Origin of the sequence: Streptomyces sp. NPDC004065 (assembly GCF_044903565.1) — a bacterium.
Classification (GTDB): Bacteria; Actinomycetota; Actinomycetes; order Streptomycetales; family Streptomycetaceae; genus Streptomyces.
Genome location: NZ_JBJDQT010000041.1, coordinates 1 through 51351, shown reverse-complemented (window position 1 = coordinate 51351; position 51351 = coordinate 1). Strand labels below are relative to the sequence as shown.

Annotated in this window: 47 protein-coding genes; 28 read left to right on the top strand and 19 right to left on the bottom strand. The window is 72.8% G+C overall.

What is annotated here, in order from left to right; genetic code table 11:
- Window positions 1-213 precede the first annotated feature (213 nt).
- Window positions 214-2334 carry an FGLLP motif-containing membrane protein gene (locus tag ACI2LW_RS31310; RefSeq protein ID WP_404734632.1) on the bottom strand — a complete coding sequence of 707 codons (2121 nt, stop codon included), beginning with the start codon at window positions 2332-2334 and terminating at the stop codon, window positions 214-216.
- A 513-nt stretch (window positions 2335-2847) separates the two neighbouring features.
- The gene (locus tag ACI2LW_RS31305; protein WP_404734635.1) at window positions 2848-3657 is read right to left on the bottom strand and encodes an alpha/beta fold hydrolase; all 810 of its coding nucleotides are present in this window, start codon (window positions 3655-3657) and stop codon (window positions 2848-2850) included.
- 1 nt (window position 3658) lies between these two features.
- On the opposite strand from ACI2LW_RS31305, the gene ACI2LW_RS31300 reads away from it, so the two are divergent.
- Both ACI2LW_RS31300 and ACI2LW_RS31295 read left to right on the top strand, forming a co-directional pair.
- Window positions 3659-4336, top strand: coding sequence for a hypothetical protein (locus ACI2LW_RS31300; RefSeq protein WP_404734631.1), 678 nt, complete (start codon window positions 3659-3661; stop codon window positions 4334-4336).
- Window positions 4333-4809 carry a hypothetical protein gene (locus ACI2LW_RS31295; protein ID WP_404734630.1) on the top strand — a complete coding sequence of 159 codons (477 nt, stop codon included), beginning with the start codon at window positions 4333-4335 and terminating at the stop codon, window positions 4807-4809. Before ACI2LW_RS31300 ends, ACI2LW_RS31295 begins: the two co-directional genes overlap by 4 nt.
- A gap of 411 nt (window positions 4810-5220) precedes the next feature.
- On the opposite strand, the gene ppdK is transcribed toward ACI2LW_RS31295, so the two are convergent.
- Both ppdK and ACI2LW_RS31285 read right to left on the bottom strand, forming a co-directional pair.
- Window positions 5221-7968, bottom strand: coding sequence for a pyruvate, phosphate dikinase (ppdK, locus tag ACI2LW_RS31290; RefSeq protein WP_404734629.1), 2748 nt, complete (start codon window positions 7966-7968; stop codon window positions 5221-5223).
- Window positions 7969-8362: 394 nt separating this feature from the next.
- Window positions 8363-9583, bottom strand: coding sequence for an ROK family protein (locus ACI2LW_RS31285; protein WP_404734628.1), 1221 nt, complete (start codon window positions 9581-9583; stop codon window positions 8363-8365).
- Window positions 9584-9704: 121 nt separating this feature from the next.
- Between ACI2LW_RS31285 and ACI2LW_RS31280 the strand changes: the two genes are divergently transcribed.
- The 3 genes from ACI2LW_RS31280 to ACI2LW_RS31270 all read left to right on the top strand — a co-directional run bounded on the left by ACI2LW_RS31280 (window position 9705) and on the right by ACI2LW_RS31270 (window position 15845).
- Window positions 9705-11498 carry an MGH1-like glycoside hydrolase domain-containing protein gene (locus ACI2LW_RS31280; protein WP_404734627.1) on the top strand — a complete coding sequence of 598 codons (1794 nt, stop codon included), beginning with the start codon at window positions 9705-9707 and terminating at the stop codon, window positions 11496-11498.
- Entirely contained in the window at window positions 11495-13453 is a 1959-nt protein-coding gene (locus tag ACI2LW_RS31275) for a glycogen debranching N-terminal domain-containing protein (RefSeq protein ID WP_404734626.1), read from the top strand. The genes ACI2LW_RS31280 and ACI2LW_RS31275 overlap by 4 nt, the downstream gene beginning before the upstream one ends.
- A gap of 250 nt (window positions 13454-13703) precedes the next feature.
- Window positions 13704-15845 carry a CDP-alcohol phosphatidyltransferase gene (locus ACI2LW_RS31270; RefSeq protein ID WP_404734625.1) on the top strand — a complete coding sequence of 714 codons (2142 nt, stop codon included), beginning with the start codon at window positions 13704-13706 and terminating at the stop codon, window positions 15843-15845.
- Window positions 15846-15941: 96 nt separating this feature from the next.
- On the opposite strand, the gene dusB is transcribed toward ACI2LW_RS31270, so the two are convergent.
- Window positions 15942-17084, bottom strand: a complete 1143-nt coding sequence (dusB, locus tag ACI2LW_RS31265; protein ID WP_404734624.1) for a tRNA dihydrouridine synthase DusB — start codon at window positions 17082-17084, stop codon at window positions 15942-15944.
- Between the two features lie 81 nt (window positions 17085-17165).
- On the opposite strand from dusB, the gene ACI2LW_RS31260 reads away from it, so the two are divergent.
- Window positions 17166-18611 (top strand): MFS transporter, encoded by a 1446-nt coding sequence (locus ACI2LW_RS31260; protein WP_404734623.1) that lies wholly within the window; start codon window positions 17166-17168, stop codon window positions 18609-18611.
- Window positions 18612-18674: 63 nt separating this feature from the next.
- On the opposite strand, the gene ACI2LW_RS31255 is transcribed toward ACI2LW_RS31260, so the two are convergent.
- Complete coding sequence (locus tag ACI2LW_RS31255; protein ID WP_404734622.1) at window positions 18675-19619, bottom strand: helix-turn-helix transcriptional regulator; 945 nt, start codon at window positions 19617-19619, stop codon at window positions 18675-18677.
- A gap of 101 nt (window positions 19620-19720) precedes the next feature.
- Between ACI2LW_RS31255 and ACI2LW_RS31250 the strand changes: the two genes are divergently transcribed.
- Window positions 19721-21151 carry an MFS transporter gene (locus ACI2LW_RS31250; RefSeq protein ID WP_404734621.1) on the top strand — a complete coding sequence of 477 codons (1431 nt, stop codon included), beginning with the start codon at window positions 19721-19723 and terminating at the stop codon, window positions 21149-21151.
- Between the two features lie 234 nt (window positions 21152-21385).
- Here ACI2LW_RS31250 and ACI2LW_RS31245 read toward each other — a convergent pair whose 3' ends face one another.
- Complete coding sequence (locus tag ACI2LW_RS31245; protein WP_404734620.1) at window positions 21386-22768, bottom strand: glycine--tRNA ligase; 1383 nt, start codon at window positions 22766-22768, stop codon at window positions 21386-21388.
- Between the two features lie 226 nt (window positions 22769-22994).
- Between ACI2LW_RS31245 and ACI2LW_RS31240 the strand changes: the two genes are divergently transcribed.
- The 4 genes from ACI2LW_RS31240 (at window position 22995) to ACI2LW_RS31225 (ending at window position 26306) form a co-directional block, all read left to right on the top strand.
- Window positions 22995-23993 carry a metal ABC transporter substrate-binding protein gene (locus tag ACI2LW_RS31240; protein WP_404734619.1) on the top strand — a complete coding sequence of 333 codons (999 nt, stop codon included), beginning with the start codon at window positions 22995-22997 and terminating at the stop codon, window positions 23991-23993.
- A gap of 32 nt (window positions 23994-24025) precedes the next feature.
- Window positions 24026-24916, top strand: coding sequence for a metal ABC transporter ATP-binding protein (locus tag ACI2LW_RS31235; RefSeq protein WP_404734618.1), 891 nt, complete (start codon window positions 24026-24028; stop codon window positions 24914-24916).
- Window positions 24916-25818, top strand: coding sequence for a metal ABC transporter permease (locus ACI2LW_RS31230; RefSeq protein WP_404734617.1), 903 nt, complete (start codon window positions 24916-24918; stop codon window positions 25816-25818). The genes ACI2LW_RS31235 and ACI2LW_RS31230 overlap by 1 nt, the downstream gene beginning before the upstream one ends.
- Before the next feature lie 68 nt (window positions 25819-25886).
- Window positions 25887-26306, top strand: coding sequence for a Fur family transcriptional regulator (locus ACI2LW_RS31225; protein WP_404734616.1), 420 nt, complete (start codon window positions 25887-25889; stop codon window positions 26304-26306).
- Between the two features lie 144 nt (window positions 26307-26450).
- Here ACI2LW_RS31225 and ACI2LW_RS31220 read toward each other — a convergent pair whose 3' ends face one another.
- From ACI2LW_RS31220 to ACI2LW_RS31205, 4 genes are all read right to left on the bottom strand, one after another.
- On the bottom strand, window positions 26451-27290 hold the full coding sequence (locus tag ACI2LW_RS31220) for an isoprenyl transferase (RefSeq protein ID WP_404734615.1): 840 nt from the start codon (window positions 27288-27290) through the stop codon (window positions 26451-26453).
- Between the two features lie 30 nt (window positions 27291-27320).
- Complete coding sequence (gene recO / locus ACI2LW_RS31215; RefSeq protein WP_404734614.1) at window positions 27321-28070, bottom strand: DNA repair protein RecO; 750 nt, start codon at window positions 28068-28070, stop codon at window positions 27321-27323.
- 153 nt (window positions 28071-28223) lie between these two features.
- A complete protein-coding gene (locus ACI2LW_RS31210) occupies window positions 28224-28412 on the bottom strand; it encodes a hypothetical protein (protein WP_404734634.1) in 189 nt (62 codons plus the stop codon).
- Between the two features lie 35 nt (window positions 28413-28447).
- Window positions 28448-28663 carry a hypothetical protein gene (locus ACI2LW_RS31205; RefSeq protein WP_404734613.1) on the bottom strand — a complete coding sequence of 72 codons (216 nt, stop codon included), beginning with the start codon at window positions 28661-28663 and terminating at the stop codon, window positions 28448-28450.
- A 129-nt stretch (window positions 28664-28792) separates the two neighbouring features.
- Here ACI2LW_RS31205 and ACI2LW_RS31200 point away from each other — a divergent pair, with 129 nt between their 5' ends.
- Both ACI2LW_RS31200 and ACI2LW_RS31195 read left to right on the top strand, forming a co-directional pair.
- Window positions 28793-29626: a Scr1 family TA system antitoxin-like transcriptional regulator gene (locus tag ACI2LW_RS31200; protein WP_404734612.1), complete on the top strand. Its 834-nt coding sequence runs from the start codon at window positions 28793-28795 to the stop codon at window positions 29624-29626.
- Window positions 29608-29967, top strand: a complete 360-nt coding sequence (locus ACI2LW_RS31195; RefSeq protein ID WP_404734611.1) for a DUF397 domain-containing protein — start codon at window positions 29608-29610, stop codon at window positions 29965-29967. The genes ACI2LW_RS31200 and ACI2LW_RS31195 overlap by 19 nt, the downstream gene beginning before the upstream one ends.
- On the opposite strand, the gene ACI2LW_RS31190 is transcribed toward ACI2LW_RS31195, so the two are convergent.
- The 3 genes from ACI2LW_RS31190 to ACI2LW_RS31180 form a co-directional block, all read right to left on the bottom strand.
- Entirely contained in the window at window positions 29964-31112 is a 1149-nt protein-coding gene (locus ACI2LW_RS31190) for an MFS transporter (RefSeq protein ID WP_404734610.1), read from the bottom strand. The two genes, ACI2LW_RS31195 and ACI2LW_RS31190, sit on opposite strands and share 4 nt — an antisense overlap.
- A gap of 107 nt (window positions 31113-31219) precedes the next feature.
- Entirely contained in the window at window positions 31220-31687 is a 468-nt protein-coding gene (locus ACI2LW_RS31185; RefSeq protein WP_404734609.1) for a protein phosphatase, read from the bottom strand.
- Window positions 31688-31702: 15 nt separating this feature from the next.
- Window positions 31703-32458: a hypothetical protein gene (locus ACI2LW_RS31180; protein ID WP_404734608.1), complete on the bottom strand. Its 756-nt coding sequence runs from the start codon at window positions 32456-32458 to the stop codon at window positions 31703-31705.
- On the opposite strand from ACI2LW_RS31180, the gene ACI2LW_RS31175 reads away from it, so the two are divergent.
- From ACI2LW_RS31175 to ACI2LW_RS31155, 5 genes are all read left to right on the top strand, one after another.
- Complete coding sequence (locus ACI2LW_RS31175) at window positions 32459-32758, top strand: hypothetical protein (RefSeq protein WP_404734607.1); 300 nt, start codon at window positions 32459-32461, stop codon at window positions 32756-32758. It abuts the gene before it with no gap.
- A complete protein-coding gene (locus ACI2LW_RS31170; protein WP_404734606.1) occupies window positions 32740-33606 on the top strand; it encodes an ALF repeat-containing protein in 867 nt (288 codons plus the stop codon). Before ACI2LW_RS31175 ends, ACI2LW_RS31170 begins: the two co-directional genes overlap by 19 nt.
- 28 nt (window positions 33607-33634) lie before the next feature.
- Window positions 33635-33952: a hypothetical protein gene (locus tag ACI2LW_RS31165; protein WP_404734605.1), complete on the top strand. Its 318-nt coding sequence runs from the start codon at window positions 33635-33637 to the stop codon at window positions 33950-33952.
- A 128-nt stretch (window positions 33953-34080) separates the two neighbouring features.
- The gene (locus ACI2LW_RS31160) at window positions 34081-34812 is read left to right on the top strand and encodes a barstar family protein (protein WP_404734604.1); all 732 of its coding nucleotides are present in this window, start codon (window positions 34081-34083) and stop codon (window positions 34810-34812) included.
- 405 nt (window positions 34813-35217) lie between these two features.
- Window positions 35218-36156, top strand: a complete 939-nt coding sequence (locus ACI2LW_RS31155; protein WP_404734603.1) for a dihydrodipicolinate synthase family protein — start codon at window positions 35218-35220, stop codon at window positions 36154-36156.
- Between the two features lie 32 nt (window positions 36157-36188).
- Here ACI2LW_RS31155 and ACI2LW_RS31150 read toward each other — a convergent pair whose 3' ends face one another.
- From ACI2LW_RS31150 to leuA, 3 genes are all read right to left on the bottom strand, one after another.
- Window positions 36189-36515: a helix-turn-helix domain-containing protein gene (locus ACI2LW_RS31150; protein ID WP_404734602.1), complete on the bottom strand. Its 327-nt coding sequence runs from the start codon at window positions 36513-36515 to the stop codon at window positions 36189-36191.
- Between the two features lie 217 nt (window positions 36516-36732).
- Window positions 36733-37431 carry a TerB family tellurite resistance protein gene (locus ACI2LW_RS31145; RefSeq protein ID WP_404734601.1) on the bottom strand — a complete coding sequence of 233 codons (699 nt, stop codon included), beginning with the start codon at window positions 37429-37431 and terminating at the stop codon, window positions 36733-36735.
- A 186-nt stretch (window positions 37432-37617) separates the two neighbouring features.
- Window positions 37618-39339: a 2-isopropylmalate synthase gene (gene leuA, locus ACI2LW_RS31140; RefSeq protein ID WP_404734600.1), complete on the bottom strand. Its 1722-nt coding sequence runs from the start codon at window positions 39337-39339 to the stop codon at window positions 37618-37620.
- 501 nt (window positions 39340-39840) lie between these two features.
- On the opposite strand from leuA, the gene ACI2LW_RS31135 reads away from it, so the two are divergent.
- The 7 genes from ACI2LW_RS31135 (at window position 39841) to ACI2LW_RS31105 (ending at window position 46255) form a co-directional block, all read left to right on the top strand.
- Window positions 39841-40911 (top strand): M4 family metallopeptidase, encoded by a 1071-nt coding sequence (locus ACI2LW_RS31135; RefSeq protein ID WP_404734599.1) that lies wholly within the window; start codon window positions 39841-39843, stop codon window positions 40909-40911.
- A 57-nt stretch (window positions 40912-40968) separates the two neighbouring features.
- Window positions 40969-41235, top strand: a complete 267-nt coding sequence (locus ACI2LW_RS31130) for a protealysin inhibitor emfourin (RefSeq protein WP_404734598.1) — start codon at window positions 40969-40971, stop codon at window positions 41233-41235.
- A gap of 143 nt (window positions 41236-41378) precedes the next feature.
- Window positions 41379-42848, top strand: coding sequence for a GH1 family beta-glucosidase (locus tag ACI2LW_RS31125; protein ID WP_404734597.1), 1470 nt, complete (start codon window positions 41379-41381; stop codon window positions 42846-42848).
- 137 nt (window positions 42849-42985) lie between these two features.
- Complete coding sequence (locus ACI2LW_RS31120) at window positions 42986-44071, top strand: PhoH family protein (RefSeq protein WP_404734596.1); 1086 nt, start codon at window positions 42986-42988, stop codon at window positions 44069-44071.
- Between the two features lie 12 nt (window positions 44072-44083).
- A complete protein-coding gene (gene ybeY, locus ACI2LW_RS31115) occupies window positions 44084-44581 on the top strand; it encodes an rRNA maturation RNase YbeY (protein ID WP_404734595.1) in 498 nt (165 codons plus the stop codon).
- A gap of 7 nt (window positions 44582-44588) precedes the next feature.
- The gene (locus ACI2LW_RS31110) at window positions 44589-45899 is read left to right on the top strand and encodes a hemolysin family protein (protein ID WP_404734594.1); all 1311 of its coding nucleotides are present in this window, start codon (window positions 44589-44591) and stop codon (window positions 45897-45899) included.
- On the top strand, window positions 45896-46255 hold the full coding sequence (locus ACI2LW_RS31105; RefSeq protein WP_404734593.1) for an MmcQ/YjbR family DNA-binding protein: 360 nt from the start codon (window positions 45896-45898) through the stop codon (window positions 46253-46255). Before ACI2LW_RS31110 ends, ACI2LW_RS31105 begins: the two co-directional genes overlap by 4 nt.
- Here ACI2LW_RS31105 and ACI2LW_RS31100 read toward each other — a convergent pair.
- Window positions 46217-47701, bottom strand: coding sequence for an MFS transporter (locus ACI2LW_RS31100; RefSeq protein WP_404734592.1), 1485 nt, complete (start codon window positions 47699-47701; stop codon window positions 46217-46219). The genes ACI2LW_RS31105 and ACI2LW_RS31100 overlap by 39 nt on opposite strands.
- A gap of 147 nt (window positions 47702-47848) precedes the next feature.
- Here ACI2LW_RS31100 and ACI2LW_RS31095 point away from each other — a divergent pair, with 147 nt between their 5' ends.
- Together ACI2LW_RS31095 and ACI2LW_RS31090 are read left to right on the top strand one after the other, a co-directional pair.
- The gene (locus ACI2LW_RS31095; RefSeq protein WP_404734633.1) at window positions 47849-48670 is read left to right on the top strand and encodes a helix-turn-helix transcriptional regulator; all 822 of its coding nucleotides are present in this window, start codon (window positions 47849-47851) and stop codon (window positions 48668-48670) included.
- Between the two features lie 312 nt (window positions 48671-48982).
- On the top strand, window positions 48983-49345 hold the full coding sequence (locus ACI2LW_RS31090) for a cytidine deaminase (protein ID WP_404734591.1): 363 nt from the start codon (window positions 48983-48985) through the stop codon (window positions 49343-49345).
- A gap of 41 nt (window positions 49346-49386) precedes the next feature.
- On the opposite strand, the gene ACI2LW_RS31085 is transcribed toward ACI2LW_RS31090, so the two are convergent.
- Window positions 49387-49725, bottom strand: a complete 339-nt coding sequence (locus ACI2LW_RS31085; protein WP_404734590.1) for a P-II family nitrogen regulator — start codon at window positions 49723-49725, stop codon at window positions 49387-49389.
- 271 nt (window positions 49726-49996) lie between these two features.
- Here ACI2LW_RS31085 and era point away from each other — a divergent pair, with 271 nt between their 5' ends.
- Window positions 49997-50950, top strand: a complete 954-nt coding sequence (gene era, locus ACI2LW_RS31080; protein WP_404734589.1) for a GTPase Era — start codon at window positions 49997-49999, stop codon at window positions 50948-50950.
- The last annotated feature ends 401 nt before the right edge of the window (window positions 50951-51351 follow it).

Below are 51351 nucleotides of genomic sequence, written 5' to 3'. Positions count from 1 at the left end.
AGGTGAGTGAAGACGGCAATCTCCACTACGCCCGGAGGTCCCCCCATGATCAACAACCGACGGTAGGCGTGTCACCAACCTCCCGGCCGAGTACACCTAGCGCGGCGCCGGTGGGCCGGGCGGCCCCAAAGGCGGGGCGGCCCGGCCCACCGGCGTGCGGGGGGCGCGTGGGCCTGGGGCGCCGGCGTGCGGGGGGCGCGTGGGCCTGGGGCGCTAAGCCCGTCGCCCGGCGCGCGCCACGTACCACCGCAGGGCGAGGGACAGGGCCCACCCGGCCAGGAACAGCGCCGTGGCGATGCCGAGGGTCCACCAGCGCAGGTCCCCGTCGGGGACGAGACCGCGGCCCACCCCCGGGTGCAGGGTGCTGAGCAGCACGTGGAAGAAGAAGGTCAGACCCGTGAGGTAGAGGGCGAACCAGGCCGGCTTGTTCCACTGCTTCAGGGCGTGCCCGTCCATCCCGGACAGCGGCAGCAGCGCGAACACCACCACCTCGATGCCGGCGACGACCGCCAGTCCCACGGCGTAGGCGAGGGCGTACTCCACGCTGAGCGGCCCGGCGGACTCCTTCCGGGCGGCCTCGACCAGCGGCGCGCCCAGCACCCACACGAACACCGCGGCGGCCAGCACGCAGATCCCGCCGACGAGGACGGCCTGGCCCTTGGGCATCCCGTCGGGCTCGGGGCGGGGCGCGCCGAGGACCATGTAGACGGCGATCAGGCCGTAGACGTACGGGACGGGGAACTCCAGGAACCGGGACAGCGCCGTCATCAGGACGGCGAGCAGCAGTCCGGCGGGGACCACCCGCAGTTCGGACCGGAAGTCGCCCCGGCGCGGGCGCAGCAGGGACTCCTTGGTCTTCTCGTAGGCCACCAGGACCATCAGCATCCCCGCAGCGGCGCCCACCGCCTTGACCGCGGCCGGCGCGCCCCACCCGGTCCCGGCGTCGGCCCAGACGGCCAGGCCGCCGCCGAACAGCGCGAAGCCGCACATCCGGGCCCAGCCCGGCAGTCTCGGCCGCCGGTGCTGCCGGCCCTCCTGGCGGCGCCGCCACCAGCGGCTCAGCGCGTTGTCGGCCAACTGGCTGGGGAAGGCCCGCTCCAGCAGCAGGACCAGCAGCAGGAACCAGGCGGCCATGCCCGCCGACCCCGCCAGGTCCTTCAGTGCCCAGGAGACGTCGGCCGGGGTGCGCAGCGACTCGACGAGATCGCGCACCCGCTCGCCGCCGCCGGTGCCGCCCGTGCCCCCGCCGGTGCCTCCGTTGCCCCCGCCGTTGCCGCCTCCGGTGCCGCCGGACGGGCGGACGGGTCCCGGGCCCGGGCCGCCGCTCGCGCTCGGGCCGCCGGAGGGCGGGGCGGACGTCGTGGCGCCGGTGGGGGTCGGGGTGACGTGCCCGGTCCGGTCGTGCCGGGGAACGGGGGACCCCACGGGAAGCACGAAGAAGGTCAGCGGGTCCGAGGCCGGCAGGACGATCTCGCCTGCCTTCTCCCGGGCCCGGCCCGGGCAGTCCAGTGCCACGTCCCGGCGTCCGCGCAGGTCCTCGGGGAGGTGGGCGTGCAGGTCGATGAGCTCCCACCGCCCCGCTGCGGCACTGCCCTCGGTGGAGCCCTCGTCGAGCCAGGTGTCCAGCCGGCGCCCGCCGACGACGATCGCTCCCGCGGTGCAGGCCTCCGGATAGCCGAACGCGTGGATCGTGACGTCGTGGGTGCCGTACTGCTGGGGAGAGGGGCTGACGGGTGCCGGGTCCACGGTGAAGGTCGCCGAGTCCCGCACCCCGGCGGGGCTGCCGCAGGAGGCGGTCACTTCGTGCCCGCCCTCCCGGGCGGAGGACGGCACGGACAGCGCGACGGAGAAGCCGCCGTCCGCGCCGGGTGTGCTCCTGGCGGCGGGCTTCCCGTCCCAGAGGACGTCGACCGCCGTGCCCTGCTCGCACAGGAATCCCGTACCCGTGACGACCGGCCGCGCGGGGGCCCGCCCGGAGCCGGGTGACAGGGTGATGCGGGGTTCCGGCCGGGGCGCCGGCCGCCGCCGCACCTCGAAGGACCCCGAGGCCGTGGGCGCGTCGGCCACGCCCGTGCACCGGGCCTGCATGGTGTACGTCCCGGGAGCCGCGTCCGCGGGCACGGTGACGGGTTGCCGGAAGCCGCCGCTGTCGTCGACGCCGAGGTCCACCGTCTGCTGCCCCTGCACGCTGAACGCCAGCGGCCCGGCCGTCCCCTCCCCCGCGGAGCAGTCGAAGTCGGCTCCGGTCACGGTGAAGGACGCGCCGGGGTCCACCTGCACCCCGGTCGGGGTCAGCGAGGGGTCACGCCGCGGCGAGGGAGTGTCGCTGGTCACGGTGTCCGTCGGCGTCGGCGTCGGGCCGGGCTCCGTCCTCGCGGAGGGCACACCCGTGGCCGACGGCTTCGGCGACCCCTCCGCCCGAACGGCCACGGCCTCCCACCCGCCGCCACGCACCCCACCCGCGCCCGGCACGACGACGGCCACGACCACCGCGACGGCCACCGCCACGGCCATGCGCGACAACACCCCGACGACCGCGCCCCACACAGTCCGCCCCCCGCGCGCCCGCCCGGCCCGCCGTCCCATGCCCGCCCCCTCGCACGCGCACGACACACCCCCGCGCCGTGCTCCCCCCTCGGGCCGCTCCGGGCCCCCCAACCTCAGACGAAGGACCACCCCCGCCCCGTTTCCGGCCCCGAGGGCGCACGGGAGCGCGCACCGCCCACCCACGGCCCCCGCGCGCCCACGACCCACCCCTGCACGCGGGCACACGGTGGGGCGCGGTGGGGGCGCGGTCAACAAGGCTCTGCCGACCCCGGTGCGTCACCGATCCCATCCCCTGATCGGTCAGAGGACGTCCTTTGGACCACCGAGGAATTGACCGCCGAGGAACGCTCTCACCGCTGCGGCGAACCCGGTGGGATCGGTCTCGTGAACGGTGTGACCGGTGGCGAGTTCGACGAGCTGCGTGTGGGGCCGGCGAGCCGCCATCTCCTTCGCGTGTTCCGCGGTGAGCGTGTCACTGCGCGTGCCATGGACGAGCAGGGCGGGGCAGTCGCCGGCGAGCCAGTCGTCCCAGTGGTCACCGTTGACCTGGCCCACGGAGGTGACCATGTCCTCCGGGCGGAAGGCGAGGCCCCAACCGTCCGGGTACTCGCGAAGGGCGTCGGTGAGGTAGCGGGCCGCGTCCCCGAGTTGTTCGATCAGCGCTGTGCGAGTAGGCGCCCGACGTGGCCATGCCAGGCAGAAGGACAGGTCGTCATCGATCTCCGCGCCGACGTCCTCGACGACGAGCGCGCTGATCCGGTCCGGATACCGCGCGGCGAGCTGGTAGGCGTTGACTCCGCCGAGCGAGTGGCCGAGCACCACCGGCCGCTCCAGACCGAGGTGGGCGATGAGTGCGGCGGCGTCACGGACGTAGCCCTCTCGGGAAAAGTCCGGTCCCCTGTCGGAGAAGCCGTGCCCGCGCTGGTCGGGGGCCACGACGCGCCAGTCGGGGAACAGCGCCCGCGCCAGGTGGGTGAAGGTCCGGCCCTCGTTGAAGTGGCCGTGCAGGGCGAGCAGGGGCCGCCCGGGACCACCGAAGTCGAGGTAGGACAGGCGGCGCCCGTCCAGTGTCATGGCCGCCCGCACGGGCTCCGGCTGGGATATCGACATCATGATGATCAGCTTGTCACCTGGACGGTGCCGCAGGGAGCACCGGGCAGCGCGGGGAAGGAACCTGCTCTGCTTCGCAGCAGTCAGCACAGCCACTGCGGACGAGGAAGCACCGACGCCCTCCACCGCCGCCTCGGACCAGGCCGCGGACGCAAGCCCCATCGCGGCGGAAGACACTGCTGAGATCAACGACCGTGACGGCTGGGATGAGAACGAAACCACGTCCGTGGTCCAGCCGAGATTCTGTGACGGCCCACAGACGTGGATCGAAATCAAGTCAAAGACGAACTACCACCTTCCGTCGTGGTGGAACGGCACCAAGTACAAGGACGGCCCAGGCGGATCCATGACCGTCAGCGTTCTCAAATCTGGCACCATCTCAGCCGAAATCTCCGCGGGAGCGGAAGGTGAGCTCAAGGGGGTTATTTGGGCGGCCAAGGCCAACGTCAGCGGCAAGATTGGCGGTAGCGTAGGGGTCACGACGGGTCACACGTACACGCACAACATCTCCCGCGGCAAGTACGGCCATCTACAGTACGGGTCTTGGGGCTACAAGGTGTCGTGGGCGAAGTACCGACGCAAGGGGGACGGATGTCACGGCGGGACTCTGATCAACAGCGGTACGGCGACGCTTCCCACCTCCGAGACCGGCTGGAAGTACTGGGAATCCGCCTCATGAGGCTTCCCTCCGGGTGGATCATCGGCTGCGCCCTGGCCCCGGCACTGTTCATCACGGGTTGTACGTCGCACAACGACGCCGACGCCAGTCATTCCCCTTCCGCCCCAGCAACCCACCAGAGTGCCGAGGCTCAAGCCGAGAAGAGGCTCACAGCCGCAGTACAGTCAGCACTCGACGCCACCACCGACAAGGGGAGTTCGATGGTCGAGTCGGGCGTGGAACGCGTTTCTGACGGAGTACACACGCAACCCGGTCTGACTCAAGGCAAGACCTACAAACTGACTGTGGCATGCGCAGGCAAGGGCACTGCAGAGATTGTGCTCACACCGTCCAGCGCCGGCGAGGAGAAGTCAGTTCCCTGCGATCAGTCGGTGGTCTTCGAGCGCATCAAGCCCAAGGCGTCGTTCCGTCTCGACGTCGTGGGCAAGCCCGGTGCCTCAGGCATGGTCGCCTGGCGCATCAACAAGGTGTGACGGGTGTGGGGGCGTGCCTCATCCAATGAGATGCGACCCCACACCTTCAGAGGTCGTTCTCTTTCCGGACCTCGTGTGCGGTTTTCGCTGGTCAGGCATGAGATAGCGGCTGGCACGGAAGGCTGGGTCCGTTGCTGACCAAGACGTCGTGGGGGTGACGGATGCCGTCGATGCGGGCAGTGTTGGAAGCGCGGCAGAAGGCCGCGGCGGTGCGGACCCGCTCCGGTCGCGAGTATCCCGGCGGCCCGTAGCCCCAGCCCTCGTCCTCGGCGAACGGCTCCCCACCATGGATCACCTGGCGGCACCCCCGCACAGGGTGCCGCCGCTCCTGGTGGTGCCGGAGTCCTCGTCGTCATCGGTGTTGAGGGTCGGGGACGACGACGAGGACTCCGGGGTTCGGGGCCGGGGCGGCTACCGGTGGTCGCTGCCCTGGGACTGGGACGCCGCGCGGCCGGCCTCGAGGCGGGCCACCGGGATGCGGAACGGGGAGCAGGAGACGTAGTCGAGGCCCACCTCGTGGAAGAAGTGGACGGACTCCGGGTCGCCGCCGTGCTCGCCGCAGACGCCGAGCTTGAGGTCGGGGCGGGTGGCGCGGCCCGCCTGGGCCGCCGCCTTCACCAGGGAGCCGACGCCGTCCTTGTCGATCGTCTCGAACGGGCTGACGCCGAAGATGCCCTTCTCCAGGTACGCCGTGAAGAACGAGGCCTCCACGTCGTCGCGGCTGAAGCCCCACACCGTCTGGGTCAGGTCGTTGGTGCCGAAGGAGAAGAACTCCGCGGCCTCCGCGATCTGGGCTGCCGTCAGCGCGGCCCGCGGCAGCTCGATCATGGTGCCGATGGCCAGCTTCAGCTCGGTGCCGGTGGCGGCCTGGACCTCGGCGATGACCTGGTCGGCCTCCTCGCGGACGATCTCCAGCTCCTGCACCGTGCCCACCAGCGGGATCATGATCTCGGCACGCGGGTCGCCCTTGGCGGCCTTGCGCTCGGCGGCGGCCTCGGCGATGGCGCGGACCTGCATGGTGAACAGGCCGGGCACGACCAGGCCGAGGCGGACGCCGCGCAGGCCCAGCATCGGGTTCTGCTCGTGCAGGCGGTGCACCGCCTGGAGCAGCCGCAGCTCGTTCTCGTGGGGCTCCTGGCGGGACTCGGCGAGGGCCACGCGCACCGACAGCTCGGTGATGTCGGGCAGGAACTCGTGCAGCGGCGGGTCCAGCAGGCGGATGGTGACCGGGAGGCCGTCCATCGCCTCGAACAGCTCGACGAAGTCCTTCTTCTGCAGCGGCAGCAGCTGCTTGAGGGACTCCTCGCGCTCGGCCTCGGTGTCCGCCAGGATCAGGCGCTCGACCAGCTCGCGACGGTCGCCGAGGAACATGTGCTCGGTGCGGCACAGGCCGATGCCCTGGGCGCCGAAGCGGCGGGCGCGCAGCGCGTCCTCGGCGTTGTCGGCGTTGGCGCGCACCCGCAGCCGGCGCTTGCGGTCGGCGAAGGCCATGATGCGGTGCACGGCCTCGACCAGCTCGTCGGCGTCGTCGGCGCCGGCGTGCATCCGGCCCTCGAAGTACTCCACGACCGGGGACGGCACGACCGGGACCTCGCCCAGGTAGACCTTGCCGGTGGAGCCGTCGATGGAGATGACGTCGCCCTCCTCGACGACGTGTCCGCCGGGCACGGTCATCCGGCGGCGCTTGGTGTCGACCTCCAGCTCCTCCGCACCGCACACACAGGTCTTGCCCATGCCGCGGGCGACCACGGCGGCGTGGGAGGTCTTGCCGCCGCGGGAGGTGAGGATGCCCTCGGCGGCGATCATGCCGTCCAGGTCGTCGGGGTTGGTCTCGCGGCGGACCAGGATGACCTTCTCGCCCGAGCGGGACCACTTGACGGCGGTGTAGGAGTCGAAGACCGCCTTGCCGACCGCCGCGCCCGGGGAGGCGGCGATGCCCCGGCCGATCTGCTCGACCTTCGCGCTCTCGTCGAAGCGGGGGAACATCAGCTGGGCGAGCTGGGCGCCGGTGACCCGCTGGAGGGCCTCCGCCTCGTCGATCAGGCCCTGGTCCACGAGCTGGGTGGCGATCCGGAAGGCGGCGCCGGCGGTGCGCTTGCCGACGCGGGTCTGCAGCATCCACAGCTGGCCGCGCTCGATGGTGAACTCGATGTCGCAGAGATCCTTGTAGTGGTTCTCCAGGATCTCCATGATCTGCATCAGCTGGTCGTACGACTTCTTGTCGATGCGCTCCAGCTCGGCCAGCGGCACGGTGTTGCGGATGCCCGCGACCACGTCCTCGCCCTGCGCGTTCTGCAGGTAGTCGCCGTAGACGCCCTGGTGGCCGGAGGCGGGGTCCCGGGTGAAGGCGACGCCGGTGCCGGAGTCGGGGCCGAGGTTGCCGAAGACCATCGAGCAGACGTTGACGGCGGTGCCGAGGTCGTGCGGGATGCGCTCCTGGCGGCGGTAGAGCTTGGCGCGCTCGCCGTTCCAGGAGTCGAAGACCGCCTTGATGGCGAGGTCCATCTGCTCGCGCGGGTCCTGCGGGAAGTCCCGGCCGGCCTCCTTCTTGACGATCTTCTTGAAGGTGGTGACCAGCTTCTTCAGGTCGGCGGCCTCGAGGTCGGTGTCGACGGTGACCTTCTTGGCCTCCTTGGCCTTGTCGAGGGCGTCCTCGAACAGCTCGCCGTCGACGCCGAGGACCGTCTTGCCGAACATCTGGATGAGGCGGCGGTAGGAGTCCCAGGCGAACCGCTCGTCGCCGGCCTGCTTGGCCAGGCCCTGCACGGACTTGTCGGACAGGCCGATGTTCAGGACGGTGTCCATCATGCCGGGCATGGAGAACTTCGCGCCGGAGCGGACGGAGACCAGGAGCGGGTTGTCGGGCTGGCCGAGCTTCTTGCCCATCTTCCGCTCGAGGGCGTCGAGGTGCGCACTCACCTCGTCACGCAGTGCCGCGGGCTCCTCGCCGCTGTCGAGGTAGACCTTGCACGCCTCGGTGGTGATGGTGAAGCCCGGCGGGACGGGGAGCCCCAGGTTCGTCATCTCGGCGAGGTTGGCGCCCTTGCCGCCGAGGAGGTCCTTGAGGTCCTTGTTGCCCTCGGTGAAGTCGTAGACGAACTTCACGCCCTCAACACTGTTGCCGCGCTCGGCTACCTGGGGATCTTTGTTTTCCGACACGGGTCTCGACTCCTCGAGGACGCGGTGGCTGCCCTGACGGCCAGGAACATACCCAGATCAAAGGCCTGTGGGTACGTCCACTTGTGCGTCATGCGCCTGTAACCAGTCGTCCGCCAGCGGATCGAAAGTCAAGGCTTGGCAAGCCATCAGAGCCGGATGTTTTCACTTCTTGAACACGTCTGCCCTCCCGGACCCGGAGAAACGCTCAAATGAGCGGCTTGCGCCACGTGTGATTTCGATCGATGAACGATCAAAGGATGGCACTCAGTGCCACTCTTTTGGGAAGTGCACTCGCCCAAGATCCGCTCATCTGAGCGCGCCCCCTATCAAGGGTGGCGAGAATCACGCTGCCACAGCCCGCCGGTTTTCACCATGCGGACGCCATGGATCGCGCTCACACCCCGAGCGCCCGCAGCCGCTCCTCCACCCGTTCCGGCGCGTACAGGTGCTCCACCACCAGCGCCCCGGCGCCCACCAGCGCCGCCCGTTCCCCGAGCCGCGCGGTCACCACGTCCAGGTGGGCCGTCGAGCGCGGCAGCGCCCGCTGGTACAGCAGCTCGCGCACGCCGGTCAGGAACGGCGTTCCGGCCAGATCGCCGGCGATCATCAGCACACCGGGGTTGAGGAGGGTGACCACCGTCGCCAGCACGTCCCCCACCTGCCGCCCGGCCTCCCGGGCGAGCGCGGTCGCCTGCGGGTGCCCGGCCGCCAGCAGGGCCCGTACGTCCGAACCGCTGGCCGCCGCCACCCCCGCCTCGGCCAGCCGCCGGGCCACCGCGCCACCGCTGGCCACGGCGGCCAGGCAGCCGCGGGAGCCGCACCGGCACAGCGCCTCGGCGCCGACCCGGATGTGCCCGATGTCCCCGGCTCCCCCGTCGACGCCCCGGTAGACCGAGCCGTCGACCACCACCCCGGCGCCGATTCCGGTGGAGACCTTGACGAGCACGAAGGCCGAGCAGTCCGGGTATCCGGTGCGCTGCTCGCCGTAGGCCATGAGGTTCGCGTCGTTGTCGACCAGGACCGGCACGGCGGCGGCGCCGGTGTGCTCGGTGAACGCCCGCGCCAGGCGTCCGCGTATACCGTAGCCGTCCCAGCCGGGCATGATCGGCGGCTGGACGACCCGGCCGGTCTCGCTGTCGACGGGCCCGGGCACGGCCAGCCCGATCCCGCACACCTCGTCCGCGCGGTGACCGGCCTTCTGCAGCAGGTCCGCGAACCAGCGGCCGAGTTCCCCGAGCACGGCGTCCGGGCCGTCCTCGACCACCAGGGTCCCGGAGTGCTCGGCGTGCGTCTCGCCGGTCAGCGACAGCACGGCGGCCCGCGCGTGCCGGGTGTCGAGGTCGGCGGCCAGCACGACCGCGTGGGCGCCGTCGAACTCCAGGGTGACGGCCGGCCGGCCGCCCTGGGGCGACTCCACCGGGCCGCCGGCGCCCTCGCGCAGCCAGCCCGCGCGGAACAGCCGTTCCAGGCGCTGTCCGACGGTCGCCCGGGACAGCCCGGTGACCTCCTGGAGGGCGCCGCGCGTCGTGGCCCGCCCACTGCGCACCAGTTCGAGCAGATCGCCGGCGCTCGCCTGGTTCACGCCCCTTCCCGTTCTTCCGGGCCGTCCGGCCATGCGCACCCCCTTGTGTTTCTCAATCCTGCATTACATATTGAGTTTTGCGTGTTAAATAGACGTAACTCTACGGCAGCCGCGACCGATCCGGTCGGGCAGGACGTCTTCCGGGGAGCCCCGAGTGGATCGCACGGCCCAACTGACCGCCCGCCCCGCGCGGAACGGCCCCGCGCCCGCGTACGATCCGCCACCGACGCCCTCCCGCGCCCCGGCGCCCGCCCACGCGCCGGCACCGTCCCCCGCCCCGGCGCCCCCGCTCCCGCCGCCGTCCGGGGCGGACGACGACGCCCTGTGCCGCGCGGCCGTCCGGGTGCTGGAGGACAACTGGACCGGCGCCTCCACCGTCCCCTCCCGCAGGCTGTACCCCCACCAGTGGTCCTGGGACTCCGCGTTCATCGCGATCGGGCTGCGGCACGTCTCGCCGTTACGCGCCCAGACCGAGCTGGAGACGCTGCTGGCCGCCCAGTGGGGCGACGGGCGGATCCCGCACATCGTCTTCAACCCCTCCGTCCCGCTCGACGCCTACTTCCCCAGCCCCGACTTCTGGCGCTCCTCGGCCGCGGGCCGCGCCGCGGGCGCCCCGCGCACCGTACAGACCTCGGGGATCGTGCAGCCACCGGTGCACGCGCTGGCGGCCTGGCTGGTGCACCGCGCCGACCCGGAGCTGTCCCGGGCGCGCGGCTTCCTGCCCCGCCTCTACCCACGGCTGGCCGCCTGGCACCGCTATCTGCTGCACCGCCGGGACCACGGGGGCGGCGGGCTGGCCGCCGTGGTCCACCCCTGGGAGCAGGGCATGGACAACAGCCCCTGCTGGGACGCCGCGCTCGCCCGCGTCACCCCCGCCCCGGCCCGCTCCTTCCGCCGCGCCGACCTCGACCACGGCGCGCCCGAGGACCGGCCCACCGACCTGGACTACGGGCGGTACGTACGACTGGCGGCGGACTACCGCGACGGCGGCTACCGCGACCGCGGCGATCGGGACCGCGGCCACCGCGACCGCGGCCACCGCGACCGCGGCCGCCGGGAACGCGGCCACCGGGACACACCGGCCGGGGAACGCCGTACCGGCGCGGACGTCCGCCCCGCCGTCCGCCCCGGTGCGCGGGCGGTCGACGGCGAACGCCCCGCCGGCGCGGGCGGTTTCGCGGTGGAGGACCCCGCCTTCAACGCGCTGCTGATCGCCTCCGAGCACGCCCTCGCCCGCATCGCCCGGGAACTCGGCGCGACCGGCACCGCCCGGCACGCCCGCGCCGAGCGGCTGACGGCGGCCCTCGTCGACCGGCTGTGGGACCCGGCCGCGGGGCTGTTCCTGTGCCGGGACCTGCGCACCGGCGAGCGCGTCCCCGAGCGCGCCGTCACCGGGCTGGTCCCGCTGCTGCTGCCGGGCCTGCCCCGGGAGATCGCCGCCGCCCTCGTCGCCACGCTGCACGGACCGCACTTCGGCCTGGGCACGACCGCACGGCTCGTGCCCAGCTACGACCTCCTCGGCGAGTCCTTCGACCCGCACCGGTACTGGCGGGGACCGGCCTGGTTCAACACCGGCTGGCTGGTGGAGCGCGGGCTGCGGGTGCACGGCGAGCGAGGACGGGCCGACGCGCTGCGCGAGGAGCTGCTGCGCACCGCCGGCGCGAGCGGCTTCGCGGAGTACGTCGACCCGTTCACCGGCGAGGCCTGCGGCGCGCTCGGCTTCGGCTGGACCGCCGCGCTCACGCTCGACCTGCTGTACGACCCGTCGGGCGCCGAGCACCCCGCCGCGAGCACGGGCGCCACGAGGAGCCCCCGCGGCACCCACGCCACCGACGGCACCTACGTCACCCACGCCACCGGCGACAGGCATCTACACCGCATCCCACGCACCGAACGCACCCAGGACATCGAGGGCCTCGAAGGCATCAAGGGAGGGGACCGGGCATGACGGACCGGCATCATCTGCTCGTGCACGGCACGACGTTCGCCGCCGTGGGCGACGGCGGCGACATCACCGGCGTACGCGGCGGCCGCTTTCCGGACGGGCTGTTCGTGCGCGACGCCCGGCATCTGAGCCGCTGGCAGCTCACCGTCGACGGCGCCGTGCCCGAGACGCTGGCCCCGGTCGCGGACGGCGACACCGCGCGCTGCGTCCTCGTGCCCCGGGGCGGGCGCACCGAGCCGCCGGCGTACACGCTGTTCCGGGAACAGGCGGTCGCCGACGGCGCGTTCGTGGAGTCCGTACGGGTGACCAGCAACCGGCCGGTGCCGACGACGGTGCGGCTCGCGGTCACCGCCGACGCGGACTTCACCGACCAGTTCGAGCTGCGCTCCGACCACCGCACGTACTTCAAGACCGGTGTGGTGCGCTCCCGTCAGGCGATGGACGACGGCGTGGAGTTCCGTTACCGCCGGGGCGAGTGGCGCTCCTGTACGACGGTGACGGCCGAGCCCGCGCCGGACGGCGTCGAGGAGACCGGCACCGGCGCCCGCCGCCTGGTCTGGGCGCTCGGCCTGGAGCCGCACGGCACGGCGGAGCTGACCCTGCGGGTGATCGCCCGGCCGCACGGCGACCGGCGCGCGGTACGGGTGCCCCGCTCCCCCTCCGCGGTCTCGGCCCAGCTCCTGGCCGCCGAGGGCGCTTTCGTCGAGGACGTCGCCTTCCCCACCGGCTGGCCGGAGCTGGCCGCGGCCTGCGCGCGCGGCCTCGCCGACCTGGCCGCGCTCCAGGTCCCGGCGGCCGGCCCGGACGGCGAGGAGCTGCGGGTGCCCGCCGCGGGCGCCCCGTGGTTCCTCACCCTGCTGGGCCGCGACGCGCTGCTGACCTCCCTGTTCACGCTCCCCTACCGGCCGCAGCCGGCCGCCTCGACGCTGCCCGCGCTCGCCGCGACCCAGGCGGGGGCCCGGGCCGTGGCCGGGGAGGCGGCCGGCCACGGGGCGGTCGCCCAGCCGGGCAAGATCGTGCACGAGGTGCGGCACGGGGAACTGGCGCACTTCGGTCAGGTGCCGTTCGGCCGGTACTACGGCTCGGTGGACGCCACCCCGCTGTTCCTGGTCCTGCTCGGCGCGTACGTCGAGCGGACCGGCGACACGGACATGGCCCGGCGGCTCCAGCCGCACGCCCGCGCCGCCGTCGGCTGGATGCTGGACCACGGCGGCCTGACCTCGCGCGGCTACCTCGTCTACCGCGCCGACGAGGGCGGCCTCGCCAACCAGAACTGGAAGGACTCCCCCGGCGCCATCTGCTCGGCCGACGGCACCCGCGCATCCGGCCCGGTGATGGCGGCGGGGGCCCAGGGGTACGCCTACGACGCGCTGCGCCGCACGGCGTGGCTGGCGCGCACGGTGTGGTCGGACGAGGTGTACGCGGCGCTGCTGGAGCAGGCGGCGGCCGATCTGCGCGACCGCTTCCAGCGGGACTTCTGGATGGCGGAGCAGTCCTTCCCCGCGCTGGCGCTGGACGGGGAGGGCCGCCAGGTGGACGCGCTGGCCTCGGACGCGGGCCATCTGCTGTGGTCGGGGCTGCTGGACAAGGAGTACGGCGAGGTGGTCGGCCGCCGGCTGCTGGAACCGGACTTCTTCTCCGGCTGGGGCGTACGGACGCTGGCCGCCGGACAGCCGGCGTACCACCCGCTGTCGTACCACCGCGGCTCGGTCTGGCCGCACGACAACGCGCTGATCACGCTGGGGCTGGCGCGCTACGGCCTGCACGACGAGGCCCGCACGGTCGCCCACGGCCTGGTCGACGCCGCGACCGCGACCGGGCACCGCCTGCCGGAGGTGCTCGCGGGCTACGGCCGCGGCACCCACGCCGAGCCGGTGCCCTACCCGCACGCGTGCGTGCGCGAGTCCCGCTCGGCGGCGGCCCCGCTGGCGCTGCTGACGGCGGTGGGCGGGGCGTAGGCCGCAGGTCCGCCCGCCGGACCGCCCCGGCGCCCGCCCCGGCGCCCGCCCTGGTGCCCGTCTCGGCGTCCGCCCTGGTGCCCGCCTTGGTGAGCCGTTTGCCGGGTGTTTGCCCGGAGCCGTGAACAGGGGAGGCGGGCAGGCCGTACGGGAGGACGGCGGGTCAGGCGGGCCCGCTTCCTCGTGGCCCGCCATGCCTCCCCAGCGTGGCCCGCCACCTCGCGACGCCGTGCACGGAAGGACCTTCGGGGTGCCCCAGCAGACGAGTACACGCGGACCGTCGGACACGGCGGGCGCAACCGGTACGGACACCCCGCCGACGGCGGCCGAGGAGCTGCCCGCACCCCGGGTCGCCCCCGACGAACCGGTCACCGCGGACGAGCGGGGCGCGGACGAGCCGGGCGCGCGCTCCGAGGACGAGCGACCAGAGGAGAACACGGAGGCCGTCGAGGCCGAGCAGGACGGCGAGGCCGCCGAGGCCGAGGAGACTCCGCAGGCCCCAGAGGTTCCGGAGGCCGCCGAGGCCGCCGAGGCCGCGGAAACCAAGGCGCCCTCGGCCCCCGCACCGGAAGCGGAGGCGGACGCACCCGCCAAGCCCGGCACACCCGCCACCTCGGCGGACGCACCGGACGCGGCCACGCAATCCGGCACCCCCCGTCCTCCCCGTGCCCCCCGTCCTCCCCTCCCCCTGCGGTTCCTGCGGGCGCTGCGCCCCCGTGCGGTGCGCCGGGCGTGGCGGGGATGGCAGGACGCGCATCCCGTTCCCGCGCGGGTGCTCTCCCTCGCCGTCACGCTGCTCGCCCTGGCCCTGGTCGTGGTCGCCCTGCTGCTGCCGAACAAGCAGGAGCAGTTCCGGATCGCGGCGTTCACCCGGATTCCGGTGGAGGCACTGCTCGGGGCGGCCGTCCTGGTCGCGCTGGGGCGCCGGACGCGGACCGCCGTGGCGGCGGTCGGCGGGGCGTGCCTCGGCGTGCTCACCGTGCTGAACCTGACCGACATCCAGTTCAACCAGTACCTCGGCCGCAGCTTCAACGTGATCCTGGACTGGGAGCTGCTCGACGACGCGCGGTCCTACCTCGCCGACGCCCTCGGCGGCACGGTCGCGCTGCTCGCGACGGTCGGTGTCGTGCTGCTGGTGCTGGCGGTGATCGCGCTGATGGCCCTGGCCACCGTGCGGGTCAGCGACTTCCTGGGCCGCGACCGGTCCCGCACGACCCGGGTGCTGCTGGTGCTCAGCGCGATCTGGATGACGTGCTCGTCCCTGCACCTGCACATCGCCGGCGTCCCCGTGGCCAGCGAGCACACGGTCGTCATGCTCAAGTACCACGAGCAGGCGCTGCGTTCGACGATCCGGGACGAGCGGGAGTTCGCGAGGACGGCGAAGGTGGACGCGTTCGGCGGCACCCCGGGCAGCCAGCTCGTGCCCGACCTGCGCGGCAAGGACATGATCTTCACGTTCATCGAGAGCTACGGCCGCAGCGCGATCGAGGATCCGATCATGGCGCCCGGCGTCGACCGGACCCTCGAGACCAGCACCCGGGCGCTGGCCCGGGCGGGCTTCCACGCCAAGAGCGGCTGGCTGACCTCGGCGACGTACGGCGGCGGCAGCTGGCTCGGCCACTCCACGTTCATGTCGGGCCTGTGGGTGGACAACCAGAACCGCTACCGCACGGTGACCGCGGGCGACCACCTCACCCTCACCGAGGCGTTCCGCAGGACGGGCGCCTGGGACACCGTCGGGGTCATGCCGGGCGTGCAGAAGGGCTGGCCGGAGGCCAAGTGGTACGGCCTGGACAAGGTGTACAACGCCTTCCAGGTCGGCTACGCGGGACCCAAGTTCAGCTGGTCGACGATGCCCGACCAGTACGCGCTGGAGGCGTTCCAGCAGCAGGTGCACGGCAAGAAGCACGACAAGCCGCTGACCTCGTTCGTCATCCTGACCTCCAGCCACCAGCCCTGGGCGCCGATCCCGAAGCTGGTCCCCTGGGACCGGCTCGGCGACGGCTCGGTGTTCCAGGGCATCGAGGCGGCCGGCACCAAGGCGGAGGACGTCATCGCCGACCCCATCCGCTCCCGTGAGGAGTACGGCAAGTCGATCCAGTACTCGGTGACGGCCCTGACCCAGTGGCTCCAGCGCTACGGCAACGACAACACCGTGCTGGTCTTCCTCGGCGACCACCAGCCCATCGCCCGGGTCAGCGGCAACCACGCCAGCCGGGACGTGCCGTGCTCGATCGTCGCCAAGGACCCCAAGGTCCTCGACAAGATCGCGAGCTGGGGCTGGACGGACGGGCTGCGGCCGGCGCACGACGCCCCGGTGTGGAGGATGAGCGCCTTCCGCGACCGCTTCCTGACCGCGTACGGCTCCGTCCCGCACCCGTCCAAGCGCTGACCCGCGCCCGCCCCGGTTCCGGCCCCCTGCCGGTGCCGCCCGGGGGCCGGGGCCGGGGACCGGGGGCCGGGGGCCGCGGGCCGGGGGCCGCGGGTGTCAGCCCCCGGAGGTGTCCAGTTCGGCGTCCTCGCCGACGCCCGCGCAGTCGTAGGGGTCCTTGAGCCAGCCGTCCGGGAGCACCACCCGGTTGTTCCCGGACGTGCGGCCGCGCGGGCCGTCGGCGCCGGCCGGCCAGGGCTGGTCGAGGTCCAGCTCGTCCAGGCCGCCGCGCAGTTCCTCCAGCGAGGAGGTGACCGCGAGCCGCCTGCGCATCTCGGAGCCGACCGCGAAGCCCTTCAGGTACCAGGCCACGTGCTTGCGGAAGTCGACCACACCGCGCTGCTCGTCGCCGAGCCACTCGCCGAGCAGGGTGGCGTGCCGGACCATGACGTCGGCGACCTCGCGCAGGGCCGGCCGCGCATAGGCGTCCGAACGGCCCTCGAAGGCGGCGACCAGGTCGGCGAACAGCCACGGCCGGCCCAGGCAGCCGCGGCCGACGACCACGCCGTCGCAGCCGGTCTCGCGGACCATCCGCAGGGCGTCGCCGGCGGACCAGATGTCGCCGTTGCCGAGCACCGGGATCTCCGGGACGTGCTCCTTCAGCCGGGCGATGGCGTCCCAGTCCGCGGTGCCGCCGTAGTGCTGGGCGGCGGTGCGGCCGTGCAGCGCGATGGCGCTCACGCCCTCCTCGACGGCGATCCGTCCGGCGTCGAGGTAGGTGAGGTGGTCGTCGTCGATGCCCTTGCGCATCTTCATGGTGACCGGCAGGTCGCCGGCGCCGCTGACCGCCTCGCGCAGGATGGAGCGCAGCAGGTTGCGCTTGTAGGGCAGGGCGGAGCCGCCGCCCTTGCGGGTCACCTTGGGCACCGGGCAGCCGAAGTTGAGGTCGATGTGGTCGGCCAGGTCCTCCTCCGCGATCATGCGGACGGCCTTGCCCACGGTGGCCGGGTCGACGCCGTACAGCTGGATCGAGCGGGGGCGCTCGCTCGCGTCGAACCTGATCAGCTGCATGGTCTTGTCGTTGCGCTCGACCAGGGCCCGGGTGGTGATCATCTCGCTGACGAACAGACCCTTGCCGCCGCTGAACTCCCGGCACAGCGTGCGGAAGGGGGCGTTGGTGATGCCGGCCATGGGGGCCAGGACCACGGGCGGCCGGACGGTGTGCGGGCCGATCTGCAGGGGGGACTCGGGCGTGGGCATTCCCCCATTGTCACGTATCGACGAAGATCATGTAACGGTCATTAGTTAACCGCACTATCGAAATCACGTACCATGGGCGTCATGCCCGAGCTCAGCCACCGCCGGCGGATGCTGGTGCTCGCGATCTGCTGCATGAGCCTGCTGATCGTGAGCCTGGACAACACCGTCCTCAATGTCGCCCTGCCCTCGATGCAGCGCGAGCTGCACGCGAGCACGTCCGGACTGCAGTGGACCATCGACGCCTACACGCTGGTCCTCGCCTCCCTGCTGATGCTGGCCGGCTCCACGGCCGACCGGATCGGCCGCAAACGCGTCTTCATGTCCGGCCTGGTCGTCTTCGGCATCGGCTCGCTGCTGTGCTCGCTGGCGCCCAACCTGGAACTGCTGGTCGTCTTCCGCATGGTGCAGGCGATCGGCGGCTCGATGCTGAACCCGGTCGCGATGTCGATCATCACCAACACCTTCACCGACCCGCGCGAGCGCGCCCGCGCGATCGGCGCCTGGGGCGCCGTGGTCGGGATATCCATGGCCGCGGGCCCGCTGGTCGGCGGACTGCTGGTGGAGTCGGTCGGCTGGCGCTCGATCTTCTGGGTCAACCTGCCCGTCGGCCTCGCCGCGCTGCTGCTGACCCTGCGCTTCGTGCCCGAGTCCCGCGCGCCGAGGGCCCGTCGGCCCGACCCGGTCGGGCAGGTACTGGTGATCGCCCTGTTCGGCGCCCTGACCTACGCCATCATCGAGGCCCCCGCCGCCGGCCTCGCCACCGTCGCGCCCTTCGCGGTGGTCGCCCTGGCCGCCCTGCTCGGTCTGCTGTGGTACGAGCCGCGTCGCGCCGAACCCCTGATCGATCTGCGCTTCTTCCGCTCCGCCCCGTTCAGCGGGGCCACCGTGATCGCGGTCAGCGGCTTCGCCGCCCTCGGCGGGTTCCTCTTCCTGTCCACGCTCTACCTGCAGAACGTACGCGGTCTCGACGCGCTGCACGCCGGCCTGTGGATGCTGCCCATGGCGGCGCCCACCTTCCTGTGCGCGCCGCTGTCCGGGCGGCTGGTCGGCAGCCGCGGGCCGCGGCTGCCGCTGCTGATCGCCGGTGCCGCGATGACCGTCAGCGCGGTGCTGTTCGCGGCCTTCGAGGCCGAGACGTCGAACCTCACCCTGGTGATCGGGTACGTCCTGTTCGGCGTCGGCTTCGGCTTCGTCAACGCCCCCATCACCAACACGGCCGTCTCCGGGATGCCCCGCGCCCAGGCCGGGGTGGCGGCCGCCGTCGCCTCCACCAGCCGTCAGCTCGGCCAGACCCTCGGGGTGGCGGTGGTGGGCGCCCTGCTCGCCTCCGGCGTCGGCGCCTCCTCCTACCAGGACGCCTTCGTCTCGGCCGCCCGGCCGGGGTGGTGGGTGCTGGTGGTGTGCGGGGCGGCGGTGCTGGTGCTCGGCGCGATCACCTCCGGCCGCTGGGCCCGCCGCACCGCCGAGCGCACCGCCGACCGCCTCCAGGAGAACGAGGTCCGCCAGGCGGCGGGCGTCCACGCCTGAGCCACCACCGGCGCGCCGGTACGGTCAGGCCCCGCGCGCCCGTACGGTCAGGCTCCCGTACGGTCAGGCCCCGCGCTCCCGTGCGATCGCGTGCAGCTTCTCCAGTCGCTCGCGCGACTCCTCGTCCGCCGGGGTGTACGTCACCAGGCGGGGCCCCGCGTCCGGGCCGAGCCACAGGTCGGTGTGGTCGACGGTGATCCGGCCGACGTGGGCGTTGCGGAACTCCTTGCGCTTGTGGGCCGGGCCCATCACCTCGTGCCGGTCCCAGATCTCGCGGAAGTCCGGCGACTGCTCGCGCAGCCGCTTCAGGAGCGTCTTCCAGGTGGGCTCGGCCAGATGACCGGCCATCGCGGCGCGGAAGCGGGCGGCCATGTGCCGCTGGGCCTCCTCCAGATGCACGATCGAGGAGCGCCACTCCTCGTGGGTGTAGGCGAGGATCATGCAGTTGCGGTCCCCGGGCGGCACCGCGTCCAGGTCGCAGAAGAGCAGTCCGTAGGTGCGGTTGTGGGCGAGGATGTCGTACCTGCTGTTCTGCAGGCAGGCCGGGAAGGGCTCGAGCTGCTCCAGGACGGCCCGCAGGGCGGGGGTGACCGACGGGCAGACGGTCGTGGGCGCCGGATCCGTGGCGCCGGCCAGCTGGAAGAGGTGGGCACGCTCCCCGGGGTCGAGCAGCAGGGTCCGGGCGAGGGCGTCGAGGACCTGGACGGAGACCTGGATGTCCCGGGCCTGTTCCAGCCAGGTGTACCAGGTGACGCCGACCGCGGAGAGGTGCGCCACCTCCTCACGGCGCAGGCCCGGGGTGCGGCGCCTGCGTCCGCGGGGCAGGCCGACCTGTTCCGGGGTGATGTGCTCGCGGCGGTGGCGCAGGAAGGCGGCCAGCTCGTGCCGCCGTATCTCGGAGGCCGCGGCCTGCGCGGACCGGGTCGCGCCCTGCGCGGGCGGGGGCGGCTGCGCCGCCCGGGGAGCCTGCTCCTGGCGTACCGGCGTCTCCTGGGCCATGGTGCTCATGCCTCCAGCCTGCCGCCGCGGGGACCCTGTTTCCAGGTGGTGCCGCTACCAGGATAAGAACACTCTGGTACCCCCCTCGGCGGACGCGCAGGCTCGGGACCGTGACGACCGAAACCATCTCCTCACGCCTCGTACGCTCCCCCGAGGCGCCTCCCGCGCTGGGCGGGACCGGACTGTTCACGGTGCTGCTCGCCGCGGCACTGCCCCTCATCGACTTCTTCATCGTCAACGTCGCCCTGCCCACCATCGGCCGCGACCTGCACGCGGGCGAGGCGGTCCTCGAACTCGTCGTCTCCGGCTACGGGCTGGCCTACGCCGTCCTGCTCGTCCTCGGTGGCCGGCTGGGCGACCTGTTCGGCCGCCGCCGGCTGTTCCTCGGCGGCATGGCGGCCTTCGGCCTCACCTCGCTGGCGTGCGGTCTCGCGCCCGGCGCCTGGCCGCTGGTCGCCGCGCGCGTGGCGCAGGGCGCCGCCGCCGCCGCGATGCTGCCGCAGGTGCTGGCCACCATCCAGGCGACCACCTCCGGACCCCGCCGGGCCAGGGCGATGGGCCTGTACGGCGCGACCGCCGGCCTGTCCATGGTGGCCGGGCAGATCCTCGGCGGCGTCCTGGTCGCCGCGGACCCGTGGGGCACCGGCTGGCGCGCGGTGTTCCTGGTCAACGTGCCCGTGGTGGTCGCCGGACTGCTGCTGGCCGCCCGGGCGGTCCCGGAGACCCGCTCCTCGCACCCGGAGCCGGTCGACGGCCCCGGCACCGTACTGCTGGCAGCCTCCCTGCTGGCCCTGCTCGCCCCGCTCACCGAGGGCCGCGCGGCGGGCTGGCCGCTGTGGACGTGGATGTCGCTGGCCGCCTTCCCGGGCGTGGCGGCGGCCTTCTGGGCGGTGGAGCGGAGGGCGGACCGGCTCGGCCGTACGCCGTTGGTGCCGCCGAGCCTGTTCCGGCTGGTGTCGCTGCGCCGCGGCCTGGTGATGATCGTGCCGTTCTCGATCGGCTTCAGCGGCTTCATGTTCGTCATCGCCGTGGCGCTCCAGCGGGGGGCGGGCCTCGGCCCGGTCCCGGCGGGTCTGGCGCTGGCCCCGATGGCCGTGGCCTTCTTCTTCGTCTCGCTGGCGGGGCCGCGGCTGGTCGCCCGGTACGGCACCCGTGTGGTGACCGCGGGGGCGGTCGTCCAGGCGGTCGGGGTGGGGCTGCTGGTGCTGGCCGCGTGGCGGTCGTGGCCGCATCTCGGGCTGGTGGAACTGCTGCCCGGTGCGGCGGTCGCCGGTGCGGGCCAGGCGCTCCAGCTGCCCATCGTGTTCCGGATCATCCTCTCGGAGGTACCGGCCGCCCGTGCGGGCGTCGGCAGCGGGGTCATGGTCACCACCCAGCAGTCCGCGCTGGCGCTGGGCGTGGCCACCCTCGGCACGCTGTTCCTGTCGCTGGTGCCCGGCATGGGCATGCGGGACGCCCTGGTGACGGCCCTCCTGGTCCAACTGGCGGGCGTACTCCTGACCGGCCTGCTGAGCCTGCGCCTGCCCCGCACGATCGGCTGACGCCAACGGCCCCCGCGGGGACCGTCCGAACACGCTCGCCCCGCCACGACCACCCGGCCCCCGCACGCCCGCGCACGGACGGCCGACGCACGGTCGCCCGACGCGCAGCCCGCCGGGGACCGCCCGACGCACGCACGGCTCGCGTGCGGTCCTCGGCCGCCCCGACGGCAAAACGCCGGACGGCCGGCGGGTCGGAAGGACCCGGCGGCCGTCCGGCGCCGAAGGGTTGCGGGGTCAGCAGCCCACGAGGCGGCCGGCCAGGTAGCCCTCGATCTGGTCGAGGGACACCCGCTCCTGCTTCATCGAGTCGCGCTCGCGCACGGTCACCGCGTTGTCGTCCAGGGTGTCGAAGTCGACGGTGACGCAGTACGGCGTGCCGATCTCGTCCTGGCGGCGGTAGCGGCGGCCGATGGCGCCCGCGTCGTCGAACTCGATGTTCCAGTTCTGCCGCAGGGTCTGCGCCAGGCCCTTGGCCTTGGGCGACAGCTCCGGGTTGCGGGACAGCGGCAGCACCGCGACCTTCACCGGGGCCAGGCGGTGGTCCAGGCGCAGCACGGTGCGCTTCTCCATCTTGCCCTTGGCGTTGGGCGCCTCGTCCTCGACGTAGGCGTCGAGGAGGAAGGCGAGCATCGCCCGGCCGACACCGGCCGCGGGCTCGATGACGTACGGCGTCCAGCGCTCGCCGGCCTCCTGGTCGAAGTACGACAGGTCCTGGCCGGAGGCCTTGGAGTGGGCGCCGAGGTCGTAGTCGGTGCGGTTGGCGACGCCCTCCAGCTCGCCCCACTCGTTGCCGCCGAAGTTGAAGCGGTACTCGATGTCGGCGGTGCGCTTGGAGTAGTGGGAGAGCTTCTCCTTGGGGTGCTCGTACCAGCGCATGTTCTCCTCACGGAGACCCAGGCCGGTGTACCAGTTCCAGCGCTGCTCCATCCAGTACTCGTGCCACTTCTCGTCCTCGCCCGGCTTGACGAAGAACTCCATCTCCATCTGCTCGAACTCGCGGGTGCGGAAGATGAAGTTGCCCGGCGTGATCTCGTTGCGGAACGACTTGCCCATCTGGGCGATGCCGAACGGCGGCTTGCGGCGCGAGGTGGTCTGCACCTGGGCGAAGTTGGTGAAGATGCCCTGGGCCGTCTCGGGGCGCAGGTAGGCGATGGAGCCGGAGTCCTGGGTGGGACCGAGGTGGGTGGAGAGCAGGCCCGAGAACTGCTTGGGCTCGGTGAACTGGCCCTTGTTGCCGCAGTTGGGGCAGTTGACGTCCGCGAGGCCGTTCTCCGGGGCGCGGCCGTGCTTGGCCTCGTAGGCCTCCTCCAGGTGGTCCGCGCGGAACCGCTTGTGGCAGGAGGTGCACTCGGTCAGCGGGTCCGTGAAGGTGGCGACGTGACCGGAGGCGACCCACACCTCGGGGGCCAGGATCACGGACGAGTCGATGCCGACCACGTCCTCGCGGGACGTCACCATGTAGCGCCACCACTGGCGCTTGAGGTTCTCCTTGAGCTCGACACCCAGCGGCCCGTAGTCCCAGGCGGCGCGCTGGCCGCCGTAGATCTCACTGCAGGGGAATACGAAGCCACGGCGCTTGCTCAGGCTGACGATGGTGTCGATCTTGTCGGCGGCCACGGTGCTCTCTTCATTACGACGACGGGCGACGAAGCGACGGCTGCGCTTCGACGAAGCGAGACGCTTCAGAGCGAATGCTTCAGGGTACCGGCGGGGGCTCCCCCTCAATCAAATCGGTGCCGGACACGGACCGCATCCGGGCCCCCGCGGGCCCCCACGAAGGCCCCACGGAGCCCTCACGAGGGCTTGTTGACAACGGTTTCCATTTTTGTTGAAAATGAGTGTCATGAACAAGGGACGACGTCACCTCATACCGGGCACCGCCCTCGCGGTGGCCGCCGCCGTGGGTGCGGGAGCGCTGACGGGCTGCTCCACCGGCGCCGCGGCGGGCAACACGGACAAGTTCGACGTCGTCGCGTCGTTCTACCCGATGGCCTTCCTCGCCGAGCGGATCGGCGGGAGCCACGTCCACGTCACCAGTCTCACCCGGCCCGGTCAGGAGCCGCACGACCTGGAGATCAGCGTCCGGCAGACCGCGCGCCTGGAGGAGTCCGACGCCGTCCTCTATCTCAAGGGGCTCCAGCCCTCCGTCGACGAGACCGTCGCCCAGTCACCGGTGAAGACCAAGATCGACGCCTCCTCCCTCACCACGCTGGAGAAGCACGGCGTCGAGGCGGGCGGCCCCGCCGACGGCCACGACAGCCAGGACGGCGGCCACGACGTCCCCGAGGACCACGACGGCCGGCGCGGCGGGGCGTCCGACGGCCGGGACCCGCACGTCTGGCTCGACCCGGTGCGCTACGCGCAGATCGCCGAGGGCGTCGGCAGGGTCTTCGCGAAGAGCGACCCGGAGCACGCCGCCGACTACCGGAAGAACACCGCGGCCCTGGTCGGGCAGCTCAGGGCGCTGAACACCCGGTTCGCACAGGGCCTCGCGCACACCCGGACCAGGGTCTTCGTCACCACGCACGCCGCCTTCGGCTACCTCGCCGAGCGCTACGGCCTGACCCAGGAGGCGGTCAGCGGCCTCGACCCGGAGTCCGAGCCCAGCGCGGCCCGCGTCCGGGACCTGCAGCGCACCGCGAAGGCCGACGGCGTCACGACCGTCTTCTACGAGACCCTCGTCAGCGACGACACCGCGAGGACCGTCGCCGCCGACGCGGGCCTGCGCACGGACGTGCTCGACCCGCTCGAGGGCATCACCGACGCCTCGCGCGGCCGGGACTACCTCCAGGTCATGGACGCCAACCTCCAGGCGCTGCGCACGGCCCTGGGCGCCCGGTGACACCGCCAGCGACAGCCGAGGAGAAGGACGCCATGACCGCACACCGACCCGACCCCGAGCCCGAACCCCGGCCCGACCCCGAGCCGGAGCCCCGGCCCGGACCCGGACCACAACCCCGATCCGGACCACGACCCCAGCCCGACCCCGACCTCGGCCCCGAACCCGTCATAGCCCTGCGCGGTGTCCGCGCCGACCTCGGCCCGCGGCCCGTGCTGCGCGGCGTCGACCTGACCGTCCGCCGCGGCGAGGTGGTCGCCCTGCTCGGCGCGAACGGCTCCGGCAAGTCCACGGCGGTCCGCACGGTGATCGGCCAGGTGCCGGTCAGCGCCGGCGAGGTCGAGCTGTTCGGCACCCCGCGGCGCCGTTTCCGTGCCTGGTCGCGCGTGGGCTACGTCCCGCAGCGCACCACCGCGGCGGCCGGCGTCCCGGCGACCGTCACCGAGATCGTCTCCTCGGGCCGGCTCTCCCGCACCCGCTTCGGCGTCTTCCGCCGCGCCGACCACGACGCCGTGCGCCGCGCCCTGGAGCTGACCGGCATGGCGGACCGCGCGAAGGACTCGGTGAACGCCCTGTCCGGCGGCCAGTACCAGCGGGTGCTGATCGCCCGCGCGCTGGCCGCCGCCCCCGAGCTGCTGATCATGGACGAGCCGATGGCGGGCGTCGACCTGGCCAGCCAGGAGGTGCTGGCGCGGACCCTGCGCCAACAGGTCGCGGCCGGTACGACGGTGCTGCTGGTGCTGCACGAGCTCGGCCCGCTGGAGCCGCTGATCGACCGGGCGGTCGTCCTGCGCGACGGCTGCGTGGTGCACGACGGCCCGCCCCCGAAGGCCGTCGGCCAGCACGCCCTGCCGGGCCACGACCACGTACACCCGCACGACGGCGCCGCCGGCGCCGGCCCGATCCGCACGGGACTGCTGAGCTGATGGACCTCCTGAACTACGCCTTCATGCAGCGCGCGCTGCTCGCCGCCGTGCTGGTCGGCGTCACCGCCCCCGCCGTCGGCATCTACCTCGTCCAGCGCCGCCAGGCCCTGATGGGCGACGGCATCGGCCATGTGGCCATGACCGGCGTGGGCCTGGGCTTCCTGCTGTCCACCTCCCCGGTGTGGACGGCGACCGCGGTGTCCGTGCTCGGCGCGGTCCTGATGGAGCTGATCCGCTGGTACGGCCGCACCCGCGGCGACATCGCCCTCGCCATGCTCTTCTACGGCGGCATGGCGGGCGGCGTCCTGCTGATCAACCTCGCCCCCGGCGGTTCCAACGCCAACCTGACCTCGTACCTCTTCGGCTCCCTGTCCACCGTCTCCCCCTCGGACGTCACCGCGGTCTGCCTGCTCGCGGGGTTCGTGGTGCTGGTCACCGTCGGGCTGCGCCGGCAGCTGTTCGCGGTGAGCCAGGACGAGGAGTTCGCCCGGGTGACCGGCCTGCCGGTGCGCGCCCTGAACCTGCTCACGGCGGTCACGGCGGCGGTGACGGTGACGGTCGCGATGCGGGTGGTCGGACTGCTGCTGGTCTCCGCGCTGATGGTGGTCCCGGTGGCGGCGGCCCAGCAGCTCGGCCGCAGCTTCGCCGCGACCTTCGCGATCGCCGTCGCCATCGGGGTGGGCGTCACCACCGGCGGCACGGTCACCTCGTACTACCAGGACGTGCCGCCCGGCGCGACGATCGTGCTGCTGACCATCGCCGCGTTCGTCGTCCTCACCGCGCTCGCCACCCCGCTGGCCCGGCGCCGCGCCCGGGCGCTCGCCGCGTCGCGGCCCGCCGGGGACCCGGTGGAGTGCGCCATTCCGGCCACCCGGAGCGCGGGCGGCCGGGCCGGCGTCTGACCGTGCGCGGATCCGGCTGGCACAATGGCCCGGCAGGCGCAGACGTGAGCCGCCGAAGGAGGCACCCGGTGACGACCGCAGGACCGCCCGTGAAGGGCCGCGCCACCCGGCAGCGTGCCGCTGTCGCGGCGGCCCTCGACGAGGTCGACGAGTTCCGCAGCGCGCAGGAGCTCCACGACATGCTCAAGCACAAGGGCGACTCGGTGGGCCTGACCACGGTCTACCGCACCCTTCAGTCCCTCGCCGACGCGGGCGAGGTCGACGTCCTGCGCACCTCCGAGGGCGAGTCCGTCTACCGCCGCTGCTCGAGCGGCGAGCACCACCACCATCTCGTGTGCCGCGTCTGCGGCAAGGCGGTCGAGGTCGAGGGCCCGGCGGTGGAGAAGTGGGCCGAGGCCATCGCCGCGGAGCACGGCTACGTCAACGTCGCCCACACGGTGGAGATCTTCGGCACCTGCGCGGACTGCGCGACGGCCGCCGGCCGCTGAGCCGGCGCGGGCGCCACGCGTGCCGGCGGGCACCGCTGGCATCGGCGCGGGCGCCGATCCGCGGGCCCCGGGACGGCGGGGGCGCCCCACCCGGCCGAAGTGCCCGCAGGCCGCGTCCCCGCCGACCGGCCGGCGTCCGTGGCGTCAGTCCTCCTCCGTGCGGCCCTCCATCGCCAGCAGCTCCTCGTTCGGGATGGCGCCACCGAAGCGGCGGTCGCGGGAGGCGAACTCGACGCACGCCCGCCACAGGTCGCGGCGGTCGAAGTCGGGCCACAGCACGTCCTGGAACACCATCTCGGCGTAGGCGCTCTGCCAGAGCAGGTAGTTGGACGTGCGCTGCTCGCCGCTGGGGCGCAGGAAGAGGTCGACGTCCGGCATGTCCGGGTAGTACATGTACTTCTGGAGCGTCTTCTCGGTCACCTTCGCCGGGTCCAGCCGCCCCGCCCGCACGTCCTCCGCCAGCGCCTTGGCCGCGTCCGCGATCTCCGCCCGGCCGCCGTAGTTCATGCAGAAGTACAGCGTCAGCCGGTCGTTGTCCTTGGTCTGCTCCTGGGCGACCTGGAGCTCCTTGGCGACCGACTTCCACAGCCGGGGCATACGGCCCGCCCAGCGCACCCGGATGCCCAGCTCGTCGAGCTGGTCGCGGGTCTTGCGGATGAAGTCGCGGTTGAAGTTCATCAGGAAGCGCACCTCGTCGGGTGAGCGCTTCCAGTTCTCCGTGGAGAAGGCGTACAGCGAGATGTTGCGGACGCCGATCTCCACCCCGCCCTGGAGCACGTCCAGCACCCGCTCCGCGCCGACCTTGTGCCCCTCGGTGCGCGGCAGCCCGCGCTCCTTGGCCCAGCGGCCGTTGCCGTCCATGACGATCGCCACATGCTCGGGGACCAGCTCGCCCGGCAGCTTCGGCGGGCGCGCGCCGGACGGGTGCGGCTCGGGCGCCCGGTACTGACGTCGCTGGCGCCCCAGGATCCCGCGTACGGCCATGTGCTCCTCGTCTTTCCGATCTCGCAGTTCCTACTGCTTTTCCACGTACCTGAGCGAGCGCAGTCCGCGCTCCAGGTGCCAGTGCAGATAGGCGGACACCAGCCCGCTGCCCTCCCGCACGTACCGCGGCTCGCAGGCGTCCGCCGTCGCCCAGTCTCCCGTGAGCAGCGCGCCGAGCAGCACGAGGGTCTGCGGCGAGGGTACGACACTGCCGGGCACCCGGCAGTCGGCGCAGACCGAACCGCCGGAGGCCACCGAGAAGAACCGGTTGGGCCCGGGCATCCCGCACCTGGCGCAGTCGCCGAAGCTGGGCGCGTAGCCGTTGACGGCGAGCGAGCGCAGCAGGAACGCGTCCAGCACCAGGTGCGGGGCGTGCTCGCCGCGGGCGAGGGTGCGCAGGGCGCCCACCAGCAGCAGGTACTGCTGCACGGCCGGCTCGCCCTCGTGGTCGGTGAACCGCTCGGCGGTCTCCAGCATGGCGGTGCCCGCGGTGTAGCGGGCGTAGTCGGTGACGATCCCGCCGCCGTAGGGCGCGATGGTCTCGCTCTGCGTGCACAGCGGCAGCCCGCGCCCGACCAGCTCGCTGCCCCGCGCGAAGAACTGCACGTCCACGTGCGAGAACGGCTCCAGCCGCGCCCCGAACTTCGACTTGGTCCGCCGCACCCCGCGGGCCACCGCCCGCACCCGCCCGTGCCCGCGCGTGAGCAGCGTGATGATCCGGTCCGCCTCACCCAGCTTCTGGGTGCGCAGCACGATGCCGTCGTCGCGGAACAGACTCATGGCCCCATTCTCGCCCACGGCGCGGCGGGCCCGGACCGGAGTGGCGCAACCCGGGCCCCGGACCCGGACCTGACCCCCGGCCCCGGTCCCGGACCTGACCCCCGGCCCCGGCCCCGGACCGGGCCTCGGACCCGGCCCCGGCCCCGGTCCCGCCTACGGCACCTCCCCGCGGCTGCGCGCGTTGGCGTAGGCCGTGGCGGCGCGGAGCCGCTCGGCCGGGGTCGCGGTGCGCACCGACTCCGGTGCGCAGTCCCACTCGCGGCCCCCGCCGAGGGGCCGTAACTGCACGTACGGCCCCTCGTGGCCCATGACGACCCCGACCCGGCCCGTACCGGTGTCCATGGCGTACGAGCCGACCGGGGGCCGGCGCGCGCCGCTCACCGCAGCACCGCAGCGAGCCGGGCGGCCGTCTCCACCGAGCAGCGGCCCAGGTCCACGAGCGGGCAGGGCGCCTCACGGGCGAGCCCTGCCGGGTCCAGCCCCAACGACGGCAGGGTGATTCCGGCCCTTTCGAGCGCGTCCCGCAATTCCGCCAGGGTTTCCTCCGCCTCCCGTACGCAGATCGCGGAGTGGACCGGGTTCGTCGCTGCCACAGTTCGCTTTCCTTTCCCGCACCGTTCTTCACCGTTCGTATCTCCACGGTGACGTTCCGCGTCTAGAGTCGGAAGGGTTTCGGGCCCTTTCGGGCCCTACAACGGCACGGCAGCAAAAGGGGGTTGGTAATGGCCAACGGTTCACGTCAGGCGGCGTGGGAGTTCTTCGGCGCGGAACTCAAGCGGCGGCGCGAGGACGCGGGGTTGACGCAGGTGGAGCTGGGTGCGCGGGTGTTCGTCTCCGGCGGCTACATCGGCCAGTTCGAACAGGCGATCAGGAAGCCCCAGCTCGATGTGGCCCAGCGCATCGACGAGGTACTGCAAACCGACGGTATTTTCGAGCGGCTGTGCAGGAAGCTGATTGACGATCCGCGGTATGCGGAGTATTTCGCGCGGGCGGCGGAACTGGAATCGCTGGCGACGGAGATCTACGAGTTCGCGCCCGCGCTGGTTCCGGGACTGCTGCAGACACGGGCGTACGCGTGGGCGGTGACCGTGGCGACGAACCCGTTCGCGGCGGACGAGTACATCGACGAGAAGGTGTCCGGCCGTCTGGACCGCGCCCGCATCCTCAAGGACGCCACGCGCCCCCTGTACTGGGTGGTGCTGCACGAGAACGTGCTGCGCATCCCGGTGGGCGGACCGGGGGCCATGGCGGAGCAGTTGGAACACGTCGCACGACTGGCACGGCAACGGACGGTGCGGGTCCAGGTGCTGCCGTACGCGGCGGCGGCGTATGCCCTGATGAACGGGATGCTCGTACTTATGGAGTTCGATGACGCACCGCCAACCGCCTATACAGAAGCGGTGTATTCGGGGAACTTGCTGGACGATCCGGCCGTGGTCAAGCGCTCCCGTGCGGCATACGATCAGATCAGGGCCGCCGCGCTGTCGCCTGAGGCGTCCCTGGCTCTGATCGAATCGGCGGCGGAGGACTTCAGACCATGCCCGAGTACGACCTGAGCAACGCCCGCTGGCGCAAGAGCAGTTACAGCGACGGCAACGGGGGCAGCTGCGTGGAGGTCGCGCACGACTTCCCCGGCGCCGCCCGCTGGCACAAGAGCAGCTACAGCGACGGCAACGGTGGCGACTGCGTGGAGGTCGCCCACGACTTCCCCGGCGCCGCCCGCTGGCACAAGAGCAGCCACAGCGACGGCAACGGCGGCAACTGCGTGGAGGTCGCCCACGACTTCCCCGGTGTCGTCCCCGTCCGGGACAGCAAGGTGCCGGACGGTGATGTGCTGGTGATCGGGGGCGCGGCCTGGGCCGAGTTCGTGGGCGCCGTGGGGACGGCCGGTCTCTAGTCCCGGCGGTCCCGGCGCCCGCTCCCCCTCCCCCGTACCAACAGGGCCGTCACCAGGTACGGCAGGGCCGCCCAGGTGAAGGCGGCGGCGTGCGAGGTGGCCGAGCCAACCGCGGCGTACGCGCCGTACACCGCCATCGTCGCCAGATCCGTGCCGAGGCTCGCGACCGAGGTGAGGGTGGCCCGGCGTGCGTCGTCGATACGGTCCTGGAGCCGGGCGTCGGCCAGCACGGTCGCCAGCTGGAAGCCGCCGAAGGCGAGGGCCACCAGCGGCAGTCCGGCCGGGGTGCGCAGCGCGGCGCCCGCGGCCAGGGCGAGCGCGGCGCCCGCCGGCAGGGCGGCGAGTCCGGTCCGGCCCAGGCGGGCGCACGCGCCGGACAGCAGGCCGCCGGCCGTGGCACCGGCCCAGATCAGCAGGAGCAGGTAGGGCACGGTTCCGTCGGGGACGCCGGTGGCCCGCACCAGCAGCGGGGTGTACTCGTCCAGCGCGCCCCACACCGCGCCCACGGCCGGGACCAGCAGCAGGGCCCCGCGCACGGACCGGTCGGCGCGCGCCTCGGCCCATCCGGCCCGCAGCGTCCGCGCCCAGCCCTCGTCGCCCGGGTCGGGGGGCGTACGGTGTTCCGGGAGCCGGGTGGCCGTCGCCGCCGCCAGCAGACAGGCGAGCACACTGGCCGCGCCGACGGCCGGGTAGCCGCCCAGGGAGAACACGGGACCGGCCAGGCCCATCGCCGCCACCACGCCCACCAGACCGGCCGCGCGGACCCGGCCCATGACGTGGGCGTAGCGGTCGGCCGCGCCGAGGGCGCCGAGTTCGTCGTACGCGAGGGCCTCCAGCGCACCGGAGCCGAGCGCTCCGCCGGCGCCCCAGAGGAGGAAGCCGAGCGCGAAGGAGCCGTAGGAGGGCAGGAGCACCCACAGGGCGAACCCGGCCGCGGTGAACAGCGGGCCGAGGGCCAGCAGCAGTCGCCGGGACACGGCGTCGGCCCAGGCGCCGGAGGGCACTTCCAGGACCACGCCGGTGGCCGACCAGAGGGCGAACAGGGAGGAGATCTCCCAGGACGACAGCCCGGTGTCGCTGAACAGCAGCGCGTACACCGGGTAGAGCGGCACGAAGTCGCCGAGGAAGGCGTAGCCGTACAGCACCGCGGCCAGTCGCCGGGTGCCGGGCGCGGCAGGGGCCGGATCACGGGATCAATGTCGCCAGGTCATGCGCCCAGGGTAGGCGGCGGGCCCGGTGCGGCGCAGTGGATTTACCGGCCGCCCGGGGTCCCGTGGGGCGGGAAGTGGCGTACGTACCGCTTCTGCCAGGGCGTCTCCACGGCACGGGGGTCGTAGTGCTCACGCACATAGGCGACCGCCTCGCCCGGCGGCACGCCGTCCAGCACCGCGAGGCAGGCCAGCGCCGTACCGGTGCGGCCCCGCCCGCCCCCGCAGGCGACCTCGACCCGCTCGGAGGCGGCCCGCTCCCACACCTCCAGGAGCACGGAGCGGGCCTCCTCACGGTCGGCGGGCAGCCGGAAGTCCGGCCAGCGCAGCCAGCGGGACTCCCAGGGGACGGCGGGGGGCTCCTTCCCGAGCAGATACACCCCGTACGCGGGGACCGGCGCCCCGTCCGCGAGCGGCCGCCGCAGCCCCCGCCCGCGCACCAGCCGCCCGGAGGGCAGCCGCAGTACACCGGTGTCCCGCAGGTCCCACAGTGCTTCGAGCCGTCCCGTCATGCGACGAGGCTAACGTCAACTCGCGGGCGCCAGCCGGACTTCGGCGTGCAGGCCCTTGGCGTCCACGGCGGGGAAGAGGGAGACGTGCCCGTCGGCCCAGCGGACGAGGAGGTCGTCGGCGGCGCCGTTGGCGGTGAAGGCGCCGGCGGTGACGACGGTGGCGTCGGCCCAGTTGGACTTGGCGGGCCGGACCTTGATCTCGCCGGGCAGGGCCTTGCCGGCGGTGAGGCCCGGGTAGAGGGTCGTCTCGCCGTCGCGCCAGCGCACCACGAGGTCGTCGGTGCCCTTGCCGGTGAAGGAGCCGGTGGTGAGCTGGTCGGCGTAGGTCCAGGCGGTGTTCTTGGCGACGAGCTGGGTCTGCTTCTTCAGGCCGTTGACGGTGAGGTCGGTGAAGACGGAGACATGGCCGTCCTTCCAGTCCACCAGCAGGTCGTCGCGCCGGCCGCCGGGGGTGAAGCGGCCGGCGACCAGGAGGCGGGCGTCGTCCCGCCAGGCGGCCGACTTGGGCGGGGCGAGCTGCTTCTCGCCGTGGAAGCCCTTGGCGTCCACGGAGGTGTACAGGGCCATCTCGCCGTCGACCCACCGCACGACGAGTCCGGCACCGCCGCTGCCGGTGCCGGTGCCGACGCCGGTGACGGCCAGGGCCTTGTCCCAGATGCTCTTGGGCTTGGCGAGCTGGTGCTCGGCGGTGAAGGGGTGGGCGGGGTCGTCGCCGTCGCCGCCCTGGTAGAGCGTGACCTCGCCGTCGTCCCAGACGACGATCAGGTCCATGTGGCGCGTGCCGCCCGCGGAGCCGCCCGTGTAGTAGCCAACGTCGCCCGCAGGACGGAGGCGGAGGACCTCGCGACGCGCACCAACGCGGCGATGGAGACCGCCCGGTCGCAGAAGGACGCCGCCGACGCCTTCACCTCCCAGTTGGCGCAGGTCGCCCTGGAGGACAAGAGGATCGGTGAGGACACCGACGAACTGGCGGCCGAGGCCGGCCGGCCCGGGGCCGACAGGCCGGCCGGCCCGGGGCCGACACCAAGGCCGTCGCCGCCAAGGGCCGCGCGGTGGCGCTGCGGGCGCTGAAGCAGTACGGCGCCTGGCGGCAGGAGGCCGCCGCCCGGGCCCTCGCCGGTGACGACGACGCGGTCCTGGAGTACCTGCGCACCGGTGCGCGACGGGCGGAGACGGACGAGACCCGCCAGCAGGTGTCGGACCTCGCCCAGAGCAGCCCCTACGAGAGCGTCCGCACCGGTGCGGCGCAGGCGCTGGCGGGCGGCGACGAGCAGATCCGCGACTTCTGCACCAGCGGCCAGTACACGGTGGCCACCGCGGACTACCGGGTGCTGGTCTCCCGGATCAACAACGCCGGCGGCCCGGCCGTGAAGGAGGCGTCCAAGGCGGCGCTGGCCGACGGCAGCCCGAAGGCGATGCGGGAGTTCCTGAACGGCGGCCAGTACCAGGCCCGCAACCAGGACGAGCGGGTCCAGGCCTCCAAGCTGGTCAACGACGGCGGCCCGGAGACCCAGGCGGCCGCGAAGATCGCCCTGTCCGGGCCCGCCGACCAGCTCCACGCGTTCATCGAGGTCGGCCAGTACATGGCCGACCGCAAGGACAAACTCGCCCGGACCCACGCGGCGCAGATGCAGCGGCTGCTCGACGAGGCCGACGGCATCGCGGCCTCCGCCCGCAAGGACAGCTGGCTGGCCGCGAAGGCCGCCGCGACGGCGAAGAACGCCAAGGACGAGGCCAACAAGGCGGCGGCCGAGGCCAAGAAGAACGCCGACCAGGCGGGCAAGTACGCCGACGACGCCAAGAAGTCCGCCGACCAGGCCCAGACCAGCGCCGACGAGGCCGCCGCCTCCGGGAGCATGGGCGGAATCATCGGACCGGACGGACGGGTCGTCTCCTTCTGGTACGACGAAGCGCACTAGGAGCCGGGAGAACAACATGCTCACTTTCATGGACGCCTACGCTCTCTGGCGCAACCTGCCGTTCCCCCGGAGCGGATCAAGCAGGGAACTGATCCTGGCGCACAGCGATCTCGCGGAAGCCGACGAGTACGTGACGACGGTCATCCGATTCGTGGAGCGCGGGATTTTCAAGCCTGCGCCGGTCGACGTCCTCGCGATGCTCCAGGAGCTGATGCAGCGGATCGACCGGCTCGGCGAAACGGTGTCGTCTCCCGACCAGGCGGTCGCCCGCTCGCAACACGCCTACGCGGCGCTGCTCGACCTGGTGTATCGGCAGTTCCTCGAACTGGGACCTTCGCACTCCTAGCAGCCGCGCCAGGCGCAGCCTGACACATCCGCATCCATGAGGGCCGCCCTCGCCGAGCCCGGGCTCGGCGAGGGCGCCGCGTTGCGAGCAGTCGCGAAATTGGCGATGCCAGGAATGGACCGACCGAATTGCCCACCGAACAGCAGCCCCTGCCCTCACTCCCCTACCGCCTCATCGACCAGGAGACCCAGGATGTCCTGCTGACAGCCGACGACCTGCGTGGCTTCTTCATCGCCGAGGACCTGGACACGCAGCAGACACTCATGCTCGCGGGTGTGCAGTCATGCGATGCCCGCGTCCGGCGCACGGAGACGGCGCTGCTCCAAGTCCTGGACCACCAGGGCGAGCCCATCGGCGAGTACTACCTGGGGCGCGCGCGCCTCACCCCGTCCGCCCCGGACGGACACCTCACCCTCCAGGGCTACACCTGCGCGTACCCCCGAGCAGGGGAGATCTGGCGGCGGTGGGCGTCGGCGGAGCCGCTTCCCTACGGGGAATGGGCCCGACACCCGGTCGACTGGCACGAGAGCTGGCTGCACGTCGTGCAGAACGCCTGGTTCACCGGCGGCCACCGCGCCGCGCGCTACGGGACCGACGAAACCGTCACCCTCGACGGCCGCCTCCTCACCACCGGGGCCGGCTTCTACTGCGCACTCGGCGAGGCCGTCAACGGCCCCGGAGGCTACTTCGGGTCCAACCTCGACGCGCTCGACGACTGCCTCCGCGGGAGCCGCGCGGCTCCCGCGTTCCGCATCGAATGGGCACACTTCCCCCACTCCCGCCGGGCCCTCGGAGAGCGATTCATGACGTCGCTGTTGCGACTGTTCGCCGAGTTCCGTATCGAGGTGAGGCAAAGGTGACCGCACGCCCGCCCCGCATCGTCGAGGACCAGCTCGCCGCGTTGTCGCGGATGGCGGCCGAGCACATGGCCAGGCCTTTCCCCGCGGGGTTCCGGGGGCGGGACGTCGAGGGCCGGGACATGGTGTCGCTCGATGCGGATGCCTGCGGTTACGTCTCCGGCGTCCTCGAGGGTCCGCTGGATGCGCTGCGTCGGGCGGGGCTGAGGGGGCTGCCGGGGGTGTTCGAGGCGGTGCTTGCGGCGATCGGTGACGCGTACGCCGCCGCGTACTGCGCGCACCTGCGCGACATGGTCGTACTGGCTGTCGAAATCGAGGCATTGCGTGACACGCGGCGCAGTGGTGCGGCGGCTATACAGAGCACTACAAGGCATCTGCAGCGAACCGCCACCCCCAGGGAGCCCTCCCATGACCTTCGCCGCCCCGCTCACCGGTGTCGTCCCGCCCGTGTGCACGCCGCTCACCGAGGAGCGGGAGGTGGATGTGCCGTCCCTGCTGCGGCTGGTCGAGCATCTGGTGGAGGGCGGGGTGCACGGGCTGTTCGTGCTGGGGTCGACGTCCGAGGCGGCGTATCTGACGGACCGGCAGCGGCGGCAGGTGGTGGAGGCCGTGGTGGGGTACGTGGGCGGACAGCTGCCCGTGCTCGCCGGGGCGATCGACATGGCGACCGCCCGGGTGCTCGAACACGTCGCGGCGGTCACCGCGGCGGGCGCGCAGGCCGTCGTCGTCACCGCGCCGTTCTACGCCCGTGCCGCGCACCCGGCGGAGATCGCCCGCCACTACCGGCGGGTCGCGGCCGGCAGCCCGGTCCCGGTGCTGGCCTACGACATCCCGGTCTCCGTGCCCGCCCGGCTCCCGGCCGCCCTGGTCCTGCAGCTGGCCGCCGAGGGCGTGCTGGCGGGGCTGAAGGACTCCAGCGGGGACCTGGGCGGCTTCCGGGAGGTCGTCACCGGGCTCAGGGCCCACCCCGAGACCGCCGCCTTCAGCGTGCTCACCGGCTCGGAGCTGATCACCGACGCCGCCCTCGCCGTGGGCGCCGACGGGGCGGTGCCGGGGCTGGCCAACGTCGACCCGCACGGCTACGTGCGGCTGTACCGCCTCGCGCGCGCCGGGGACTGGGACGGCGCCCGCGCCGAGCAGGAGCGGCTGTGCGCGCTGTTCGCCATCACCCGCGCGGGCGACCCGGCCCGGATGGGCGCTGGCTCCTCCGCGCTGGGCGCCTTCAAGACGGCCCTCCACCTGCGCGGCATCATCGACTGCCCGGCCACGGCGGACCCCCAGATCCCCCTGTCGCACGAGGAAACCCAGCAGATCGCCAGACTCCTGGCCGCAGCCGAACTCCTCTGACCGCCGCCCGGCACGGCCACCGTGGAACAGTCTCAGCCGACCTTGCGCAACTCCCCGTCGTCGAAGACCGCGACCACCATCAGATTCCCTCCCAGCGCCTCGACGTAGCGGGCCACGACGTCGGTGCCGGAAGCCTGACCGTTCTCGATCTGTGAGACACGGCCCTTGCTCACGCCCATGCGTTCGGCCACCTGCGCTTGGGTGTACCCACGCTCCTTGCGCATCTCGACCAGCCGCCACGCCCGGGCTTCGGCCAGCAAGCGCTCGGCCCCCTGAAGAAAGGCGTCCCGGCCGCCGGCCAGCCCTTCCGCACGTTCACGGTGGCCACCGACGGCCGACCACGCGCTGTATCCGCTCACTTCCCCGACTCCTCCTTCCGATCAGCCAGGTATTCCGCGTACGGCGCTCGGCCAACGAGATCGCCCGTTTAGCATTCACTAAACCTCGCGTCGGTCGGTGAGGAAGGCGCAGCCGGCGGCGTTCACCCGAACGAGGACAGCGGCGCAGGAGGCGGTGACAGCGTCTTGGAGTCAGGCCCCGCGGCGCCGGGCGTCGGTCACGCGCGCGCAACGCGCCTCAGGACGGCGTCCGGGCCGCCGCCAGGAGGCGGGTGACGTCGTCGGCGCGGATGGTCAGGGCGGCGCCGACCGTGGTGAGGGCGTCGTGCTCGGCGGGGGTGTAGGGGCCGTCGGCCAGGGCGATGCGGGCGGCCTGGAGGAGGATGGACTCGCGGCCGGCCGGGGCGAGGTGCGGGGCCAGCGGGTCGAGGGCCTCGTGCAGCTCTATGGCCAGGCCCGCCACGCACGGCTGGTCGTCGTAGACCCGGCCGGTGTCCGCGGCCAGCGCCTCCACCAGGGCGGCCAGCCGCTCCTCGGTGCAGTCGGCGGAGCCGGCCGCGCGGACCGCGACGGCGGCGGTCTCCAGCGCCGTACGCGAGCAGGTGCCGCCCGCGGAGAGCACCGCCAGCGCCACGGTGTGCACGGCGTCGCGCAGCATCGCGGAGAAGCGGGAGGTGGTGGGGTGGTCCAGGACGTCCGTGCCGAAGTGGGCGCGGCAGGCCGCGCACTCGACGACCGGTCCGGTCACCCCGCGCGGCAGCAGGGGCACGCCGAGGACGGTGAAGCGACGGCGGCCGCTGAGCCGCTGGTAGTTGCGGTCGCCGCCGCAGCCGGGGCAGTAGAACTCGCCGTCGCCCACGGGTGTCCACGCGGTGCGGGTGCCCAGCATGCGGGCAAGCCGGACGGCACGGCCGTTTCGTCCCCGTACTGGCAGCACGTCGCACCTCCGTAACCCCGCGGCAACATCGCCGCGCTGGCGTGATGTTAGCCACAGCGGTGAGGCGGCGTCAGTACCCCGGAAGAGACCTTTCCGTGACCTCCCTGCCCGCATGGCCGGTATACGACGGGGCCCCGGCCGCCCGAAAAGGCGGCCGGGGCCCGGAAAAGTGCCGGTCGGAGGGGGTCAGCGGGTCGCGCGGTTGACGGCCGAGACGACCGCCTTCAGCGACGCACGTGTCGTGTTCGCATCGATGCCGATTCCCCACAGGACCTTGTCGCCGATCGCGCATTCGATGTAGGAGGCGGCCTGCGCGGAGGCGCCCTCGCTCATCGTGTGCTCCTGGTAGTCCAGCAGGCGTACGTCGACGCCGATGGACTGCAGGGCGTCGAAGAAGGCCGAGATCGGACCGTTGCCCGAGCCGGTCAGGACGGTGTCCTCGCCGTCGACCGTCGCCTCGACGGTGAGGGTGTCCACGCCGTCGGTGTCGGTGGTCGACTGGCCGGTCCTGACCTGGATGCGGCCCCAGGGGTTGTCCGGGTTGGGCAGGTACTCGTCCTGGAAGACCGCCCAGATCTCCTTCGGCGTGATCTCGCCGCCCTCGGCGTCGGTCTTCGCCTGGATGATCTTCGAGAACTCGATCTGCATCCGGCGCGGCAGGTCCAGCTTGTGGTCGTTCTTCAGGACGTAGGAGACACCGCCCTTGCCGGACTGCGAGTTGACCCGGATGACGGCCTCGTAGGAGCGGCCGACGTCCTTCGGGTCGATCGGCAGGTACGGCACCGCCCACTCCAGGTCGTCCACCGTGACGCCCTTGGCCTTGGCGTCGGCCTCCATCGCGTCGAAGCCCTTCTTGATGGCGTCCTGGTGGGAGCCGGAGAAGGACGTGTAGACCAGGTCGCCCACGTACGGGTGGCGCGGGTGGACCTCCATCTGGTTGCAGTACTCCCACGTACGGCGGATCTCGTCGATGTCGGAGAAGTCGATCTGCGGGTCGACGCCCTGCGAGAACAGGTTCATGCCCAGGGTGACCAGGTCGACGTTGCCGGTGCGCTCGCCCTGGCCGAACAGGCAGCCCTCGATGCGGTCGGCGCCGGCCATCAGCGCCAGCTCGGCCGCCGCCACCGCCGTGCCGCGGTCGTTGTGCGGGTGCACGGACAGGCAGACGTACTCGCGGCGGGACAGGTTGCGGTGCATCCACTCGAAGCGGTCCGCGTGCGTGGACGGGGTGGAGCGCTCGACGGTGGCGGGCAGGTTCAGGATGATCTCGCGGTCCGGGCCCGGCTGGTAGACGTCCATCACCGCCTCGCAGACCTCCAGCGCGAAGTCCAGCTCGGTGTCGGTGAAGATCTCCGGGCTGTACTGGTAGCCGAACTCGGTCTCGGGACCCAGCAGCTTCTCGCCGTACTCCATCACCAGGCGGGTGCCGTCGACGGCGATCTGCTTGATGTCGTCCCGGGAGCCGCGGAAGACGACCCGGCGGAAGACCGGGGCGGTGGCGTTGTAGAGGTGGACGGTGGCGCGGCGGGCGCCCTTCAGGGACTCCACGGTCCGCTCGATCAGGTCCTCGCGGGCCTGGGTCAGCACGGAGATCGTGACGTCCTCGGGGATCGCGCCCTCCTCCTCGATGATGGAGCGCACGAAGTCGAAGTCGGTCTGGCCGGAGGCGGGGAAGCCGACCTCGATCTCCTTGTAGCCCATCCGGACCAGCTGGTCGAACATCCGGCGCTTGCGCTCGGGCGACATCGGGTCGATCAGGGCCTGGTTGCCGTCGCGCAGGTCGGTGGAGAGCCAGCGGGGGGCGACGGTGATCCGCTTGTCCGGCCAGGTGCGGTCGGGGATGTCGACCTGCTCGTAGCGGCCGTACTTGTGGATCGGCATGGAACTGGGCTGCTGGCGGTTCGCCATGGTTGCGTGGGCTCCTCGAGAGTTCCGCGAGTGGCGCGGGTGCCGGAAGGACGGCCGACGGCGCAACGCCAGACTCCGCGGGGAGGGGGTCGGCCTACGACTACAGGCCCTCGCCGCGGCAGCTAAGGAGAAGCAGCCCGAAAAGCATGGTGCTCCGCAGCCTAGCCGAGCCGCGCCGGACGCGCGGGCCTGTTCCAGTATGCGAAACCAGAGGGATGTACCGGACCGAAACGGACGAACAGTGTGCGAGGTCACGCGGCACGGCCGCCACCTCGCGGTCGCTCCGCGGTCACGCCGCGGCCGCCGCACGGCCGCCGTACAGCCGTCACTCGGCCGCCACTCGGCCGTCGTGCGGTCGTCATGCGGCCGCCACTCGGCCGTCGTGCGGCCGTCGCGCGCCCCTACCACCGGTGACGAGGCGAAGGGGCGCTTGCCCCGATATTTCACCAATCATGGTTGCAGGTAGTGACAAGCACGTAACACAGTGCAAAGGTGCCGGGCATGACGACCAACGGGGGCTTCGAGCCCGTCTTCTGCACCATCGTGCCGCCCCACGTCCTCGACCGCCTCGCGCGCCACGAGGACCCCGCGCTCGCCCACCCCGCGCGCCGCACCCTGGAACGCGACGCCTTCGAGCGCACCCACCGCCGGCTGACCACCGTCATCGGCGCGCCCGCCGTCGCCGCCCCGCCGGGCAAGCAGGACGAACAGCCGCACCGCACGGTCTACGACGCCCGGCACGGCACCGAGCTGCCCGGCAGGAAGGTCCGTGGCGAGGGGCAGCAGCCCGGCAAGGACGCCACCGTCAACCGGGCCTACTCCGGCCTCGGCGCCACCTTCGAGCTGTATCTCACGGCCTACGGGCGCGACTCGATCGACGGCGCCGGCCTGCCGCTGGACGCCACGGTGCACTACGACGAGAAGTACAACAACGCCTTCTGGAACGGCGAGCAGATGGTGTTCGGCGACGGCGACGGCGAGATCTTCCTCGACTTCACCATCCCGGTCGACGTCATCGGCCACGAGCTGACCCACGGCGTCACCCAGCACACCGCGAACCTGACGTACTACGGCCAGTCCGGCGCGCTCAACGAGTCGCTCTCCGACGTCTTCGGCTCGCTGATCAAGCAGTACGCCCTCGGCCAGACCGCCGCCGAGGCCGACTGGCTGATCGGCGCCGGGCTGCTCGCCCCGCGCGTCACCGGCATCGCACTGCGCTCCATGAAGGCCCCCGGCACCGCCTACGACGACGACGTACTGGGCAAGGACCCCCAGCCGGCCACCATGGACGACTACGTCCGCACCGGCAGCGACAACGGCGGCGTGCACATCAACTCCGGCATCCCCAACCACGCCTTCTACCTGGCCGCCACCGCGCTCGGCGGCCACGCCTGGGAGAAGGCCGGGCAGATCTGGTACGACGTGCTGACCGGCGGCGGGCTGAAGGAGGACGCGCTCTTCGCGGACTTCGCCACCCTCACCGTGCAGGCGGCCCGGGAGCGCTACGGCGCGGGCGAGGAGCTCCAGGCGGTGCGCAAGGGGTGGGAACAGGTCGGAGTACGGACGCTGTAGCGCCGCGGTGACCGTGGACGCTGGGGTTCCGGACGATTCCGTACTAGACACGGACCCATGCGGATTCGAGTGAGGCGTACGGGAGGATTCGCGGGCATCGAGCGCCGCGCCGAGGTCGACACCTCGGGGCGGCCCGATGCCCCCGAGTGGCGCGCCCTGGCCGAGCGCGCCCTGGCCGCCGGACACGGCACGCGGCCGGCCGGGGTGCCGGACGGGTTCAGCTACGAGATCACCGTGGACGGCAGGACGGTCTACGCCGCCGATCCCCGGCTGACCGGGGACCAGCGCGAGCTGATCACCCGGGTGCTGAAGGAGGGGGCGTGAGGCCGCCCGAGGCGTGACGGCCGGAGCGTGACGGTCGGCGCCTGGCGTCCGGAGCGGGGCGTCCGGTGCGTACGTCCCGAGCGTGACGTCCGCCTGCCGCCGGGGCGTTGACTTCCGTTACCGCGGGTACGGATGATCCGCGCATGGCGACTGACGCAGGCGCGGGCACCGGGGCGGGTACGGGTACGGGCAGCAGCACGCCCCCGCAGACGAGCACGGGCGCGGACAGGGGCGCCGGCACGGGCACGGGCGCGAACCCGAGGCCCACGGAACCGGGCGCGGACCCGGGCGCCGCGGACGCCCCGCTCCCCCGGTTCCCGGCCGGCTTCCTGTGGGGCGTGTCCACGTCGGCCCACCAGATCGAGGGGGCGGCCGGTGAGCGCGCGCCGTCCGTGTGGGACGCCTTCGCGGCCGAGCCGGGCCGGATCAGGGACGGCTCCACGGCGGCGGTGGCCTGCGACCACTACCACCGCCACACCGAGGACGTGGCGCTCCTGGCCGGCCTCGGCGTGGACGCGTACCGCTTCTCCGTGTCCTGGCCCCGGGTGAACTCCCCCGGCGGCCTCGGCTTCTACGACCGGCTGGTCGACGAGGTGTGCGCGGCCGGTGTCCGCCCGGTCCCCACCCTCTTCCACTGGGACCTGCCGGCGGAGCTGGACTGGCTGGACCGGGACACCGCCGCGCGTTTCGCCGACCACGTGGCGGCGGTCGCCGGGCGCCTGGGCGACCGGGTGGGCACGTGGATCACCCTCAACGAGCCCGCCGAGCACACCCTGCTCGGCCACGCCCTGGGCGTGCACGCGCCGGGCAAAATGCTGCTGTTCGACGCCCTGCCGGCCGCCCACCACCAGCTCCTCGCCCACGGCCTCGCGGTACGCGCCCTGCGCGCGGCCGGCGCCGCCGACGTCGGCATCGCCAACTCCCACGGCCCGACCTGGCCGGCCTCGGACGGGCAGGCGGACGTCGAGGCGGCGGACTTCTACGACGTGCTGCTCAACCGGCTGTTCGCGGAGCCGCTGCTGCTCGGCGCGTACCCGGCCGGGCTGGGCGAGCTGATGCCGGCCGGCCCCGGGGGCGTCGAGGCCGACCTGGAGGTCATCGCCGAGCCGCTGGACTGGTACGGCGTGAACTACTACGCCCCCACCCGGGTGGGCGCGCCGCACCCCGCCGGGACCGAGTTCGGCGGGGTGGCGCTGCCCGCCGGGCTGCCCTTCTCCCTGCACCCCGTCGAGGGCCGCCCGGTCACCGACTTCGGCTGGCCGGTGGTCCCCGAGGGGCTGACCGAACTGCTCACCGGCTTCCGCGCCCGCTACGGCGACCGGCTCCCGCCCGTGATCGTCACCGAGAACGGCTGCTCCTACGAGGGCCTGGAGGACACCGACCGCATCGCCTACCTGGACGGCCACATCCGCGCCCTGCACCGGGCGGTCGAGGCCGGCGTGGACGTGCGGGGCTACTTCGTCTGGACGCTGCTGGACAACTGGGAGTGGGCGGAGGGCTACACCCGCCGCTTCGGCCTGGTCCACGTCGACCACGACACCCTCGAACGCACCCCGAAGGCGTCCTACCACTGGTTCCGCGACGCCCTGCGCGCCCAGCACCGCGAGCGCTGACCGGTGCGCGGTGGCGGGCGGGGCCGCCGAAAAGTCCTGGGGCGTTGTCACCGCCCCGTCGTACCCTGGGAAGCGCGAGGCCGCCCTCAGCCGTGCGGCCGTGACGAGGAGGACACGCAGGCCTTAAGCGCCGGCCCATGACTCAGACACCCGCAGCCAACACCCCCGCGCAGGGGCAGGCCAGAGCACAGTTCACCGTCCCCGCCCAGCACCCCATGGTGACCGTCCTGGGTTCCGGCGACTCCCTCCTGCGCGTGATCGAGAAGGCCTTCCCGGGGGCCGACATCCACGTCCGGGGCAATGAGATCAGCGCGGTCGGCGACCCGGTGGACGTCGCCATGATCCAGCGCGTGTTCGACGAGATGATGCTGGTGCTCCGCACCGGGCAGCCGATGACGGAGGACGCAGTGGAACGCTCGATCGCCATGCTGAAGGCGAGCGAGAGGGGGGAGAGCGACGGCCACGAGACCCCGGCCGAGGTGCTCACGCAGAACATCCTGTCCTCGCGCGGCCGCACCATCCGCCCCAAGACGCTCAACCAGAAGCGGTACGTCGACGCGATCGACAAGCACACGGTCGTCTTCGGCATCGGCCCCGCCGGCACCGGCAAGACCTACCTGGCCATGGCCAAGGCCGTGCAGGCCCTGCAGTCCAAGCAGGTCAACCGGATCATCCTGACCCGCCCGGCCGTCGAGGCCGGAGAGCGGCTCGGCTTCCTGCCCGGCACGCTCTACGAGAAGATCGACCCCTATCTGCGCCCGCTGTACGACGCGCTGCACGACATGATCGACCCGGACTCGATCCCGCGCCTGATGGCGGCGGGCACGATCGAGGTCGCACCGCTGGCGTACATGCGTGGCCGTACCCTCAATGACGCCTTCATCATCCTGGACGAGGCGCAGAACACCAGCCCGGAGCAGATGAAGATGTTCCTGACCCGGCTGGGCTTCGACTCCAAGATCGTGATCACCGGTGACGTGACGCAGGTGGACCTGCCGGGCGGCACCAAGAGCGGTCTGCGGCAGGTGCAGGACATCCTGGACGGCGTCGAGGACGTCCATTTCTCCCGGCTATCGTCGCACGACGTCGTCCGGCACAAGCTCGTGGGCCGTATCGTCGACGCGTACGAGAAGTACGACAGCGAGCACGGCACCGAGAACGGCGGCGCTCCCCGGAGCGCCGGCGGTCACGGCAGAGCCGGCCACGGGCACAAGGGGAAGTAGACCAGCACGACCATGTCGATCGACGTCAACAACGAGTCCGGCACCGAGGTCGACGAGCAGGCGATCCTCGACATCGCCCGCTACGCGCTCGCGCGGATGCGCATCCACCCGCTCTCCGAGCTCTCGGTGATCGTCGTGGACGCCGACGCCATGGAGCAGCTGCACATCCAGTGGATGGACCTGCCGGGGCCCACGGATGTCATGTCCTTCCCGATGGACGAGCTGAGGCCGCCGTCGAAGGACGACGACGAGCCCCCGCAGGGTCTGCTCGGCGACATCGTGCTGTGCCCGGAGGTCGCCGCCAAGCAGGGCGCCGAGGCGGAGACCCGGCACTCCATGGACGAGGAGCTCCAGCTGCTCACCGTCCACGGAGTGCTGCACCTGCTCGGCTACGACCACGAGGAGCCGGACGAGAAGGCCGAGATGTTCGGCCTCCAGGCCGCGATCGTGGACGGCTGGCGCGCGGAGCGGGGCCTGGAGGGCCCCTCCCCGGCGCCGACCGTCTCGTGAGCCGCCCATGAGTCCGCAGATCGTCGTCGGGGCGATCGCCCTGGTCGTGGTCGCGTGGCTGGCCGCCTGCGCGGAGGCGGGCGTGGCGCGGATCTCCAGCTTCCGGGCCGAGGAGGCCGTGAAGTCGGGCCGGCGCGGCAGCGCCCGGCTCGCGCAGGTCGCCGCCGACCCCACCCGCTATCTGAACGTGGCCCTGCTGGTCCGGGTCACCTGCGAGATGGCGGCCGCGGCCCTGGTGACGTACGCCTGCCTGCAGGAGTTCGCCGCCACCTGGCAGGCCCTGCTGGTCGCCATCGGCGTCATGGTGCTGGTGTCGTACGTCGCCGTCGGTGTCTCCCCGCGCACCATCGGCCGCCAGCACCCGCTGAACACGGCGACGGCCGCCGCGTACGTCCTGCTGCCGCTGGCACGGATCATGGGGCCGATCCCGTCGCTGCTGATCCTCATCGGCAACGCGCTCACCCCCGGCAAGGGGTTCCGCCGCGGCCCGTTCGCCTCCGAGGCGGAACTGCGCGCGCTGGTCGACCTGGCCGAGCAGGAGTCGCTGATCGAGGACGAGGAGCGCCGCATGGTGCACTCGGTCTTCGAACTCGGCGACACCCTCGTGCGCGAGGTGATGGTGCCGCGCACCGACCTCGTCGTCATCGAGCGGTACAAGACGATCCGGCAGGCCCTCACCCTGGCGCTGCGCTCCGGTTTCTCGCGCATCCCGGTCACCGGGGAGAGCGAGGACGACATCGTCGGCATCGTCTATCTGAAGGACCTGGCGCGCCGCACGCACATCAGCCGCGACGCCGAGAACGACCTGGTGTCCACGGCGATGCGCCCGGCCGTGTTCGTGCCGGACACCAAGAACGCCGGCGACCTGCTGCGCGAGATGCAGAAGGAACGCAACCACGTCGCCGTCGTCATCGACGAGTACGGCGGCACGGCCGGCATCGTCACCATCGAGGACATCCTCGAGGAGATCGTCGGCGAGATCACCGACGAGTACGACCGGGAGCTGCCGCCCGTGGAGGAGCTGGGCGAGGACCGCCACCGGGTCACCGCTCGCCTGGACATCACCGACCTGGGCGAACTGTACGACCTGGAGGAGTACGACGACGAGGACGTGGAGACGGTCGGCGGGCTGCTCGCCAAGGCCCTCGGCCGCGTCCCCATCGCCGGGGCGTCCGCGGTGGTGGTACTGCCGGACGGGCGGGAGCTGAGGCTGACCGCGGAGGCCGCCGCCGGCCGCCGCAACAAGATCGTGACGGTGCTGGTGGAGCCCGTGCCGTCGGCCGGCCCGCCGGAGGGCGAGGAGAAGGGACCGGAGTGACGCCCCAGGAGCTGCGCGCCCTGTGCCTGTCGTTCAACGCGGCCGTGGAGGACTTCCCCTTCAACCCGCGGACCTCGGTCTTCAAGGTGCTGGGCAAGATGTTCGCACTGACCGACCTCCAGGCGCGGCCCCTGACGGTGAACCTCAAGTGCGACCCGGAGGACGCGATCCGGCTGCGCGGCGCCCACCCGGGGCTGATCGTCCCCGGCTGGCACATGAACAAGCGGCACTGGAACACGGTCACGGTGGACGCGGAGCTCCCGGACCGGCTGGTCCGGGAGCTCGTGGAGGACTCCTACGACCTGGTCGTCGCCGGGCTACCGCGCGCCGAACGACTCCGTCTCGACCGTCCCTGAGGCCGCCCGCGCCGCCCCGGCCGTCCGCCCCGCCCGCAGCCCCAGCCCGGCGGCCACGGCCGCCACGAGCACGACCGCCGCGTCCAGGGCGAGCACCGTGCGGACGCCGGACAGCAGGTCGCCGGAGGTGGTGGCGAGCACGCCCAGCAGCGGGATGCCGACGGTGACGCCGACCTGCTGGGTGGAGGTGACCAGGCCGGTGGCCAGGCCCTGCTCCTCGTCGGGGACGCCGGAGGTGACCGTCAGACCGTAGGAGACGATCGCGCCCAGGTGGCACACGCCGGCCAGGGAGACGGCCGCCACGGCGAGCCAGACCGACCACATGTGGGCGTTCAGGAGCAGCAGGGCGGCGGTCAGCGCGCCCTGCCCGGCGAGCGAGCCGGCCAGCGTGCGGGGCGCCCCGAAGCGGCCGATCACCTTCGCGGCGTACGGGCCGGCGAACGCCGACAGCAGGCCCTGGGCGCCGAAGACCAGGCCCGTCTCGAAGGCCGACAGGCCCAGCACCTCCTGGAGGTACAGGGTCAGCACGAAGATGACCGTCGACATCATCGAGAAGGTGACCAGGCCGCCCAGGTTGCCCCAGGCCACCGTGCGGCGGCGCAGCATGGGCAGCGAGACCAGCGGCTGCGGGGTACGGGACTCCACGGCCGCGAACACGGTCAGCAGCAGCACGCCCGCGACCAGCGTGACGATGACGTCCGCGCCGCCGAAGCCGCGGTCGGCGGCCGTCGACAGGGCGTAGATGAGGGACAGCAGGCCCGCGGTGACGGTGACCGCGCCGGGCACGTCCAGGCGGGGCCGTTCGGGGGTGCGCGACTCGGGCAGCAGGCCGGGCGCGAGCGGCAGCACGATCAGCGCGAACAGCGCCAGCAGGCCCATGGTGGAGCGCCAGCCGAGGACGTCGGTGAGGACGCCGCCGGCCACCATGCCGACGGTGAAGCCGAGGGAGAGCAGGGTCCCGGAGACGCTCAGGGCGCGGTCCCGGGCCGGGCCCTCGGGGAAGGTGGTGGTCAGCAGGGACATCCCGGTGGGCACGATCGCCGCCGCGCCCAGGCCCTGCAGCGCCCGCCCGGCCAGGAAGGACGCGGGGTCCTGGGCGAGGGTGGCGAGCAGTGAGGCCGCGCCGAACAGGGCCAGTCCGGCGAGGAACAGCCGGCGCCGGCCGTACAGGTCGCCCATCCGGCCGAACAGCAGCAGGAAGCCGCCCGAGGGCAGGGCGAACGCGGTGACCGCCCACTGCAGGGCGGAGGTGCTCAGGCCGAGGTCCGGGCCGAGGGCGGGCAGGGCCACGTTCAGGACGGAGAAGTCGAGGGCGACCATGAACTGGGCCGCGCACAGGATGAACAGCACGAGTCCGGCGCGGGCCGGCGGCCGGGCCCGGCCGCGCGGTGCGCGGTCCCGGCCTCGCGGGCCGGTGGAGGAGGAGGTGGTGGTGTCGAGTGCCATGGCACGAGCCTGCGGCGGCGGGAACAGCCGTGGGGAGTGGCGGCTTATGGTGGTGGTGCCACCACCGGCCAGCACGCGAGGGGGGATGCGTACGTGCCCGAGGACCTGTCCAAGTCCCGCCGGCTGCGCGAGTTGCGCGAGTTCCTGATGAGCCGTCGGGCCCGGGTCACACCGGCCGAGGCGGGTCTGCCGGACGGCGGCGCCCGGCGCCGCACCCCCGGGCTGCGCCGCGAGGAGGTCGCGGTGCTCGCGGGGGTGGGCGCGTCCTGGTACCAGTGGCTGGAGCAGGGCCGGGACATCTCCGTCTCCCCGCAGGTCCTGGACGCCGTCGCCCGGGTGCTGCGGCTCAGCGACGCCGAGCGCCGGCATCTGTACCTGCTGGCCGGGCTGAACCCGCCGCCGCCCCAAGTGGCGCCGGAGCGGCGGGAGATGGGCGAGGGGCTGCGGCGGCTGATCGACGCCTGGATGCCGTATCCGGCCCACATCATGGATGTGTACTACAACTGCGTGATGTACAACGACGCCGCCGCGGCGGTGCTCGGCATGCGCCCGGACATCACCCAGAACTGTCTGGTGGACTTCTTCACCGACCCGCTCTACCGCTCCCGCAGCAGGAGTTGGGAGCGCAACGCGCGCACGGTCGTGGCACAGTTCCGGGCCGCCTCCTCCGGCCGCCCCGGCGACGAGGGCTACCAGGCCGTGCTGGAGCGGGCGTCGGCGGCGAGCGCGGAGTTCGCCGCGCTGTGGCAGGAGCGGGACATCGAGGACGCCGGACAGATCCGCAAGGAGCTCGACCATCCGCTGGCCGGGCTGCTGTGCCTGGAGGCGACGGCGCTGAAGGTGCCGGCCCGGCCGGATCTGACGATCGTGCTGCACACCCCGCTGGACGAGGCGGACACGGCGGCCAAGCTGGAATGGCTGGCCTCACCGCAGGCGCGACGCGGGACGATGCACCCGGTGGCGGGCTGAGCCGGGCCCGCCACCCGCGCGGTCACGGCACCGCGTGCCGGGCGGGTGGCCGGGCGGGCGGGCGGTGTTGGGCGGGCGGTGTTGGGCGGCCAGTACCGGGCGTCCGCTGCCGGGCGGCCGGAGCAGGAGCCGGAGCCGATGCCGGGCGTCGGCTGCCGGGCGGCCAGTGCCGTACGTCCGCGCCGGGCGTCGGATGCCGGGCGGCCGGAGCCGACGCCGAGGCCGGGCGTCCGCTGCCGGGCGGCCAGTGCCGTACGTCCGCGCCGGGCGTCCGCTGCCGGGCGGCCCGCGGGGGCTCCGTATGCTCGGATCATGACCGACAGCAACGCGCTCGACCCCGAGGACCGCAAGATCGTCACCCTGGCCCGCTCCGTACGGGCCCGCAACGGCGTGCCGGAGGGCGCGGCGGTACGCGACGAGACCGGCCGTACCTACGCCGCCGGGTCGGTGGACCTGCCCTCGCTGCGGCTGAGCGCCCTGCAGACCGCCGTCGCGATGGCGGTCGCCTCGGGCGCGCGGTCGCTGGAGGCGGCGGCCGTGGTGAGCGAGGCCGAGGAGGTCGCGGAGCGGGACCGGGCCGCCGTGGCGGACCTCGGCGGGGCCGGGACGCCGGTGCTGCTCGCCGGGCCCGACGGACAGGTGCGGCGGACCGCCCCGGCGGGCACCGCCGACTAGGGCGGGGCCGGGGGCCTGGGCCGGGGGCCGGGCGGTGCCCGTCAGAGGGCGTCGGGGCCGCGCTCGCCGGTGCGGACCCGGACGACCGTCTCCACCGGCAGCATCCAGACCTTGCCGTCGCCGATCTTCCCCGTCTGCGCCGCCCCGACGATCGCGTCGATCACCTGGTCGGCGACCGCGTCGTCCACGACCACCTCGATGCGCACCTTGGGCACGAGGTCGACCCGGTACTCGGCGCCGCGGTACACCTCCGTGTGGCCGCGCTGCCGGCCGTAGCCGCTGGCCTCGGTGACGGTCAGGCCGTGCACGCCCATGTCCTGCAGGGCGGTCTTCACCTCGTCGAGGCGGTACGGCTTGACGATCGCGGTGATGAGCTTCATGCCCGGGACGTGACCTTCTGCGCGGAGGAGGCGGCGGCGGACGCGCCGACCGGGGCACCGTGCCCCAGGCCCCGTGATCGTAGGCGGTCCCGGGGTGCACCGTAAGGTCCGGGCCGGTGTGTTTCTGCTCCTCGCCGCCGCCGAGGTCCGGTCGCGTACGGCTGCGTTCCGGTGACGTTGCGTGGCGCGCGGGCGTCACCGGGGCCTCACCGCGGGGCGGCCGGTGCGAGCGGGGTGCGGCGGGGCCCGGTGGATCAGGGACAATGACGCCATGAGCGTTCGCACCCAGTCATCCGAGCAGCCCGCCGAGGCCGTGCACCGGGCCGGTTTCGCGTGTTTCGTGGGCCGTCCCAACGCGGGCAAGTCCACCCTTACGAACGCTCTGGTCGGGCAGAAGGTGGCGATCACCTCCAACCGGCCGCAGACGACCCGGCACACCGTGCGGGGCATCGTGCACCGGGAGGACGCCCAGCTGATCCTGGTGGACACCCCCGGGCTGCACAAGCCGCGCACCCTGCTGGGCGAGCGGCTGAACGACGTGGTGCGCACGACCTGGGCCGAGGTCGACGTGATCGGCTTCTGCCTGCCGGCCGACCAGAAGATCGGGCCGGGCGACCGCTTCATCGCCAAGGAACTCGCCGGGATCAGGAAGACCCCGAAGGTCGCCATCGTCACCAAGACCGACCTGGTGGACCCCAAGACGCTGGCCGAGCAGCTGATCGCGATCGACCGGCTCGGCGAGGAGCTGGGGATCACCTGGGCGGAGATCGTGCCGGTGTCGGCGACGGCGGGCAAGCAGGTGGACCTGCTGGCCGACCTGCTGATCCCGCTGCTGCCGGAGGGCCCGGCGCTCTACCCCGAGGGCGACCTGACGGACGAGCCCGAGCAGGTGATGGTGGCCGAGCTGATCCGCGAGGCGGCCCTGGAGGGCGTACGGGACGAGCTGCCCCACTCCATCGCGGTGGTCGTGGAGGAGATGCTGCCGCGCGAGGACCGCCCGGCGGACAAGCCGCTGCTGGACATCCACGCCAACGTCTTCATCGAGCGCCCCAGCCAGAAGGGCATCATCATCGGCCCCAAGGGCAAGCGCCTGAAGGAGGTCGGCATCAAGTCCCGCAAACAGATCGAGGCCCTCCTGGGCACCCCGGTCTTCCTGGACCTCCACGTCAAGGTCGCCAAGGACTGGCAACGAGACCCCAAGCAGCTGCGCCGCCTGGGTTTCTGACGGGGTTTCCCTGACGGGGCTTCCGTCGCGTCCGGGCCGCCCGGGGCGCAGGGGCGCAGCCCCGCATGGGGCGCAGCCCCGCATGGGGCGCAGCCCCGCATGGGGCGCAGCCCCGCATGGGGCGCAGCCCCGCCCGGGGTGCAGGGGAGCAGCCCCGCATGGGGTCCGGGGCGCAGCCCCGCCCGGGGTGCAGGGGTGCAGCACCGCATGGGGTGCAGCCCCGCATGGGGTGCAGCACCGCATGGGGTGCAGGGGCGGAGCCCCGCGTGGGGTTCGGGGCGGAGCCCCGTGACGGCAACTCCTCCCCCCACCGAGTCGGGCGGGTCGGATGGGGCAAAGGGGGGTGCAGGGGGCGCAGCCCCCGCCCGGGGTCTGGGGCGGAGCCCCAGGGACGGTGACCC

What these genes read in the sequence shown, in the direction of transcription:
- ACI2LW_RS31305 (WP_404734635.1), bottom strand. Translation starts at nt 3,657, where the DNA reads ATGTCGATATCCCAGCCGGAGCCCGTGCGGGCGGCCATGACACTGGAC.
- ACI2LW_RS31300 (WP_404734631.1), top strand. Translation starts at nt 3,659, where the DNA reads ATGATGATCAGCTTGTCACCTGGACGGTGCCGCAGGGAGCACCGGGCA.
- ACI2LW_RS31295 (WP_404734630.1), top strand. Translation starts at nt 4,333, where the DNA reads ATGAGGCTTCCCTCCGGGTGGATCATCGGCTGCGCCCTGGCCCCGGCA.
- ACI2LW_RS31285 (WP_404734628.1), bottom strand. Translation starts at nt 9,583, where the DNA reads ATGGCCGGACGGCCCGGAAGAACGGGAAGGGGCGTGAACCAGGCGAGC.
- ACI2LW_RS31275 (WP_404734626.1), top strand. Translation starts at nt 11,495, where the DNA reads ATGACGGACCGGCATCATCTGCTCGTGCACGGCACGACGTTCGCCGCC.
- dusB (WP_404734624.1), bottom strand. Translation starts at nt 17,084, where the DNA reads ATGCCCACGCCCGAGTCCCCCCTGCAGATCGGCCCGCACACCGTCCGG.
- ACI2LW_RS31260 (WP_404734623.1), top strand. Translation starts at nt 17,166, where the DNA reads ATGCCCGAGCTCAGCCACCGCCGGCGGATGCTGGTGCTCGCGATCTGC.
- ACI2LW_RS31255 (WP_404734622.1), bottom strand. Translation starts at nt 19,619, where the DNA reads ATGAGCACCATGGCCCAGGAGACGCCGGTACGCCAGGAGCAGGCTCCC.
- ACI2LW_RS31240 (WP_404734619.1), top strand. Translation starts at nt 22,995, where the DNA reads ATGAACAAGGGACGACGTCACCTCATACCGGGCACCGCCCTCGCGGTG.
- ACI2LW_RS31235 (WP_404734618.1), top strand. Translation starts at nt 24,026, where the DNA reads ATGACCGCACACCGACCCGACCCCGAGCCCGAACCCCGGCCCGACCCC.
- ACI2LW_RS31230 (WP_404734617.1), top strand. Translation starts at nt 24,916, where the DNA reads ATGGACCTCCTGAACTACGCCTTCATGCAGCGCGCGCTGCTCGCCGCC.
- ACI2LW_RS31220 (WP_404734615.1), bottom strand. Translation starts at nt 27,290, where the DNA reads ATGGCCGTACGCGGGATCCTGGGGCGCCAGCGACGTCAGTACCGGGCG.
- recO (WP_404734614.1), bottom strand. Translation starts at nt 28,070, where the DNA reads ATGAGTCTGTTCCGCGACGACGGCATCGTGCTGCGCACCCAGAAGCTG.
- ACI2LW_RS31210 (WP_404734634.1), bottom strand. Translation starts at nt 28,412, where the DNA reads ATGGACACCGGTACGGGCCGGGTCGGGGTCGTCATGGGCCACGAGGGG.
- ACI2LW_RS31200 (WP_404734612.1), top strand. Translation starts at nt 28,793, where the DNA reads ATGGCCAACGGTTCACGTCAGGCGGCGTGGGAGTTCTTCGGCGCGGAA.
- ACI2LW_RS31195 (WP_404734611.1), top strand. Translation starts at nt 29,608, where the DNA reads ATGCCCGAGTACGACCTGAGCAACGCCCGCTGGCGCAAGAGCAGTTAC.
- ACI2LW_RS31185 (WP_404734609.1), bottom strand. Translation starts at nt 31,687, where the DNA reads ATGACGGGACGGCTCGAAGCACTGTGGGACCTGCGGGACACCGGTGTA.
- ACI2LW_RS31180 (WP_404734608.1), bottom strand. Translation starts at nt 32,458, where the DNA reads ATGGACCTGATCGTCGTCTGGGACGACGGCGAGGTCACGCTCTACCAG.
- ACI2LW_RS31165 (WP_404734605.1), top strand. Translation starts at nt 33,635, where the DNA reads ATGGACGCCTACGCTCTCTGGCGCAACCTGCCGTTCCCCCGGAGCGGA.
- ACI2LW_RS31155 (WP_404734603.1), top strand. Translation starts at nt 35,218, where the DNA reads ATGACCTTCGCCGCCCCGCTCACCGGTGTCGTCCCGCCCGTGTGCACG.
- leuA (WP_404734600.1), bottom strand. Translation starts at nt 39,339, where the DNA reads ATGGCGAACCGCCAGCAGCCCAGTTCCATGCCGATCCACAAGTACGGC.
- ACI2LW_RS31135 (WP_404734599.1), top strand. Translation starts at nt 39,841, where the DNA reads ATGACGACCAACGGGGGCTTCGAGCCCGTCTTCTGCACCATCGTGCCG.
- ACI2LW_RS31130 (WP_404734598.1), top strand. Translation starts at nt 40,969, where the DNA reads ATGCGGATTCGAGTGAGGCGTACGGGAGGATTCGCGGGCATCGAGCGC.
- ACI2LW_RS31125 (WP_404734597.1), top strand. Translation starts at nt 41,379, where the DNA reads ATGGCGACTGACGCAGGCGCGGGCACCGGGGCGGGTACGGGTACGGGC.
- ACI2LW_RS31120 (WP_404734596.1), top strand. Translation starts at nt 42,986, where the DNA reads ATGACTCAGACACCCGCAGCCAACACCCCCGCGCAGGGGCAGGCCAGA.
- ybeY (WP_404734595.1), top strand. Translation starts at nt 44,084, where the DNA reads ATGTCGATCGACGTCAACAACGAGTCCGGCACCGAGGTCGACGAGCAG.
- ACI2LW_RS31110 (WP_404734594.1), top strand. Translation starts at nt 44,589, where the DNA reads ATGAGTCCGCAGATCGTCGTCGGGGCGATCGCCCTGGTCGTGGTCGCG.
- ACI2LW_RS31100 (WP_404734592.1), bottom strand. Translation starts at nt 47,701, where the DNA reads ATGGCACTCGACACCACCACCTCCTCCTCCACCGGCCCGCGAGGCCGG.
- ACI2LW_RS31095 (WP_404734633.1), top strand. Translation starts at nt 47,849, where the DNA reads ATGAGCCGTCGGGCCCGGGTCACACCGGCCGAGGCGGGTCTGCCGGAC.
- ACI2LW_RS31090 (WP_404734591.1), top strand. Translation starts at nt 48,983, where the DNA reads ATGACCGACAGCAACGCGCTCGACCCCGAGGACCGCAAGATCGTCACC.
- ACI2LW_RS31085 (WP_404734590.1), bottom strand. Translation starts at nt 49,725, where the DNA reads ATGAAGCTCATCACCGCGATCGTCAAGCCGTACCGCCTCGACGAGGTG.
- era (WP_404734589.1), top strand. Translation starts at nt 49,997, where the DNA reads ATGAGCGTTCGCACCCAGTCATCCGAGCAGCCCGCCGAGGCCGTGCAC.